Origin of the sequence: Caballeronia sp. LjRoot29, assembly GCF_964252755.1 — a bacterium.
GTDB lineage: Bacteria > Pseudomonadota > Gammaproteobacteria > Burkholderiales > Burkholderiaceae > Caballeronia.
The window spans coordinates 1-57,671 of the sequence record NZ_CAXUPU020000010.1 but is presented as its reverse complement, the minus strand read 5'-3'; the positions used below and the strand labels follow the sequence as shown (position 1 = coordinate 57,671).

The 57,671-nt window shown below is 60.7% G+C and carries 51 protein-coding genes, 1 other RNA gene and 4 pseudogenes; 21 read left to right on the top strand and 35 right to left on the bottom strand.

Annotation, left to right across the window (positions count from 1 at the left end):
* Positions 1-114: 114 nt before the first annotated feature.
* Together ACSQ83_RS13865 and gyrA are read right to left on the bottom strand one after the other, a co-directional pair.
* Positions 115-717 (bottom strand): DUF2059 domain-containing protein, encoded by a 603-nt coding sequence (locus ACSQ83_RS13865; protein WP_414949067.1) that lies wholly within the window; start codon positions 715-717, stop codon positions 115-117.
* 119 nt (positions 718-836) lie between these two features.
* The gene (gene gyrA / locus ACSQ83_RS13860; RefSeq protein WP_436228535.1) at positions 837-3,578 is read right to left on the bottom strand and encodes a DNA gyrase subunit A; all 2,742 of its coding nucleotides are present in this window, start codon (positions 3,576-3,578) and stop codon (positions 837-839) included.
* Positions 3,579-4,326: 748 nt separating this feature from the next.
* Here gyrA and ompA point away from each other — a divergent pair.
* The 6 genes from ompA to ACSQ83_RS13830 all read left to right on the top strand — a co-directional run bounded on the left by ompA (position 4,327) and on the right by ACSQ83_RS13830 (position 8,381).
* A complete protein-coding gene (ompA, locus tag ACSQ83_RS13855) occupies positions 4,327-4,980 on the top strand; it encodes an outer membrane protein OmpA (RefSeq protein ID WP_414948888.1) in 654 nt (217 codons plus the stop codon).
* 229 nt (positions 4,981-5,209) lie between these two features.
* Positions 5,210-5,908, top strand: a complete 699-nt coding sequence (ubiG, locus tag ACSQ83_RS13850; RefSeq protein ID WP_436228534.1) for a bifunctional 2-polyprenyl-6-hydroxyphenol methylase/3-demethylubiquinol 3-O-methyltransferase UbiG — start codon at positions 5,210-5,212, stop codon at positions 5,906-5,908.
* A gap of 77 nt (positions 5,909-5,985) precedes the next feature.
* A complete protein-coding gene (gph, locus tag ACSQ83_RS13845) occupies positions 5,986-6,702 on the top strand; it encodes a phosphoglycolate phosphatase (protein WP_436228612.1) in 717 nt (238 codons plus the stop codon).
* 100 nt (positions 6,703-6,802) lie between these two features.
* Positions 6,803-7,171, top strand: a transfer-messenger RNA (tmRNA) gene (ssrA, locus tag ACSQ83_RS13840).
* Positions 7,172-7,334: 163 nt separating this feature from the next.
* Entirely contained in the window at positions 7,335-7,925 is a 591-nt protein-coding gene (locus ACSQ83_RS13835; RefSeq protein ID WP_414948885.1) for a phosphatase PAP2 family protein, read from the top strand.
* Positions 7,926-8,009: 84 nt separating this feature from the next.
* Positions 8,010-8,381, top strand: coding sequence for a hypothetical protein (locus ACSQ83_RS13830; RefSeq protein WP_436228533.1), 372 nt, complete (start codon positions 8,010-8,012; stop codon positions 8,379-8,381).
* A 96-nt stretch (positions 8,382-8,477) separates the two neighbouring features.
* Here the strand turns inward: ACSQ83_RS13830 and ACSQ83_RS13825 are convergent, their stop codons facing one another.
* Positions 8,478-8,741, bottom strand: a complete 264-nt coding sequence (locus ACSQ83_RS13825; protein WP_436228532.1) for a hypothetical protein — start codon at positions 8,739-8,741, stop codon at positions 8,478-8,480.
* Between the two features lie 190 nt (positions 8,742-8,931).
* A complete protein-coding gene (locus ACSQ83_RS13820) occupies positions 8,932-10,020 on the bottom strand; it encodes a substrate-binding domain-containing protein (RefSeq protein ID WP_436228531.1) in 1,089 nt (362 codons plus the stop codon).
* A 139-nt stretch (positions 10,021-10,159) separates the two neighbouring features.
* Here ACSQ83_RS13820 and ACSQ83_RS13815 point away from each other — a divergent pair, with 139 nt between their 5' ends.
* The 5 genes from ACSQ83_RS13815 to ACSQ83_RS13795 all read left to right on the top strand — a co-directional run bounded on the left by ACSQ83_RS13815 (position 10,160) and on the right by ACSQ83_RS13795 (position 15,663).
* Positions 10,160-10,657: an NAD(P)H-dependent oxidoreductase subunit E gene (locus ACSQ83_RS13815; protein WP_436228611.1), complete on the top strand. Its 498-nt coding sequence runs from the start codon at positions 10,160-10,162 to the stop codon at positions 10,655-10,657.
* Positions 10,654-12,210, top strand: coding sequence for a formate dehydrogenase beta subunit (locus ACSQ83_RS13810; RefSeq protein ID WP_436228530.1), 1,557 nt, complete (start codon positions 10,654-10,656; stop codon positions 12,208-12,210). Before ACSQ83_RS13815 ends, ACSQ83_RS13810 begins: the two co-directional genes overlap by 4 nt.
* Before the next feature lie 15 nt (positions 12,211-12,225).
* The gene (fdhF, locus tag ACSQ83_RS13805; protein ID WP_436228529.1) at positions 12,226-15,156 is read left to right on the top strand and encodes a formate dehydrogenase subunit alpha; all 2,931 of its coding nucleotides are present in this window, start codon (positions 12,226-12,228) and stop codon (positions 15,154-15,156) included.
* Between the two features lie 19 nt (positions 15,157-15,175).
* The gene (locus tag ACSQ83_RS13800) at positions 15,176-15,421 is read left to right on the top strand and encodes a formate dehydrogenase subunit delta (protein WP_436228528.1); all 246 of its coding nucleotides are present in this window, start codon (positions 15,176-15,178) and stop codon (positions 15,419-15,421) included.
* A gap of 77 nt (positions 15,422-15,498) precedes the next feature.
* A complete protein-coding gene (locus tag ACSQ83_RS13795; RefSeq protein WP_436228527.1) occupies positions 15,499-15,663 on the top strand; it encodes a hypothetical protein in 165 nt (54 codons plus the stop codon).
* Here ACSQ83_RS13795 and ACSQ83_RS13790 read toward each other — a convergent pair.
* The 3 genes from ACSQ83_RS13790 to ACSQ83_RS13780 form a co-directional block, all read right to left on the bottom strand.
* Complete coding sequence (locus ACSQ83_RS13790) at positions 15,660-17,411, bottom strand: FAD-dependent monooxygenase (RefSeq protein ID WP_436228526.1); 1,752 nt, start codon at positions 17,409-17,411, stop codon at positions 15,660-15,662. The genes ACSQ83_RS13795 and ACSQ83_RS13790 overlap by 4 nt on opposite strands.
* A 66-nt stretch (positions 17,412-17,477) precedes the next feature.
* A complete protein-coding gene (locus tag ACSQ83_RS13785) occupies positions 17,478-18,464 on the bottom strand; it encodes a cation diffusion facilitator family transporter (protein WP_436228525.1) in 987 nt (328 codons plus the stop codon).
* A complete protein-coding gene (locus ACSQ83_RS13780) occupies positions 18,465-18,827 on the bottom strand; it encodes an ArsR/SmtB family transcription factor (protein WP_436228524.1) in 363 nt (120 codons plus the stop codon).
* A gap of 104 nt (positions 18,828-18,931) precedes the next feature.
* Here ACSQ83_RS13780 and ACSQ83_RS13775 point away from each other — a divergent pair, with 104 nt between their 5' ends.
* On the top strand, positions 18,932-20,815 hold the full coding sequence (locus tag ACSQ83_RS13775; protein WP_436228523.1) for a tetratricopeptide repeat protein: 1,884 nt from the start codon (positions 18,932-18,934) through the stop codon (positions 20,813-20,815).
* A 77-nt stretch (positions 20,816-20,892) separates the two neighbouring features.
* Here ACSQ83_RS13775 and ACSQ83_RS13770 read toward each other — a convergent pair whose 3' ends face one another.
* Complete coding sequence (locus ACSQ83_RS13770; protein WP_436228522.1) at positions 20,893-22,191, bottom strand: MFS transporter; 1,299 nt, start codon at positions 22,189-22,191, stop codon at positions 20,893-20,895.
* Positions 22,192-22,471: 280 nt separating this feature from the next.
* On the opposite strand from ACSQ83_RS13770, the gene ACSQ83_RS13765 reads away from it, so the two are divergent.
* From ACSQ83_RS13765 to ACSQ83_RS13750, 4 genes are all read left to right on the top strand, one after another.
* Entirely contained in the window at positions 22,472-22,972 is a 501-nt protein-coding gene (locus ACSQ83_RS13765) for an N-acetyltransferase family protein (RefSeq protein WP_436228521.1), read from the top strand.
* A gap of 393 nt (positions 22,973-23,365) precedes the next feature.
* Entirely contained in the window at positions 23,366-24,112 is a 747-nt protein-coding gene (locus ACSQ83_RS13760) for a hypothetical protein (RefSeq protein ID WP_436228520.1), read from the top strand.
* Between the two features lie 52 nt (positions 24,113-24,164).
* Positions 24,165-24,581 (top strand): hypothetical protein, encoded by a 417-nt coding sequence (locus tag ACSQ83_RS13755; protein WP_436228519.1) that lies wholly within the window; start codon positions 24,165-24,167, stop codon positions 24,579-24,581.
* A 259-nt stretch (positions 24,582-24,840) separates the two neighbouring features.
* On the top strand, positions 24,841-25,122 hold the full coding sequence (locus ACSQ83_RS13750) for a DUF2968 domain-containing protein (protein WP_436228518.1): 282 nt from the start codon (positions 24,841-24,843) through the stop codon (positions 25,120-25,122).
* A gap of 145 nt (positions 25,123-25,267) precedes the next feature.
* On the opposite strand, the gene ACSQ83_RS13745 is transcribed toward ACSQ83_RS13750, so the two are convergent.
* The 5 genes from ACSQ83_RS13745 to ACSQ83_RS13725 all read right to left on the bottom strand — a co-directional run bounded on the left by ACSQ83_RS13745 (position 25,268) and on the right by ACSQ83_RS13725 (position 32,818).
* Positions 25,268-26,782: a gamma-glutamyl-gamma-aminobutyrate hydrolase family protein gene (locus ACSQ83_RS13745; RefSeq protein WP_436228517.1), complete on the bottom strand. Its 1,515-nt coding sequence runs from the start codon at positions 26,780-26,782 to the stop codon at positions 25,268-25,270.
* A 120-nt stretch (positions 26,783-26,902) separates the two neighbouring features.
* The gene (locus tag ACSQ83_RS13740) at positions 26,903-28,663 is read right to left on the bottom strand and encodes a cation:proton antiporter (RefSeq protein WP_436228516.1); all 1,761 of its coding nucleotides are present in this window, start codon (positions 28,661-28,663) and stop codon (positions 26,903-26,905) included.
* Between the two features lie 214 nt (positions 28,664-28,877).
* Positions 28,878-29,216 (bottom strand): P-II family nitrogen regulator, encoded by a 339-nt coding sequence (locus ACSQ83_RS13735; RefSeq protein ID WP_436228515.1) that lies wholly within the window; start codon positions 29,214-29,216, stop codon positions 28,878-28,880.
* A 163-nt stretch (positions 29,217-29,379) separates the two neighbouring features.
* Positions 29,380-31,431, bottom strand: a complete 2,052-nt coding sequence (locus ACSQ83_RS13730; protein WP_436228514.1) for an NAD(+) synthase — start codon at positions 31,429-31,431, stop codon at positions 29,380-29,382.
* Between the two features lie 220 nt (positions 31,432-31,651).
* Positions 31,652-32,818, bottom strand: coding sequence for a GNAT family N-acetyltransferase (locus ACSQ83_RS13725; protein WP_414948858.1), 1,167 nt, complete (start codon positions 32,816-32,818; stop codon positions 31,652-31,654).
* 192 nt (positions 32,819-33,010) lie between these two features.
* Here ACSQ83_RS13725 and ACSQ83_RS13720 point away from each other — a divergent pair, with 192 nt between their 5' ends.
* The 3 genes and pseudogenes from ACSQ83_RS13720 (at position 33,011) to ACSQ83_RS13710 (ending at position 35,428) form a co-directional block, all read left to right on the top strand.
* Positions 33,011-33,331 carry a GIY-YIG nuclease family protein gene (locus ACSQ83_RS13720; RefSeq protein ID WP_436228513.1) on the top strand — a complete coding sequence of 107 codons (321 nt, stop codon included), beginning with the start codon at positions 33,011-33,013 and terminating at the stop codon, positions 33,329-33,331.
* A 527-nt stretch (positions 33,332-33,858) separates the two neighbouring features.
* Positions 33,859-34,175: pseudogene (locus ACSQ83_RS13715) on the top strand (transposase domain-containing protein); the annotation flags it as partial.
* A gap of 125 nt (positions 34,176-34,300) precedes the next feature.
* A complete protein-coding gene (locus ACSQ83_RS13710; RefSeq protein ID WP_436228512.1) occupies positions 34,301-35,428 on the top strand; it encodes a molecular chaperone DnaJ in 1,128 nt (375 codons plus the stop codon).
* A 145-nt stretch (positions 35,429-35,573) separates the two neighbouring features.
* Here ACSQ83_RS13710 and ACSQ83_RS13705 read toward each other — a convergent pair.
* The 22 genes and pseudogenes from ACSQ83_RS13705 to ACSQ83_RS13600 form a co-directional block, all read right to left on the bottom strand.
* A pseudogene (locus ACSQ83_RS13705) lies at positions 35,574-35,727 on the bottom strand (DNA adenine methylase); the annotation flags it as partial.
* A 17-nt stretch (positions 35,728-35,744) separates the two neighbouring features.
* On the bottom strand, positions 35,745-36,758 hold the full coding sequence (locus ACSQ83_RS13700) for a relaxase/mobilization nuclease domain-containing protein (RefSeq protein ID WP_436228610.1): 1,014 nt from the start codon (positions 36,756-36,758) through the stop codon (positions 35,745-35,747).
* Position 36,759: 1 nt separating this feature from the next.
* Positions 36,760-37,302, bottom strand: coding sequence for a plasmid stabilization protein (locus tag ACSQ83_RS13695; RefSeq protein ID WP_436228511.1), 543 nt, complete (start codon positions 37,300-37,302; stop codon positions 36,760-36,762).
* 8 nt (positions 37,303-37,310) lie between these two features.
* Entirely contained in the window at positions 37,311-37,865 is a 555-nt protein-coding gene (locus ACSQ83_RS13690; protein ID WP_436228510.1) for a hypothetical protein, read from the bottom strand.
* A gap of 61 nt (positions 37,866-37,926) precedes the next feature.
* A complete protein-coding gene (locus ACSQ83_RS13685; RefSeq protein WP_436228509.1) occupies positions 37,927-39,870 on the bottom strand; it encodes a PriCT-2 domain-containing protein in 1,944 nt (647 codons plus the stop codon).
* Entirely contained in the window at positions 39,870-41,675 is a 1,806-nt protein-coding gene (locus ACSQ83_RS13680; protein ID WP_436228508.1) for a type IV secretory system conjugative DNA transfer family protein, read from the bottom strand. Before ACSQ83_RS13680 ends, ACSQ83_RS13685 begins: the two co-directional genes overlap by 1 nt.
* On the bottom strand, positions 41,672-42,163 hold the full coding sequence (locus ACSQ83_RS13675; RefSeq protein ID WP_436228507.1) for a hypothetical protein: 492 nt from the start codon (positions 42,161-42,163) through the stop codon (positions 41,672-41,674). The genes ACSQ83_RS13680 and ACSQ83_RS13675 overlap by 4 nt, the downstream gene beginning before the upstream one ends.
* A 25-nt stretch (positions 42,164-42,188) precedes the next feature.
* Positions 42,189-43,310: a P-type DNA transfer ATPase VirB11 gene (gene virB11, locus ACSQ83_RS13670; RefSeq protein ID WP_414948849.1), complete on the bottom strand. Its 1,122-nt coding sequence runs from the start codon at positions 43,308-43,310 to the stop codon at positions 42,189-42,191.
* Positions 43,307-44,572: a type IV secretion system protein VirB10 gene (gene virB10 / locus ACSQ83_RS13665; protein WP_436228506.1), complete on the bottom strand. Its 1,266-nt coding sequence runs from the start codon at positions 44,570-44,572 to the stop codon at positions 43,307-43,309. Before virB10 ends, virB11 begins: the two co-directional genes overlap by 4 nt.
* On the bottom strand, positions 44,565-45,389 hold the full coding sequence (locus ACSQ83_RS13660; protein ID WP_436228505.1) for a TrbG/VirB9 family P-type conjugative transfer protein: 825 nt from the start codon (positions 45,387-45,389) through the stop codon (positions 44,565-44,567). Before ACSQ83_RS13660 ends, virB10 begins: the two co-directional genes overlap by 8 nt.
* A complete protein-coding gene (locus ACSQ83_RS13655) occupies positions 45,386-46,099 on the bottom strand; it encodes a virB8 family protein (protein WP_414967404.1) in 714 nt (237 codons plus the stop codon). The genes ACSQ83_RS13660 and ACSQ83_RS13655 overlap by 4 nt, the downstream gene beginning before the upstream one ends.
* Positions 46,096-46,272 carry a hypothetical protein gene (locus ACSQ83_RS13650; protein WP_436228504.1) on the bottom strand — a complete coding sequence of 59 codons (177 nt, stop codon included), beginning with the start codon at positions 46,270-46,272 and terminating at the stop codon, positions 46,096-46,098. Before ACSQ83_RS13650 ends, ACSQ83_RS13655 begins: the two co-directional genes overlap by 4 nt.
* Positions 46,273-46,283: 11 nt before the next feature.
* A complete protein-coding gene (gene virB5 / locus ACSQ83_RS13645; RefSeq protein WP_436228503.1) occupies positions 46,284-46,988 on the bottom strand; it encodes a P-type DNA transfer protein VirB5 in 705 nt (234 codons plus the stop codon).
* 16 nt (positions 46,989-47,004) lie between these two features.
* Positions 47,005-48,210 carry a type IV secretion system protein gene (locus ACSQ83_RS13640; protein WP_436228502.1) on the bottom strand — a complete coding sequence of 402 codons (1,206 nt, stop codon included), beginning with the start codon at positions 48,208-48,210 and terminating at the stop codon, positions 47,005-47,007.
* Positions 48,207-50,675 carry a VirB4 family type IV secretion/conjugal transfer ATPase gene (locus ACSQ83_RS13635; RefSeq protein ID WP_436228501.1) on the bottom strand — a complete coding sequence of 823 codons (2,469 nt, stop codon included), beginning with the start codon at positions 50,673-50,675 and terminating at the stop codon, positions 48,207-48,209. Before ACSQ83_RS13635 ends, ACSQ83_RS13640 begins: the two co-directional genes overlap by 4 nt.
* A 1-nt stretch (position 50,676) precedes the next feature.
* The gene (locus ACSQ83_RS13630) at positions 50,677-50,997 is read right to left on the bottom strand and encodes a type IV secretion system protein VirB3 (protein WP_414948840.1); all 321 of its coding nucleotides are present in this window, start codon (positions 50,995-50,997) and stop codon (positions 50,677-50,679) included.
* Between the two features lie 23 nt (positions 50,998-51,020).
* Complete coding sequence (locus ACSQ83_RS13625; RefSeq protein ID WP_436228500.1) at positions 51,021-51,362, bottom strand: TrbC/VirB2 family protein; 342 nt, start codon at positions 51,360-51,362, stop codon at positions 51,021-51,023.
* 49 nt (positions 51,363-51,411) lie between these two features.
* Positions 51,412-52,107, bottom strand: coding sequence for a lytic transglycosylase domain-containing protein (locus ACSQ83_RS13620; protein ID WP_436228499.1), 696 nt, complete (start codon positions 52,105-52,107; stop codon positions 51,412-51,414).
* The gene (locus ACSQ83_RS13615) at positions 52,107-52,673 is read right to left on the bottom strand and encodes a hypothetical protein (protein WP_436228498.1); all 567 of its coding nucleotides are present in this window, start codon (positions 52,671-52,673) and stop codon (positions 52,107-52,109) included. Before ACSQ83_RS13615 ends, ACSQ83_RS13620 begins: the two co-directional genes overlap by 1 nt.
* Positions 52,666-53,544 carry a ParA family protein gene (locus ACSQ83_RS13610; protein WP_436228497.1) on the bottom strand — a complete coding sequence of 293 codons (879 nt, stop codon included), beginning with the start codon at positions 53,542-53,544 and terminating at the stop codon, positions 52,666-52,668. The genes ACSQ83_RS13615 and ACSQ83_RS13610 overlap by 8 nt, the downstream gene beginning before the upstream one ends.
* A 796-nt stretch (positions 53,545-54,340) precedes the next feature.
* Entirely contained in the window at positions 54,341-54,583 is a 243-nt protein-coding gene (locus tag ACSQ83_RS13605) for a helix-turn-helix transcriptional regulator (protein WP_436228496.1), read from the bottom strand.
* 1,006 nt (positions 54,584-55,589) lie between these two features.
* Positions 55,590-56,018 carry a CBS domain-containing protein gene (locus ACSQ83_RS13600; RefSeq protein ID WP_436228495.1) on the bottom strand — a complete coding sequence of 143 codons (429 nt, stop codon included), beginning with the start codon at positions 56,016-56,018 and terminating at the stop codon, positions 55,590-55,592.
* A 143-nt stretch (positions 56,019-56,161) separates the two neighbouring features.
* On the opposite strand from ACSQ83_RS13600, the pseudogene ACSQ83_RS13595 reads away from it, so the two are divergent.
* Together ACSQ83_RS13595 and ACSQ83_RS13590 are read left to right on the top strand one after the other, a co-directional pair.
* Positions 56,162-56,453: pseudogene (locus ACSQ83_RS13595) on the top strand (helix-turn-helix domain-containing protein); the annotation flags it as partial.
* A gap of 344 nt (positions 56,454-56,797) precedes the next feature.
* Positions 56,798-57,671 (top strand): annotated as a pseudogene (locus ACSQ83_RS13590) (PAS domain-containing protein); the annotation flags it as partial.

Here is a 57,671-nt window from a genome sequence, read left to right as displayed (position 1 = left end):
GCCACGAAAAAGAAATGGCTGTTTGCGTCTGAACGCAAACAGCCATTATCGCACCGTCCCGAAAACCCGCCAAACTACAGCCGCGCGAGCGGCAGCGGGCTTTGGCAGCCTTACTTACTTCGGCTTGACAGCAGCCACTTCCTTGTCCGCCTGCGCGCGGGTGGCCTTGATCGATTGCGGCATGTACTTCTGCATCAGACCGTTCACCACGTCACGACCAACCTGGTCCTGAACCTGGATGAACTTGCGACCCGTCGGGCTCTTATAGAACGACGTCAGGTCTTTGATTTCAGCTGTGGTGTAGTACTTCGCGTACGCGTCGTACTGAGCCTGCATGGCGTCCTGACGGAACGAGTCGGTCGCGAAAACCTGACCTGCCGAATCAACCAGCTTCGGTACCGTGTCCTTCTGCAGTTGAGGAACGGCAGCTTGCTTCTGCTTGTCGTTCATCGTCTTGTTTTCGCTCAAAGCGTCAGACAAGATGGCCGGAACCAGTTGCTTCGACTGCATTTGTGCGCTGTTACCAATGGCGCCGACGAGCTTTTGCGCGTCGATTGCGTCCAGCAGGTCCTTGATCGCAGCTTGCTTCGCCGGATCCGGTGCCGCTGTGGCTGCATCCGGCGCCGGCGACGTTGCTTGGCTCTGGAGCGATTGAGCCGATGCGAAAGCCGGTACCAAAGCAGCCAGCAACATCCATTGTTTAAACTGTTTTTGCATCATTACTCCCTTAAAAAATTTTTACTTTCAGCGCGACGCGACTTGGCATGTGCTCAAGTCGCGCAGCTTATCCATTCAAGCTTTCAGAAACAGAACAGGCGCTCGGTGCGAACACTCGGTCAGGACGTGCCGTCCTCATCACCTTCCGACGTGTCGCCCGGCGTGTCACCCGAGGCGTCGTTCGAGGCGTCGTTCGATGAGTCGCCAGCATCAGCCGAATCATCAGCAGCCGCGCTGGCCGGAGTTTCGCCAGCACTGCCAGCATCCCCCGCTTCACCTTCCAGATCGGCGTCGAGTTCGACTGCGACTTCCGCCTCGGCAATATGCTGCAAACCGGACAGCTTGGTGCCGTCGTCAAGACTGATGAGTGTAACACCTTGGGTTGCGCGGCCCATTTCACGGATCTCCGACACCCGCGTGCGGATCAGCACGCCGGTATTGGTGATCAGCATGATCTCGCTTTCCGGTTCGACGAGCGTTGCGGCGACTACCTTGCCGTTGCGTTCCGATGTCTGGATAGCGATCATTCCCTTCGTGCCACGGCCGTGTCGGGTGTATTCGTCGATAGGCGTACGCTTGCCGAAACCGTTCTCGGTCGCCGTCAGCACCGACTGGTTTTCACCGCCGGCCACGAGCAACGCAATGACCTGCTGGCCTTCTTCCAGTTGCATGCCGCGCACGCCCCGGGCTTCGCGGCCCATTGCACGCACGTCGTTCTCGTCGAAACGCACCGCCTTGCCCGAATCCGAGAACAGCATTACGTCATGCTGGCCGTCGGTAATCGCCGCCCCGATCAGGAAATCGCCGTCGTCCAGGCCAACGGCAATGATGCCCTTGCGCAGCGGCCGGCTGAAGGCTTCCAGCGGCGTCTTCTTGACGGTACCCAGCGAGGTCGCCATGAAGACGTATTTGTCCGCGGAGAATTCCTTGATCGGCAGCACGACGTTGATCTTCTCGCCGTCTTGCAGCGGGAACATGTTCACAATCGGCCGGCCGCGCGAATTCCGCGAACCCTGCGGCACTTCGTAGACCTTGATCCAGTAAACACGGCCACGGTTCGAGAAACACAACATGTGGTCGTGCGTATTAGCGATGAAGAGCGTGTCGATCCAGTCGTCTTCCTTCATCTGCGTAGCCTGCTTGCCGCGGCCGCCACGCTTTTGCGCGCGATACTCGGACAGCGGCTGCGACTTCACATAGCCGGTGTGCGACATGGTCACGACCATTTCCTGCGGCGTGATCAGGTCTTCGGTATTCAGTTCGGTTGCATTCAGCTCGATGCGCGAACGGCGGTCGTCGCCGAATTCAGCACGAATAGACGCCAGTTCTTCCACGATGATCGCGCGAATCCGCTCCGGCCGAGCCAGGATGTCGAGCAAGTCAGCGATCTGCGCCATCACTTCCTTGTACTCGCCAACAATCTTGTCCTGCTCGAGCCCGGTCAGGCGTTGCAGGCGCATTTGCAGAATTTCCTGCGCCTGAACGTCGGACAGCTTGTACAAGCCATCGGCCTGCATGCCGTACGCCGGGTTCAGTCCTTCCGGCCGGTACGCCTGACGCCCGCCCGATTCTTCGGTTTCGGCGCGCGACAGCATTTCGCGCACGATTTCCGAGTCCCAGGCGTTGTTCATCAAGTCCTGCTTCGCGATTGGCGGAGTCGGCGCGGCCTTGATGATGCGGATGAATTCATCGATATTCGCCAGCGCCACCGCCAGGCCTTCCAGCACGTGGCCGCGATCCCGCGCCTTGCGCAGCTCGTATACGGTGCGCCGCGTCAGCACTTCCCGCCGATGCGACAGGAAGCACTCCAGCATTTGCTTCAGGTTCAGCAAGCGCGGCTGGCCGTCGACCAGCGCAACCATGTTGATGCCGAACGTGTCCTGAAGCTGCGTCATCTTGTACAGATTGTTCAGCACCACTTCCGGTACTTCGCCGCGCTTCAGTTCGACCACGACGCGCATGCCGCTCTTGTCGGATTCGTCGCGGATGTCCGAGATGCCTTCAATCTTCTTCTCGTTCACCAGCTCGGCAATACGCTCAAGCAGCGTGCGCTTGTTCACCTGATACGGGATTTCATCGACGATGATCGCCATCCGCTGGCCGCGGTCGATCTCTTCGAAATGCGTGGTCGCGCGCATCACGACGCGTCCGCGACCCGTTCGATAACCGTCTTTTACGCCCGAGACGCCGTAAATCACGCCGTAGGTCGGAAAGTCCGGCCCCGGCACGATTTCCATCAGTTCGTCGATTGTGCTGTCGGGATTGTTCAGCAGATGCATGCAGGCGTCGACGATTTCGCGCAGGTTGTGCGGCGGAATGTTCGTCGCCATACCCACGGCAATACCGGCCGAGCCATTGATCAGCAGATTGGGGATACGCGCCGGCAGAACCAGCGGCTCGCTTTCGCTGCCGTCATAGTTCGGGCCGAAGTCGACCGTTTCCTTGTCGATATCCGCAAGCAGCTCGTGGCCGATCTTGGCCATGCGGATTTCGGTGTATCGCATGGCGGCGGCGTTGTCGCCATCGACCGAACCGAAATTGCCCTGGCCGTCGACCAGCATGTAGCGCAGCGAGAACGGTTGCGCCATCCGCACGATGGTGTCGTAGACCGACTGGTCACCGTGAGGATGATATTTACCGATGACGTCGCCCACAATACGCGCGGACTTCTTATAGGCGCGATTCCAGTCGTTGTTCAGTTCGTGCATGGAATACAGTGCGCGACGGTGGACTGGCTTGAGGCCGTCGCGGACATCGGGGAGCGCTCGCCCCACGATCACGCTCATCGCGTAATCGAGATATGAGCGGCGCATTTCCTCCTCGAGGGAGATTGGCAGGGTCTCTTTGGCGAATTGATCCATTTATCCGTGTCTTGAACTGTGCGGCGCCGGCGCGGAATAAAAGCCTCTTTTGCGGCGTTTTACCCGGATTCACCGTCGTTTAGCATCGGCATTGCGAACGCAACGCATCACGCGATTCTAACATGCGCGACATCCGCTTCCGGAGCACCTGCGTATACACATACAGTCGGCACAGACAGTTTGGACATTGTTCACATGAAACAGATCGAGGAATTCAGGGGCAAATCAGTGAGGTCGGGGACGAGATCAGAAAAGTGCCGAATGGCGCTAGCCGATGACCAGCATGACGGGAGGCCGTGGAGCAAACGGTTGCGAAAGCTTACAAATTGCTGCACACAACAAAGTGAAAACGTCAGACTAACCCGCTATCATTCGCCCTCACTGGTTTTGACGCAGCCGTTTAACGCGCGAAAAACCAGTCGAAAAAAATGTATTGATGTTTTTGGAAAAAGTTCCGGGGTGGCACGCATTGTGCGCATGTTCCGCACGTATCAAACCCTGCAATTCCTTGCCCCGTCTTGTTGCGCATGCACCACATAAGGTTGCGGGCGTTGGGGCCCCAGGGATATTTTTATCGATGCAAGGGAACGATATGGCAAAATGCGAACGCACAAAGTTAGACACTGCTCGAAGTCTACACACAGCGTTTTGTTCCGCGGTAATGTTATACTTCGAGCAATGTATGACTTGTCTTCGTCAACAAGGCTCGCAGTAAACCTGCGGTAATCTCAATTTCGAGAGGAGAAATATGAATAAACTTTCAAAGCTCGCGTTCATTGCAGCTACCGCAGTTATGGCTGCATCGGCGATGGCGCAATCGGTCCCGGCTTCACGCCAGGCGGTGAACGACAACTGGGTGAACGGCACGGGCGAATGGGTGTGGATGAACGGCACGAACGAGCTTTGCTGGCGTGACGCGTTCTGGACCCCGGCAACGGCTAACGCGAAGTGCGATGGCGCGCTGGTAGCCCAGGCACCGCAGCCGCCGGTCGCTCCTCCTGTTGCTCCGGTCATCCAGAGCCAGAAGATTACGTACCAAGCTGACGCTCTGTTCGACTTCGACAAGGCAATCCTGAAGCCGGCTGGCAAGGAAAAGCTTGACGATCTCGCATCGAAGATTGGCGACCTGAACCTGGAAGTCGTGGTCGCAACGGGTTACACGGACCGTATCGGTTCGGACAAGTACAACGATCGCCTGTCGCTGCGTCGTGCACAAGCTGTCAAGGCATACTTGGTCAGCAAGGGCATCGAAGCCAACCGTATCTATACGGAAGGCAAGGGCAAGCGTAACCCGGTTACCACGGGTTGCAACCAGAAGAACCGCAAGCAACTTATCGCCTGCCTCGCACCGGATCGTCGCGTGGAAGTCGAAGTTGTTGGAACCTCGCGTCAGCCGCAGTAATTCGCGACAGATTGGCGCAGGATCAAAGCCCCGCTTCGGCGGGGCTTTTTTTATGGACAACTTTTATGTGGAACCTGCGGGCGCAACCCCTCCAGCGGCATGCCGGGAGCGCTCCCCTGCCCGGCCGGCCTCGATGAGCGCCTCGATTCACCGGCTCTCGCCGCCGCCTATATACTTGGAACTTGACCGTTCCTGACCTTACGACCTTCCGTTTCAAGGCTATCCGCACATGATCAATGCCGATCCCCACGAGCTTCAAAAATTCAGCGAGCTGGCTCATCGCTGGTGGGACCCGAATGCGGAGTTCAAGCCACTGCATGAGCTCAACCCCGTGCGGCTCGACTGGATTGACCGGCTTGCGCATCTGTCGGGCAAACGCGCGCTGGATATCGGTTGCGGCGGCGGCATCCTGTCTGAGTCGATGGCCGTGCGTGGCGCGAAGGTGAAAGGCGTGGATTTGTCGTCGAGCGCGCTGGGCGTGGCTGACTTGCATAGCCTGGAGAGCGGCGTCGAAGTCGAATACGAAGAGATTGCGGCCGAAGCATTGGCGGCGCGAGAGCCCGGCAGCTATGACGTGGTGACCTGTATGGAGATGCTCGAGCACGTGCCGGATCCGGCGGGCATTGTTCAGGCGTGCGCCACGCTCGTCAAACCCGGCGGCTGGGTGTTTTTCTCCACGCTCAATCGCAATGCCAAGGCCTATTTGTTCGCGGTGATCGGCGCAGAATACATTGCCCGGATGTTGCCGCGCGGCACGCACGATTACGCCCGCTTCATCAAGCCGTCGGAACTTGCGCAATTCGTGCGTTCTGCGCAACTTGATATCGCCGAGATCAAGGGGATCACGTACCGGCCGCTGAGCAAGCGCTTCGGTCTCTCCGACGACTCAAGCATCAACTATCTGATGGCTTGCCGCCGCGTGGCCTGACGGGAAATGACATGAGCGATCGACCCAGTGATGCCGACCCCACGCCTCCGAGCGTCATCGAACCTGTACGGACTTTCATGAGCGACGATCCGACGCCCTTGCCCAAGCAGCAAATCGACAAGACCCGGCTCAAGCTCTGCCACGCGGTGTTGTTCGACCTCGACGGCACCATCGCGGACACGGCGCCCGATCTGGTTGCCGCGGTCAACAAGATGCGACATGACCGTGGGCTGGAAATGCGGCCGCTCGAGACGTTGAGGCCATTGGCTTCCGCGGGTGCGCGCGGTTTGCTGGCCGGCGCGTTCGAGATCGAGCCGGAGCATCCTGATTACGCGTCCATGCGCGAGGAGTTTCTCGCCAACTACGAAGCGGATTTGTGCATCGAGACGACGCTGTTTCCAGGTATCGACAAATTGCTCGATCAACTCGATGCACGCGGCGTGCGCTGGGGCATTGTGACCAACAAGGCAACGCGGCTGGCCGAACCGCTCGTGGCGCTGCTTGGACTGGCCGAGCGCGCGGCGTGCCTTGTTTGCGGCGATACCACCTCGCATTCGAAGCCGCATCCGGCGCCGCTGCTGCATGCTGCGGAATTGATGGAAGAAGCGCCCGAGCGGGTGGTGTACGTGGGCGACGACCTGCGTGATGTCCAGGCCGGTTTTGCCGCCGGCATGGTCACCGTGGCGGCCGCCTACGGGTACTGCGGGACGGACCTGCCGCCCACGCGGTGGCACGCGGATCATGTCGTGGAAACAACCATCGAATTGCAACATCTGCTACGCGACGTGCAATAACACATCAATTCATCAATGGCCGGTGAGGGCTGCGGCTCCCGGAGGGGGCGGGCTCGCCGGCCAAAACGCGGATGAACTGTGAGATAATGATTAATGCTTCGGGGGCGACCTGGTTTCGACAGGGGTTGCGAAGCGGCTAGGGCATACCGAGGACCCGTCACCTCGTAAATCAATGGGAAAAACGTAACTGCAAACGACGAAACGTTCGCACTGGCAGCCTAAGGGCCGCCTGCCTCTCCCTAGTTTACTGACGGACTAGAGTCGCAAGACCGGTAGCAATACCGCGAGAGGTCATATACGTCAGATAAGCCTTGTCGGCGTCGCGACGCCAAGGTCGAAAATTTAGTGAATCGCCGAAGCGAAGCGTGTTCGTCCGCGTCGCCAGGTTAAATTAAATGATAGAACTAAGTATGTAGAACTGGTCGTAGAGCGCTACTGGACGCGGGTTCGATTCCCGCCGCCTCCACCAATATCGCATCCGGACGTGTGCCGGATTATTTGAAACCCCGTAGGCCGAAAGGCTCGCGGGGTTTTTTATTGTTTTTTATTGACCGGCCTGGGTGTCGGCGCACACGAATGCTTCCTGCGCCATGCGCTAAACTGCCCTGCTCTCTTTTGATCTGACAGAATTCATGTGGACTGCAATCAGCAATGTCGGCGATGCCGCGTTGACTCTACCCATCGCCCTGACCTGCGCGATCTGGCTCAGGCTGTCGGATAAGACACTGGCCGTGCGCTGGGTGACGCTTCTGGCCGCCGGGATGGCGCTGGTCGGCATCACCAAGATCCTGTATGCCGGGTGCGGAGTCGAGATCTCCTCCATAGGGTTTCGCGTGATCAGCGGCCATACGACCTTGTCTACGGCTGTCTGGACGGTTGCCATCGCCCTCCTCTGGCGAAGTGCGGGCGGCAGCGCATGGGTGGGCGCCATGGCGGGACTGCTGGTCGGGTTGCTGACGGCATGTGCCCGCGTCTTCGACTATGCCCACACCGTTCCGGAAGTCATTGCCGGCTGGCTGCTCGGAGCCTTGGTCGCGGCGCTTTTCGTGCACCCATTGGCACGCTCCAAAGTTAAGCTGTTTCGTCCCATTGCCGCCGCTACCGGGCTCCTGCTCGTGACCACGGTGGCGTATGGGCGTCACGCTCCGATCCAGGCAATGATCGACACCTACTCTCATGGCGTCTGTTCCCGCCTGTGGGCTGGCATTTCTGCCCTTCTCTAACGCGCAGCTTGGGCTTCGATAGCCAGCGTTGCACGATGGCCGGCTTGCTTCAGCATTTGGTCATCTGATACGAGGATCGATCGCATGCAGTTGGAACCGCTTCACGTCACGAACCGGGTAGTCGCCGTCGTGGCGCCCACGGCACCATTTGTTGAATGGATCAACGCCGTAGATCCCTCCCCGCCCGATGTGAAAATCGCGCTGGGCGTCGCACGTGACGACCCGACGGCATTTCTGATCCCCACCGACAATACCGACGACCCGATTAATACGGGCAATCGGTGGATTCAGCGCAACTGGAAGGTGATCTTCGAGCACATGCTCGAGGAGTGGTATGTCGATGCTGATTTATGGCCACGCAACCGGACTATCAAGATGTTCCGGGAACGCTGCGAGGTGTCCATTCACTCGACTGTTCTGGATTGCGCTAATAAACCGATCGAGTACGAGGACTGATCCAGATTCAGCGTACGCGGTTTTAAACCGGTCGCACACAGCAAACCGCCGACTCCCATGGGAGCCGCCGTTTGCACACTCCAAAGTCGTGCCGGGTTATTGATCATGCGGGCACTGCAAGTTACAGCCGTTCGGATCACCCAAGTCGCCGCGCCTACGCTTCGCGGTCACGCCGTTCTGGTACTTATCCGACGGCGCCGATGCAGCAAACTGCAGCTGCGGGTGTTCTTTCAGGCGAAACTGGTCCTGCAAGATGCCACCCGGAACACCTGGCGAATTCTGGGCAAAAGCGACGGGCACAAAGGCAACGGCGCTAACAACGAACGCGATCAACGCGGCAACGCTCAAAAGCAATTTCATGGCAGCAGTAACGGTGAGTAAAACGGTCGTCGATTAAACATTTGGCCAAGAGCATTTCCGGCTTGGTGAGCCGCGACATAATGTTGCATATAACGGCACCGGACTGCCTTGCCAACCCTAGCCAGCCATAAGGTTAACGTAATTCTAGACAGAAGGCTTCGGATCGGCGGTACACACCGGGTCTAAATGGTTACCGCGCGTTTCCAGTTTCCCCGCCAAGCGCTTCATCGAGTTCAAGCAGTTGGCCGCAAAAGGCCGGATCGTAGCCCTCCAGGTGCGCCACGCTGTCGCGGTATGTATCGCTGCGCAATACCTCCAGCAGGCCGCTGAGTCCGGCGCCGTTGAGCTTGTCGCGGTTGCAGGCGAACAGGTAGTCCTCATCGATGATCGGAATGAAGTCCAGCGCGAACTGCTGCGCGGCCGGCTGCACACCAAAACCAAGATCGGCCATGCCGCTCGCGACAAATGCAGCAATGGCCGAATGGGTCAGTTCAGCCGTGGCGTAACCGTTGATACTCGCCGGGTCGACGCCAATCTGGCGCAGCGCCAGATCCAGCAACATGCGCGTGCCCGATCCCGGTTGACGGTTGACGAAGCGGATATCGTCGCGGGCGAGATCGCGCAAGCCGCGTATGCCTTTCGGGTTCCCCTTGGGCAGAAACAGGCCTTGCGTGCGCCGCGTCAAATGAATCAGCCGATGCCGCCCCGCATCCAGCCACGGCCGATAGATCTCGGCGCAACTCGCGCGGAATTCGCCGATCGGCAAGTGAAACCCCGCCAGTTCGCACTCGCCGCGCGCGAGGGCGGTAACGGCTTCAGCGCTCTCACGGTACTTGATGTCGGCGGGGATCTGCTTGGCGGCAAGCGCGCCCACCAGCGCAGCGACGGCGTATCCGTGCGAGGCGTGAATCCGTATCTCGCCAACGGCGCGCGACAGCCGACGGTTCAGTTCACCGGCCACTTCGCTGGCCAGCGCCTGAAGCGGCCCGTCGAGCCGCTCGTTCGACAAACGTTGCGCCCGCAGCACAGCTTCGCCCAGTTCCGACAGCACCGACCCGCGCCCACGCGACTTCGTGATCAGTGCGCCGCCCAACCGCGTCTCTATATCGCGCAAAAGACCCCATGCGTGCCGATAGGACAAACCCTTAGCCGAGGCGGCCTGCGCGATGCTGCCAGTCTGTGAAACCAGCAGCAAAAGCGGCACGGCCGCGCTGAGACTGGCTTCGCGGCCTGCGGCGTCGCGCAGGACGAGCTCGGTACGGCATTCAACATCGATCATATGTAATCCCAGTTCCTATTGCCATCGACCCGCTAGCCTCGTATCTTGCATATCACGGGCTCGGTATAGCAAATTATAGGTCCGATATATGCTCTTAAAAAACATATGCCGAGCAATGGAGACTCCCCACATGGTCCAAATGCCTCATAACCACCAAAATCAGCCGGCCGGCACGCCCGATGAGCGCGTTGCGCGCCATCTGAAAAAGGGCGCGTCGCTGCTCGCCGTGCTGCACGCTATTCAAGACGAAGCCGGCTACATTCCCGCCGATGTCATCGCCCCGCTCGCTCAGGCCATGTCGCTGTCGCGCGCGGAAGTGCACGGCGTGATCACCTATTACCACCATTTCCGCTCCGAGCCGCCGGCGCGCGTGACCGTGCAGTTGTGCCGCGCCGAGGCTTGCAGGAGTATGGGAACGGAAGCGCTGGCGGCGCATATCGAAGGGCATACGGGGTGCAAGTTCGATTCCGGCCATCAAGTCGATACCGAGCTGGAAACCGTGTATTGCCTCGGGCAATGCGCGCTGTCGCCGGCCATGACCATCAACGGTGAGTTGCATGCCCGCGTCACGCCGCAGAAATTCGAGCGGCTGTACGAAGCGGCGCGCGTTCATTCGAGCGCGGAGGACCTGGTATGACGCGCATCTACGTCCCTTGTGATTCGTCGGCATTGGCGCTCGGCGCTGATCGCGTCGCGCTGGCGGTTGCGGCTGAAGCTCAGAAACGCGGCATCGAAGTTGAAATCGTGCGCAACGGTTCGCGCGGCATGCTCTGGCTGGAACCGCTGGTCGAAGTGGAAACGGCGGAAGGCCGTATCGGTTATTCGAATGTCGATGAAGACGATGTCCCCGCCCTCTTCGATGCCGATCTGGCAACCGGCGGCGCGCATGAAAAGCGCGTCGGCGTGGTTGATACGTTGCCGTGGCTCGCGAAACAGCAACGCCTGACGTTTGCGCGCATCGGTATCACGGACCCGCTTTCCACCGATGACTACGTCAAGCACGGCGGCCTGGACGGATTGCGCAAAGCGCTTGAAACCGATGGCGATGCCGCCTGCGAAGCGCTGCTTGAATCGGGCCTGCGCGGACGCGGCGGTGCAGCGTTCCCGGCCGGCATCAAATGGCGCACGGTGCGCGCCGCTTTGGCGCCGCAAAAGTACGTCGTCTGCAACGCTGACGAAGGCGATTCCGGCACGTTCTCGGACCGGCTCGTCATGGAAAGCGACCCGTACATGTTGATCGAAGGAATGATCATCGCGGGGATCGTGACCAAGGCGACGAAGGGATATATCTATGTGCGCAGCGAATATCCGCACGCTATTGCGACGCTGAACTGCGCGATAGAAAAAGCGCGCGACGCCGGCTGGCTTGGCGCAAGCGTACTCGGCAGCGACAAAGCGTTCGAACTGGAAGTGGCCAAAGGCGCCGGTTCGTATGTTTGCGGCGAAGAAACGGCGTTGCTGGAATCGCTCGAAGGCAAACGCGGCGTGGTCCGTGCGAAGCCGCCGGTGCCTGCTTTAGTCGGCTTGTTCGGCCAGCCGACGGTGATCAATAACGTCATTACCCTGGCGACCGTGCCAATCATCTTCGCCAAGGGCGCGGCGTTTTATCGAGACTTCGGCATGGGCCGCTCGCGCGGCACGCTGCCGTTCCAGATCGCAGGCAACGTAAAGCAAGGCGGCCTCGTGGAGTTGGCGTTCGGCGTGACCCTGCGCGAACTGATCTATGAATATGGCGGCGGCACGGCAAGCGGCCGGCCGGCGCGCGCCGCGCAAGTCGGCGGCCCGCTTGGAACGTATCTTCCGGAAAGCCAGTGGGATATTCCCATGGACTACGAAGCTTATGCAGCGGTTGGCGCTGTGGTCGGACACGGCGGTATCGTGATCCATGACGACACGTCGAATCTCGCCGATCTGGCGCAATATGCGATGCACTTCTGCGCCGTCGAATCATGCGGAAAATGCACGCCTTGCCGGATCGGATCGACGCGCGGTGTTGAAGTCATCGCGAAGATCCGTGCCGGAGACGTCTCGCCGAAACAAGTAACGCTGCTGCGCGATCTCTGCGACACCATGGTTTCTGGCTCGCTCTGCGCGATGGGTGGCATGACGCCGTATCCGGTGCTGTCGGCCCTCGACCATTTCCCTGAAGACTTCGGTCTGTCCAAAAAGCCGTCGCAGAAAGCGGCTTAAAGAAGGAACACAATCATGTCCAACTCTTCCTGCGGTTCCGGCAATTGCGCGTGCAAGACAAAGCCGCGCGATCCCTTCGACGATACCGACTACGGCACGCCGCTGCGGCATGCGGATATCGACGTGACGTTAGATATTGACGGCACGTCGGTGACCGTGCCGGCGGGCACGTCGGTGATGCGCGCGGCGATCGAAGCCGGCGTCAACGTTCCTAAACTTTGCGCGACGGATTCACTTGAACCGTTCGGTTCGTGCCGTCTGTGCCTGGTTGAAATTGAGGGCAAGCGTGGGTATCCGGCGTCGTGCACCACGCCGGTTGAAGCTGGCATGAAAGTGCGCACGCAGACGAACAAGCTGCAGTCGCTGCGCAAGAACGTGATGGAGTTGTATATCTCCGATCACCCGCTCGATTGCCTCACTTGCCCCGCCAACGGCGACTGCGAGTTGCAGGACATGGCAGGCGTGGTTGGCTTGCGCGAGGTTCGCTACGGCTACGAAGGCGCGAATCACCTGAAGGACAAGAAGGACGAATCGAATCCGTATTTCACGTACGACGCGTCGAAGTGCATTGTCTGTAATCGATGCGTGCGCGCGTGCGAGGAAACGCAAGGCACGTTCGCGCTGACGATCGCGGGACGGGGTTTCGAATCGCGCGTGGCCGCGAGCGAAAACCAGCCGTTCATGGAATCCGAATGCGTATCGTGCGGCGCGTGCGTGGCGGCCTGCCCGACCGCGACGTTGCAGGAAAAAACGGTCATCATGCTCGGCCAGCCCGAGCATTCGGTTGTGACGACGTGCGCGTATTGCGGTGTCGGCTGTTCGCTCAAGGCCGAGATGAAAGGCAGCGAAGTCGTGCGCATGGTGCCGAACAAGAACGGCGATGCAAACGATGGTCACGCGTGCGTCAAAGGCCGCTTTGCGTGGGGTTACGCCACGCACAAGGACCGCATCACCAAGCCGATGATCCGCGCAAAGATCACTGATCCGTGGCGCGAAGTGAGCTGGGAAGAAGCGCTCTCGTACGCAGCCAGCGAATTCCGTCGCATCCAGGACAAGCACGGCGTGGATTCGATTGGCGGGATTACTTCGTCGAGATGTACGAACGAGGAAACCTACCTCGTGCAGAAACTCGTGCGCGCGGCGTTCGGCAACAACAATGTCGACACCTGTGCCCGTGTTTGTCACTCGCCAACCGGTTATGGCCTGAAGACAACGCTCGGTGAATCGGCCGGAACGCAGACGTTCGCGTCCGTCGAGAAAGCCGATGTGATCGTGGTGATCGGCGCGAATCCGACCGATGGTCACCCGGTGTTTGCATCGCGTCTGAAGCGGCGTGTGCGTGAAGGCGCGCAACTGATCGTGGTCGATCCGCGCCGGATCGACATCGTCGATACACCGCACGTGAAGGCCTCGCATCACCTGGCATTGCGGCCTGGTACTAACGTCGCCATGGTCAACTCGCTTGCGCACGTGATCGTGACTGAAGGGTTGGTCAAGGAAGATTTCGTGGCCGAGCGCTGCGAACCGCGTGCGTTCCAGCAATGGCGCGACTTCGTGACGCTCGAAGAGAACTCGCCCGAATCCATGGAAGCCATCACCGGCGTGCCGGCGCAATCGGTACGCGAAGCCGCGCGCATTTATGCGAATGCCGGCAACGGTGCGATCTACTACGGCCTGGGCGTGACGGAACATGCGCAAGGATCGACGACGGTCATGGGCATCGCGAACCTTGCGATGGCTACTGGCAACGTCGGCCGTGAAGGCGTGGGTGTGAATCCGCTGCGTGGTCAGAACAATGTGCAGGGTTCGTGCGACATGGGTTCGTTCCCGCATGAGTTGCCGGGTTATCGCCATATCAGCGACGCGGCTGTGCGCGCGTTGTTCGAAGAAGCGTGGAGCGTGAAGCTGCAATCGGAACCGGGCTTGCGCATCCCGAACATGTTCGATGCCGCCGTTCATGGCAGCTTCCTTGGCCTTTACTGCCAAGGTGAAGACATCGTTCAATCCGATCCGAATACGCAGCACGTAGCGAAGGCTTTGTCGTCGATGGAATGCATCGTCGTGCAGGACATCTTCCTGAACGAGACGGCCAAGTATGCGCACGTGTTCTTGCCGGGTTCATCGTTCCTGGAAAAGGACGGCACGTTCACCAACGCCGAACGGCGCATCTCGCGTGTGCGCAAGGTCATGCCGCCGCTGCCGGGTCTGGCTGACTGGGAAGTCACGATCAAGCTCGCCCGCGCGCTTGGTTATGAAATGAACTACACGCATCCGTCGCAGATCATGGACGAAATCGCGCGCCTCACGCCCACATTCACCGGCGTGTCGTACAAGCGTCTTGATGACCTTGGCAGCATTCAATGGCCGTGTAACGCGCAGGCGCCTGATGGCACGCCGACGATGCACATCGACGAGTTCGTGCGCGGCAAGGGGCGCTTCGTCATCACGAAGTTCATCGCGACGCCGGAGAAGGTCACGCGCAAGTTCCCGCTGCTGCTCACCACGGGCCGTATCCTGTCGCAGTACAACGTGGGCGCGCAGACGCGGCGCACCGAGAACTCGCGCTGGCATGACGAGGATCGGCTGGAGATTCATCCGGTTGATGCCGAGGATCGTGGCATCAAGGCGGACGATTGGGTCGGCATCGAGTCGCGTGCCGGGCAGACCGTGCTGCGCGCGAAGATCACTGAGCGCATGCAGCCGGGCGTGGTGTACACGACGTTCCACTTTCCTGAGTCGGGCGCAAATGTGATCACGACCGACTCCTCCGATTGGGCGACGAATTGTCCCGAGTACAAAGTGACGGCGGTGCAAGTCATGCCGGTGGAGCAGCCATCGCAATGGCAGAAGGATTATTCGCGCTTCAATACGCAGCAGCTGGAGTTTCTCGAGTTGCGTGATTCGACCGTGGCTACAGACGCGACCGTGACGTCGTCGGGGAAATGATCATGGACGGGAACAAATCATGGATGTGAACAGCCTGGTCGAAATGGCAAACCAGATCGGTCAATTCTTCGATTCGATGCCCGATCGTGCGGAAGCGGTCGATGGCGTGGCCGATCACATTCACCGGTTCTGGGCGCCAAGGATGCGGATTGCGTTGCTTAACGGCCTGGACGATCCGGGCATTGTTTCCCAGCTGGAGCCCATTGTGCGGGAGGCGCTGACGAAACATCGGGTGGCGCTGACGCCGGCGGGGGCGGTGGTTTAGCTGGCGTTTGGCCGCGGTAGAATCAGACGATTTGCGGGCTCCTATGACTCGGAAGATGCCCGCCGAGGTCGTTCTGCATGAAGAAGCATTTGCAACAATCCCCAGAAGATGTGCGTGATCGGTTGACACGCGAAGCATTGGCGAGCTTACGCGCCGGGCTTCGCGTTTCGCACGCCGAGCTGCGCAAGTGGGCCGAACGCTTGAACACGGCCAACCCTCTGCCGCTGCCGAAAACAAGCTAACCCTCCCCTCGCGGCTGCGTCGAACCGAACCACGTTTCGCAATGACGCAGCAACGCCTGCGTATCCGACGGCGCCCGCCCCCTCGCGGCAATATACCCATCCGGGCGCACAAGATAAAAGCAAGGCCGCGTGCGCCCGTACGCATCGGTCAGCGAATTCGCGTTGTCGCTGTCGTTATCGGTGATACGCCACACACGCACCGTATTCGGCAACACTTCCTCCACTAATACCGCCAGCTCATCCAGGTCCTTATCGCGGATAGCGTGCGCGACGGTGAGCGTCGCGGGCGCCAGCGCAATGTCCTTGTCCGGCGATGGGCTCACCAGCAAGAACAACGAGAAACATGCGGGATCGTGGAGATCGAAGAGACAGCCCACGCCGGGCGCCCGTCCAAGCGGGCCGTCGATGACATGCACCCATGCGTCCGGCGCGCGCTCACCGGCTCGCGGACCGCCATCGAGCAAGCGATCCAGCGTGAGCGGACTACGCCGATATTGAATCGACAACTCGCTGACCGTGCGCCGGGCGGCATCGCGCAACGGGCCGATTGCCGACAAAGCCGGCATCACGTGATCGCGAATCAGCTTCATCGGCCCATGCTCGGCAGCGGCCATTTGCGTCATGAAACTGGATTGCCGCAGCACTTCGCGCTCGATCGGGTGACGCTCGTCGTGGTACGTATCGAGCAAACGATCCGGCGCGATGCCCGCCAGCATCCACGCGATCTTCCAGCCAAGGTTAAATGCCTCCTGAATGCCCGTGTTCATGCCCTGAGCGCCGGCTGGACTATGAACATGCGCGGCATCGCCGGCGAGAAAAATGCGGCCCGAACGCAGTCGGTCGGCCATGCGGCTATTCAGATGAAAATACGACGACCATTGAAGGTTCGTCACGGTCACACGATGATGAATACGCCGTTCGATAATCGCGCGGCATTCATCGAGCGTCGGCGCCGCGGTTTTATCGGGACTATCCGTCGCGTTGTCGGACGCCAAGCCATGTTCCACGCCCGGCACCGCACCAGACGCCGACGTCATACGTTTGTCCGCGATCAGGCGCGTGCAGCCGCCGCCCATCGGAAACAGGGTTGCAATGCCCTGGCCGGACGCGAAGATATGGAATTCGTCGTCGGGCCATTCTGTATCGGCTTGCAGGTCGGCGAGCAGGAACGTCTGCTCGAAAGTCTTGCCCGTGAACTCGATATCCAAGCCGTGACGCACGGTGCTATGGGCGCCGTCGGCTCCAATCAGGTAGGACGGACGAATCGATTCTTCAGCGCCATTCGCATGCCGCACGGCGGCCTCCAGCCCCGCCGATCCTTGCCGGAAACGCATCAATTCCACGCCACGTTCAATCCGCACGCCGGACGACGCAAGGTGCTCCGTCATCAGGCGTTCGGTGACGGATTGATCGAGGAATAACAGGTACGGATACCGCGTTTGCAAGGGATCGAAGTCGAGCCGCGCGAGGCGCTGCCCATTCGAATAGAGATTCGCGACGCGCGCCCGATGACCGAGTTCGAGAAACGGCTCAACCAGCCGATGCTGCTCGAAGAGTTCGAGCGTGCGTGCCTGGATGCCGATGGCGCGTGACCACGGCGAGGGTTGAGGCGCTTTATCGATGAGACGCACGGGAATCCCGGCGCGGGACAAACTCATCGCGGCGGCGAGGCCCGTTGGACCGGCGCCGGCGATCAGAACCGGCGGGACGTCGAGGATTTTGTGTCGATTCGGCGTCTGCGCAAGCATGCGCGTCTCCCTCAAACTTCACAGCACCTAGTGTACGCTGGTCACCTCGGACGAACGACTGCTCGCTCAATGCGAGTGATGGGCGTGCGGCTCTGCCGGCGATCGTTCATGCAGCGAGCAGTGATGCTCGGTCGTGCCTCTTTCCACCTGCAGCGTGGCATGGTTCATCGCGTGATCGCGGCGCAAGGTCGCCACGATGCCGTCCACGAAACTATCGCCGGGATGGCCTTCCGGCATCACCAGGTGCGCGGTCATGGCGCTCTCCGTGGTGGACAGCGCCCAGACATGGAGATCGTGGACGTCGGTGACACCCGGTACGCCCGCCAGATACCGTTCGATACCCGTCTTGTCCACGCCCGGCGGCACTGCGCCCATGGCGAGACACATGGCGTCGCGGCCGAGGCTCCACGTGCCCACCACGATCACGCCGACCACGATGATGCTCATCACCGGATCGACCCAGCTTGCGCCGGTGAACAGGATCACGAGGCCACTGATGGCAACCGCCGCGGAAACGCCGGCGTCGGCGGCCATGTGCAGGAACGCGCCGCGCACGTTCAGGTCCTCCTTGCTGCCGCGCATGAAAAGCCACGCCGAGAAACCGTTCACGACCATACCAATCATTGCAACGATAAACACATCGAGGCCCGCGACCGGCGCCGGATTGAGCAGGCGCTGCACGGCTTCGAGCACGATCGCACCGCACGCAAAGAGCAGCAGCGCGGCGTTGGCGAGCGAGGCAAGTATCGACGAACTGCCCAGCCCGAACGTGTAGCGTTCTGACGGTTTGCGCGTGCCGAGCCAAACGGCGCCCCAGGCGAGCAGGAGGCCGAGGACATCGGAGAGATTGTGGCCGGCGTCGGCAAGCAGCGCGGTGGAATGGGCGATAAAACCGTACACGGCCTGCACCACCACGATCAGCATATTCAGCCCAACGGCGATCGCAAACGTGCGGCCCTGCCCGGCTTGCGGCGCGTGATGGTGATGATGGCCGCCCGCGCCGTGGTCGTGCGCGTGACCTTCCTCGTGCTGATGTTTCTCTTGAGGTGCCATTTATTCGTTATCCGGTCGAAAGTCTGCCTGCGGCTCGGCAACGTGCTCGAGCAATTCGGCCAACATGCCGCTGATGTGCTTATCGGCGGCGAGATAGAAAACCTGCTTGCCTTCACGCTCGGCACGTACGATCCGCGCCGCGCGCAGCAAACGCAGGTGATGACTGACCAGCGACGCCGACAACCCCAGCGATTCCGCAATCGCCCCCACCGCGCAGCGCCGGTCAACGCACGTCAGCACAATGCGCAGCCGCGTGGGATCGCCCAGGAGGCGGAACAAGTCGGCAAGCGGAACAACGCGCTCATCGGTTGCTACAAAGGGAGAAGACAAAATAGCTCGGCCAACAGTTGAACAAGTGTTCATATGTTACAGAAGCGAAGCGGGAAGCGTCAACGCAAAATTCCGCAGAATTCGGGATCGGTGTCGAACGTGTGTGAAAATGAGGCGTTTGCATTCGATTTTCCTCAATGGATACAGTTTTTGCGCGTGGCTTCGCGGCGCATCGCGATGGCCGCCTCACCGAAGCGGAACGCGACTATCAAGCCGCGCTTGCCGCAGAGCCCTCCCACGTCGACGCACTTCATCTGCTCGGCGTGCTGCGCCATCAACAAGGCCAGCACGCGGAAGCAGCCGAACTGGTGCGTCGCGCGGTGGACTTGCGTCCCGCCGATGCCGGCCTGCAACTCAATCTTGGCAACGCGCTGAAGGCGCTGGGCCGGATTGACGACGCCATCGAGCGATTCCGAAACGCGCTGCATCTGGAGCCCGGCTTTTCGCTCGCGCAGTACAACCTCGGCAATGCGTACGCGGCGGCGGGCCGTCACGAAGACGCCGCCGATGCCTTCGAAAAAGCGCTGCGCCTGCAACCGCTGGATGCCGCGACCTGGAACAACTTCGGTAATGCGCTGCTCGGCATGCGTCGTTTCGAAGAAGGCGCGAAGGCATTTCGCCGCGCGCTGCAGATCCGTCCCGGCCACGCGGGCGCGCACAACAATCTCGGCATGGCGCTCAATTCGCTCGGCGATACCCACGGCGCGATCGAGCAATTCCGCGCCGCCATTGCGGCCGAGCCGAACTATGTCGCGGCGCACTTCAACCTGGGCAATCTTCTCGATGCCTCCGGCCATCCGCAAGACGCCGTGCCGGTGCTGCAGAACGTACTGCGCATGCAGCCGCAATTCGCGCCGGCGCACTTCGGATTGGGTCACGCGCTTGCGGCTATCGGTTCGCACGAGGCGGCGTTGCCGCAATTTGAACGCGCGGTCGGGCTCGATCCGAAGTACGGCGTGGCGTGGCTTGGCTTGGGCAACGCGCATCTGGCGCTAGGCGCGCATAAACCCGCGTTGCGCGCGTTCGATCAGGCTTTGCGGCTCGATCCCGGCCTGGTCGCGGCGAATCTGAACCGGGCGCTGACGCTGCTTGCACTCGGCGATTACACGCGCGGCCTGCTCGCCTACGAATGGCGTCTGCGCACGCCGGGCAGCATTACACTGCCGTCGCTGCCGAAGTGGAACGGTGAGCCGCTGCCGCGCCAGACGTTGCAGATTCGCGCGGAACAAGGTTTCGGCGATACCCTGCAGTTCGTCCGTTTCGTCCCCTTCGCGGCGAAGCTCGCCGGACAGGTCGTGCTTGAAGTTCAGCCGGAACTCGTCGCACTGCTGGAGCCGGCGGCGCATGCCGCGGGCGTTTTGTTGAAGAGCACCGCCAATGCTGCTACGCCCACTACGCCCACTACGCCCACTACGCCCACCAATGCCGATGCTTTCTCGCCGTTGCTGAGTTTGCCATTGGCGCTGGGGTTATCGAGTGTCGACAAGGTGCCGGCGCGCACGCCGTATCTCGTGGTGCCGGCGGCTTATCGGAAGAAGTGGCGCGGCTCGCTCGGGGGGCAATCGAAACGCAAGCTGGGCATCGCGTGGTCCGGGCGCATTCAGCCGGGCGAAACCCGCTCGGCGTCGCTTGGCATGCTTGAACCGCTGCTCAGCTTGGAAGGCATCGACTGGATCGTCTTGCAGCCTGCGTTGACCGAGGGGGAGCGTGCCTTGCTGGACGCTCATCCGCGCGCCCGCTTTATCCAGCGGCTGGAAGGCAAGCTCGAAGATTTCGCCGATACCGCGGCGATCGTGGATCGTCTGGACGGCGTGGTATCCGTCGATACCGCCGTCGCTCACCTGAGCGGCGCGTTAGGAAAACCGTTATGGCTGATGCTGCCGTTCGCGGCTGATTGGCGCTGGGGTATCGATACCGCGTCGACCCCGTGGTACCCGAAAGCACGCTTGTTCCGGCAGCCCAAACCCGGCGCATGGGACGATGTGATCGCACGGGTGGCGAGCGAGATCAGCGCTTCGTAGAACGGGTTCAAAGTTGAACGCATAAACAAAAATCCCTCGTCATTCGCGAGGGATTTTTTGCTTCCAAAGCCGCCCTGTCACGCCGTCTTGTATTGACTGCGCGCTTCCGTCGATCGATACAAAACCAGCGTCGCGATCAGCCCGCATACCGCGGCGACAGCCATCCATGCACCCGGCGCGGCCTTGTTGCCGGTCACGTGAATCAAGTACGTGGAGATGGCCGGCGTGAACCCGCCGATAGTCGTCGCCAGGCTATACGCGAGCGAAAAACCTGTCGTGCGAACTTCCACGGGCATGACTTCGGTGAGCGCCACGACCATCGCGCCGTTATAGCTGCCGTAGAGGAACGAGAGCCACATCTCCACACCGAGCAGGCGCAGGAACGATGGATCGGCAACCAGCCATTGCACGGCCGGATACGACGTGAGGATGGTGAGGATCGTGAAGAACAGCAGCACCGGGCGGCGGCCGACGCGATCGGAAACCGCCCCGGAAAGTGGCAACCAAACAAGATTCGACAAGCCGATAAACACCGTCACCACGAGCGCATCGATGGAAGAAAGCTTGAGCACCTCCTTGCCGAAGGTCGGCGTGTAGGCCGTGATCATGTAGAACGACACGGTGGTCATGATAACCATGCCCATGCCTGCAAGCACGACGCCCCAGTTGGAGATCATCGACTTCATGATCTCGCCCATTTCCGGACGATGCTTGCGCGCGAGGAACTCTTCAGTTTCCCGCAGCGAACGGCGAATGATGAACAGGAACGGCACGATCAGGCAGCCGATGATGAACGGCACGCGCCATCCCCACGACGTCATCTGCTCAGGCGGCAAAATCTTGCTCATGCCTACGCCGATCAACGCAGCGAACACCACGGCCACTTGCTGGCTACCCGACTGCCATGAGCAATAAAAGCCCTTGTTGCCCTTGGTCGCGATCTCGGAGAGATACACCGACACGCCACCGAGTTCCACGCCGGCCGAGAAGCCTTGCAGCAGACGACCGAGCAGCACGATGATCGGCGCTAGCACGCCGATGGTTGCATACCCCGGAATCACCGCAACGAGCAAGGTACCGATCGCCATCATGGTCAAGGTGAGTATCAGGCCCTTGCGTCGTCCGTGATGATCGATATAAGCGCCGAGCACGATGGCGCCGATCGGACGCATCAGAAATCCGGCGCCAAACACGGATAACGCAAGCATCAGCGACGCGAATTCGTTACCGCTCGGGAAGTACGTCTTGGCGATGGCCGAAGCGTAATAGCCGTAGACCATGAAGTCGTACATTTCGAGGAAATTGCCGCTGACAACGCGGAACACCGACTTCGCCTTCGACTCGTTCGCGGGCGTTGCATGTGACGGGCTGGACATGACGATCTCTAAAAACGGTGGCCAGCTTCCGGCGGCTGATGCGCCGCGGATCGACCGGATGTTGACGACGATCCGATAGCACTGCATCGGATGCCTGTGTAAGCTTCGCCGTGCTCAGGCCGGCGAAAAATGCTCAAAACCATGCACGTCGCCAATGTTACAGCGGGAAAGTGAAATTCGCCTACCCGGAACATCGCGTATATGGGCATAAAAACACCTTAAACTTACTTTACATATGTCTATCGATAAGCCTACATTTTCCGATCCATCATGGCCGTTTGTGCTGCGCACAGCCACGTCTGGCGACGCGCAGCTCATCGCGGGCATCCATGCGCAAAGCTGGGCGTCGGCGTATCGAGGAATCCTGCCGGACGATTTTCTCGATCGCGAGATGACGGCAGAACGAGCAACGCACTGGAACACACGATTCGATGAACTGGCCGGCGGCGCGGGCGAGGTATTGATCGCGATGCAAGATGACCGGGCGATCGGATTCGTTTGCCTGGTCGCACCCGATGAAAACGGCAGCATGCTCGTGGACAATCTGCACGCGCTGCCGGAAGCCAAGGGCAGCGGGTTGGGCACCGCCATGCTGAGCATCGCCGCGCAATGGGCGCACAATCGCGGCGCGGCCGGCATGCATCTATATGTACTCGAACCGAACGTTGCGGCAATCGGTTTTTATGAGTCTCGCGGCTGGAAGCTGGCCGGTCGAGAAGACGACACGATGGGCGGCATTCATATCATCGCGCTGCGTTATGTCCTCCCTATTGGCCGATGACGTGGCGTTTCTTTTGCCTTTGCAAATGGGGCGCTGTAATCTCGTTCAACGCCTGTGCACTGACTAAAAGGCCCGTGTCTCCAGAGCTGTGTGTCGTCCGCTGAAAAACGTCCGTTGCGTCCGTGCCGAATTAGCGAATTTTTTTCATTTCGAACGCCTCTTATTCAAGGAACTAAGAAGGTTCTGGGCGACGCCCCAAGCGGGCGCTGGGTATCATCGAGGGCTGTTCTGTAGCGGGTCCGGCGAAGGCGAAGTATTTAATACCTTTGCGGCAACAACCGGGCGACCTCCACACGGCTGCCCCGCTTGTTCGTTCGTTGAGCAGTCCTGACGACCGCTTTCGGGAATGAGAAAAGATGAATGCTCCTATGGTCGTGGTACAAAGCGATCTGCTTGCCGACGCTGTTCCCGCTTGCCGGTATGCCCAACGCCATTTATGGCGAAGAGTGGACGTTAACCGGCACGCGTCCGTATTTGACCGAATATGAAATACCGTTTTACGCGGCGCGTTTCCTCACCGCATATGTCAGTGTGCTATCTCTTCGCAACGATCGGTTCCCCTATACACCGGCCAGTCTATGGGGCAAGTTCAAACGCAATGATGAAGTTGATCACGTAGCGCAAGGCGTTGACGCTCCTCCTATTGTGATTGGCGAAGCACCGCAAGCCGTGGAGCCCGCGCCCTTCGCGTTCGAGCCGTTCACCGCGCCCGATGACCGGCATGGGAAAGCGCCAGCAGCGAATAACGATCATCACAAACAACTTGCCGGTGGCGCGATTGCCCTGGCATGTGCTGGATTTATTGCGTGGGCATTGTTCGGTACGAAGATCGGCCATCAGGATACCGAAATGCATCAACCCACGGTTGTGCTGAGTGCAACCCCGGTAGTCACGCCGGCGTCTGATTCTGAAATGACTCATAGAGCCGGTGCGCCTAGCGCAACCGTGGTGGTTGCTGCGACTTCAGCAGCTGCCAAGACTTCGACTACTACTGCGGCACCGGTAGAGGCTTCTGCCTCCCGTACCAGCTGCGATTGCCGCGTTGCCATCTGTGCAAAAACCGGTGGTTATCAGCGGCGTTGGCCAGTCGCCAGTGAAGACGGACTCGGCGACAAGCACAAACGCTATTGCCAGTCATGACCGGCCTGCTGCACCTCGCACCGTGTCAGAGCGCGCAGCCAAATTACAGCCAGTGGCACAAAAACATGAACGCCATGGCGCGAAAGCCAAGGCGAAACGCAAGCGCGATGCGCGTCGGTACGAGTTGATTCATCGGCTCAAAGGCCATGAGTACCTCGGCGCACCGGTTTATCGCATCACCGGGCGCGAAGCTGCCCTTGCATCGCCAGGCCGCCGTACGCTCGCGCGTGATGACACGCGTCCCAACACGGCGAGCGCATCGCTTAGCGCCACGGACATGTACAACATGCTCGCGCACTCGGCCGTGCTTGATGACAACAGCGGCGCTTCGCGTCAGTCAGTTCGCGCGGCGCCCGGAGAAACGGCCGCTTTGCCGCCAAGGCGCGCAAGCGCCGGCGAAACACCCAGTTGGAATTCCGACTTGAACCAACGCCGCGTCACTGACACGCCCTCACAATTTTGCAAGTGATCGGCAGCCCTCATGGCCGCATCGTGCGACGCACAACGCCTTTCCTACGCGCGCAGCACGATGCGTCGTGAATCGGTAGCCGACACTAACTTAATCTTGAAGCCTCGCTCCATGAAGTCCCGCACCCTCTCCATCCTTCTGAACGCGTTGTTCGTTACTGTGATCGCGTGTGGCTCATCCGTCGCGTCGGCTTATCAGCCAGTGGGGATGCTGCTCTCGGCGACTGGTCTCGCCGACCCCATCCGGCAACCGACCGTAAATGGTTCCATCGACGATTTTCAGATTAGTACCGACGCAGCAGGCGCAAAAGTCCTTGCTCGAGCGTGTCATTGCAGTGTCGAATGATCGGGCGCCGCGCCTGACTGCTGACTTGTCCGTTGTTCGGGTGCAGGAAAATGAAGTGTCGCAATGTCGGCAACAGATGCAGGTAGAATCGGCGGCATTATTGAACGAGAAATCCGTTGCATCGTGCAAGCTGTTCATGTTGCAGTGGCGGGTTCAGCAGCTTGAGGATCAGAACGAAACGGGACTTGTTCAGTAACGCGCAAGCTTGATCCAACGTTTGATCCGAGCAAACCATGTAGCAACAAAAAAGCCCGTTCCAACTTTCAAGTTGAAACGGGCTTTGTCATTGATCTTCAAAAAAGCAGTTACGGACCGATTATGCGCTGTTCGACAACGATCGCCTAGAAACGAGTTTCGCGTGCCACGCGAAGGAACGTATCGAGTAACGGCGTGCAATCGAGCAATTCATCTCCACCCGCGCGATGGAACTCCGGGTGCCATTGCACGCCCATCACAAACGGCGCGCGGCGATAACGCACCGCTTCAATAATGCCGTCGTGTGCCGATACCGCTTCGATGTTTAAGTCACGGCCAACCGTCTTGACCGCCTGATGGTGGATCGAGTTGACGAGCGCCTCACGATGCCCCGGAAACATGTTGACGAGTGTTGATCCATCGGGAAAACGAATCGGGTGTCGATGCTGATCGTATTGCTCGTTCACATGCACACCGGCCGTGGGGACATCGGTCGCAATATCTTGATAAAGCGTTCCGCCAAACGCGACGTTGATCAGTTGGCAACCGCGGCACACACCCAGCACCGGCTTGCCCGCCTCGACGAATTCATGCAACAGCTCAAGCTCGTACATGTCCCGCACGCGGTCGCCAGGCCATTCGTGGCGCGTGGCGGCTTCCGCATACGATTGCGGCGACACGTCAGCGCCGCCTTGGAGCAGCAAGCCATCTAGCTGTTTCGCGTAGTCGCGCAGCCGGATGTTGCTCGGGTGCAGCATGCCCTGATGGCCAACCGTCGGAATCATGAAGACCAGCACGTCGCGCGACATCACCCAATGCGCAATCGATTCCTCCAGATACTGCAGCGTCTTGCCGCGCAGCCCTTTGGCGCCCGGTTCAGGATGAAAAATCCGCGCCGACACACCGATTCGTAACGTCCGCTGCGTGATCCGCTGACCTGCGCGGTCGAAGATTTGACGCGCGCGCGCCTTGATCACCCGGCCAAATACCGACCAAGCGGAATCACTTTGGTGCAGGTACGCAGGCGGCGCCTTCATGTCAGGCGCATCGGGTGAAATGGGTGGCGGACGGAATGTGCCAAAGTCCGGTGCAACGGTGAATTCCGGCGGCAAGCTGGAAGCGGGTTTCGATGTGACGCTTTCCGTCACGCTCGCGCTTTCTTTCACGCTCGCGGCTTCAGCCTCAGCGGATTGCGCCTCTGTCGCGTTCTCAACCTCTGTCGCGAGACTGGCTTGCGCTTCCGTCGCCGTCTCAACTTGCGCGGCGAGATTCGCCTTGGCATCGATCGTTTTATTCGCGGAAGATGCGGACCGCGCGGTTTCACGCGCGACCGTTTCCTGCTGCGCCGTCGCCTTCGCAGCCGATGCACGTGCAGCGGCGGCATCGTCGCGTTGGGCTTTGGCTGTATCGACAGGTTCTACTGTCGACGCGCTGCCAGGCGCATCCGTCGATGCCCGTTCGGCTGCAGTGGCCTTCGGCTCCGTTTGTGTAGCTGGCGCGGGAATATCAGGACTCTTTGTGGAAGATACGGGCGGGACGGCCGGCGTATGGCCGCTCTGGACTGAGCCTGAAACGTCGGCTGCGGGAGCACCGGTAAGGGGCGTGCCCGGTGTTATCGACCCACTTGATTCATTTGACTCGTTTGACTTGTTTTCGCTCATTCCGTTTTTAGGCGCGAGGCGCTGTGAGAATGGTCAGAGTTTAATTATCCGCCTCTGGTCCGGGGGCGGCAAACCATCAAACAATTGCTCACATTATCGGGGAAAACAAAGCTTTCATGCTCAAGGATGATCTCTCGGCTCCTCGAATGTTTCTCGCAGCGCGATCTGCATGGTTGCGTGAATTTTGACGCACCAGCGCCACAGTACCGTGAGCAACAACGCCGCGCAGACAAGCACCGCGATCATCAAGCCGAATGGCGGCAAGATGCCGCCCGAGAGCACGGTCACCAGCAGGAAAACACCGAACATCGCGAGAATCGGAATCAGGCCGGAAATGGCCGACCGCAACGCGCGCGTGAAACGTCCGGCCTTCGCGGGCTGCACGCTCACTTCGGCGAGCATGAGTGCGAGCGACCCCAGTTTGCGATACACCGCCACCAGGAACGGCATGGACACCAGCAACGCCAAGCTCCAGAGCGCGACACGCTGGGCGTTATTGGTGGGCAGCCAGCGTGACAAATATTCGGTAGCAAACGGCGCCGAGTAGGACGCCGACAGGAAGATCGCGGCCACCAGGGCGAGATTTACGGCAATCTGCACCACGATCCGCCGCGTCATGCTGAATAGCGTGGGCCCGCCTGTGTCAGGCGAAAGGCTCGCGAGCCACTGCGAATAGAGGCCAAAAGTGTTCGCGACAGGAACGGGCATGGAGCGGGCGATGCGGCGCGTGATCGGATCGGCGGCCTTGATCAGATAGGGCGTGAACAACGTAGTCAACGCGGAAACCGTGACGGCGATCGGGTACAGGAAACTGCTAGTCACTTTCAGCGACAACCCCAGCGACGCGATGATGAACGAGAACTCGCCGATCTGCGCCACGCTCATCCCCACCCGCATTGACGTGCGCCCATCCCTGCCCGCGAGGAAAGTGCCAAGCCCGCAGGACACGATCTTGCCGAACACGACCGCACCCGTAATCACCGCGATCGGCCACCAATAATCCACGAGCACCGCCGGGTTCAGCATCAGGCCGATGGTCACGAAGAAGATGGCGGAGAACATGTCGCGAACCGGCGCGATCAGGTGCTCGATGCGCTGCAGGTTGCGCGATTCAGCCATGATCGCGCCGATCAGGAAAGCGCCAAGCGCAATGCTGTAATCGAATTTCACGACCAGCAAGCAGAAACCAAAACAAAAGCCGAGCACGGTAACAAGCAGCATCTCGTCGCTCTTGGCTTTCGCGACATAGTCGAGTGCACGCGGCACGATCAGGATGCCGACCACCATCGATACGGTCATGAACAGCAGCAACTTGCCCAGCGTGACAAACGCGATGCCCGCCGAGACGGAACCCGTCTGCGCGATGCCCGAGAGCAGCACGAGCATGGCGATGGCGAGAATGTCCTCGACGATCAAAATGCCGAAGATCAGTTGCGCGAACGGCTCGCCCTTCATGCCGAGTTCGGAGAGCGCCTTGACGATGATCGTTGTCGACGAGATGGCGAGCATAGCGCCGAGGAACAGCGAATCCATTGCGTTCCAGCCGAACCACTGCCCGATCTCATAGCCAATCCAGATCATTAGCACGATCTCGGACGCCGCTGCCACAAACGCCGTCGCGCCGACCTTGAACAGCTTTTTCAGGCTGAATTCGAGGCCAAGCGAAAACATCAGAAAAACCACGCCGAGTTCGCCGAGCGTCTGGATGGTAGCTTCGTCGTGGATAAGCTGGAACGGCGGCGTGTACGGCCCGATAATCACGCCCGCCACGATGTATCCCAACACGACCGGCTGCTTCAAACGGTGAAACAACACTGTGACGACACCCGCAATCGCCATGATTACCGCTAGATCCTGAATGAAGCCGATCGCGTGATGCATCCACAAATCCTTACAAAAAGCACACAAGGATGCAGATAGTACCGCAACGATTTTTTACGTTGGTGACGGAAATGTTCAGACGATGGGCAGAGCAACAAACGCCATCGGACATTGCCGATGGCGGTATGGCGCGCGATCTTAGTCTCAAAGGCAAGCACGCCTTAAGAGGCGTGCCGGCCTGAACCGATATCAGGCCCGCTTCAGACGAACAGGCTTAGACCGCCGCTTCGTCTTCTTCGCCCGTGCGAATGCGGATGACGCGTTCGACGTCGCTCACAAAGATCTTGCCGTCGCCAATCTTGCCGGTCCGGGCCGCGCCGATGATTGCGTCAATCACCTGATCCGTCTGTGAGTCGGCCACGACCACTTCGATCTTCACCTTCGGCAGGAAGTCGACCACGTATTCCGCGCCGCGATACAGTTCCGTGTGGCCCTTCTGCCGCCCGAAGCCCTTGACCTCGGTGACCGTCAGACCAGTGAGCCCGGCGCCGGCGAGCGCTTCACGGACTTCGTCGAGCTTGAACGGTTTGATGACTGCGGTGATGCGTTTCATGGCGCGCCTCTTGAGAAATTGTACGAATAAGCGAGAAAACGGATTTAAGAATCGATAGTTTGATTCTAGCCGCGTTTTCTCAGTTAACTGTAGAGATCTCGCGCCATAACACCGGGATCACGCCGTTATCGACGCATTTACGCGCAGATATGGTGCAAACGGCTCAATCCACCGGGATATTCTTCAAATCATTCATCCAGACGACCGACTCCGAATCACTCGGCGCGCGCCAATCGCCGCGTGGCGATAACGAACCGCCCGTTCCGACCTTTGGTGCGTTCGGCACGCAAGACCGCTTGAACTGGCTCGTCCGGAAGAACCGGTCGAGGAAAATACCCAGGTTGTGCTTGATGGCCGGCAACGCATATTCGTTTCGGGCGACATGCGCGCCTTCGGGCCAGTCGCCCGCATCGCGATCCTTCCAGGCGGTGTAGGCAAGGAACGCCACTTTCGTTGGCGCGAAACCAAAACGCAACGTGTAGTACAGGTTGAAATCCTGCAACTCGTACGGCCCGATGACGCTCTCGGTTTTTTGCTCCGGATTGCCGTTCGATTTACCGGGAACGAGTTCCGGGCTGATGTCGGTATTCAGGATGTTGATCAGGACGTCCGATCCCGAGTTGCCGATTTGCCCGGTCTCCGCGACCCAGCGGACCAGATGCGTGATCAGCGTTTTCGGAACGCTGGCGTTGACGTTGTAGTGCGACATGTGATCGCCCACGCCGTACGTGCACCAGCCAAGCGCGAGTTCGCTCAGGTCGCCCGTACCAACCACGATTCCGCCCTTGAAGTTCGCAAGCCGGAACAGATGATTCGTGCGCTCGCCTGCCTGCACGTTCTCGAACGTGATGTCGTATTCCTCCTTGCCCGACGCATACGGGTGGCCGAGGTCTTTCAGCATCTGCTCGCAACTTGGCCGGATGTCGATCTCGCTCGCCGTACAACCAACGATCTCCATCAGTTGACGCGCCTGCAGGAGCGTCCGGTCGCTTGTGGCGAATCCGGGCATGGTCACGCCGAGAATATTCGTGCGCGGCAGCTTGAGCCGGTCCATGGCCTTCGCGCAGACAAGCAATGCATGGGTTGAATCCAGGCCGCCTGAAATGCCGATCACGACCTTCGATATGCCGCTAGCCGAGAGCCGTTGCACGAGTGCCTGCACCTGGATGTTGTAGACCTCGTTGCAGCGTTCGTCGCGGCGCTTCGGGTCGGACGGAACGTAGGGGAAACGCTCCACGACGCGGTCCAACGGCAATGCACGATTGATCGGCAGATCAAGATTGAAGCGCACCGTTTCGAATTTCGATACCTCGTCGGCATGCCGGCGCACCGACTGGCCAAACGTGGTCTGGCGCATGCGCTCACGCGAGAGCCGCTCCAGGTCGACATCGGCGAAAACGAGATGCGAGGTGTCCAGAAAACGCTCTGACTCGGCGAGCAGTTCGCCGTTTTCGTAGATCACCGCCTGACCGTCCCACGCCAGGTCGGTCGTCGACTCGCCCCTACCCGCCGATGTGTACAAATACGCCGAAAGGCACCGCGCGGACTGCTGCCCAACCAGTTGATGCCGGTAACTCGACTTGCCGACCACCACGTTCGATGCCGACAAATTCACCAGCACCGTTGCCCCCGCGAGCGCGGCGAACGACGAAGGCGGCACCGGCACCCAGACGTCTTCGCAAATTTCCACGTGGAAACGGAACAGCGGCATGTTGGCGATTTCAAACAGCAGCGCCGCTCCGAATGGCACTTCGGCACCGAGCAACGTGACGCGATCCGTCGATGCGTTCTCAGCTGCACTGAACTGGCGCGCTTCGTAGAACTCGCCGTAGTTCGGCAGATAACTCTTGGGCACGACGCCCTGGACCTGACCGCCCGCAACCACCACGGCGCAATTGAAAAGCGTATGGTCAACGCGCAGCGGCATGCCCACGATCATTGCAATGGAGAGCGTCTTCGATGCCGCCACAACCGACCCGAGCGCCTCTTCGCAGGCATCGAGCAAGGCCCGCTGGTGGAACAGGTCGTCGCACGTGTAGGCCGGAAGCCCAAGCTCCGGGAACGCGACCAGCACCGCACCGTTTGCCGCAGCCTGCTTAGCCAGGTCGATGGTTTCGGCGGCATTGAACGCCGGATCGGCAACACGGCAACGGGGCACACCTACCGCCACGCGAGCGAAATCGTGGCTGTAGAGATTGAAGAATCGGTTTTTCATCTTGAGCTTGTCCATACGATGCCCCGCATTCGGGGATCCTGTTCCGGCGCATAACGGGTTAAGGGCGGATTTAGAGTGACCCCTGAGAGTGACCCCTGAGCGACCGCTGTAAAAGCGAAAGCATTTCGACATGATGATAAGTCGAGTTGCCGTTTCCGGGCGTCTATTGGATCAAGGGTTAGCCATCCGGTCAGGATTCGAGAGTATCAAACGCCCGGCGCTATGCCTTTTTTCTGAAGGGCGTATGCGCTTCCAACTCCTGGATATGCTGGTCCATCGCCGCCGTCTCTTCATCGAGGAATTCACTGATCGCGTGGGCAAACCGCGGGTCCGCGACCCAATGCGCGGACCAGGTGGGCGTAGGCAGCATGCCGCGCGACATCTTGTGCACGCCCTGCGCGCCGCCTTCGAAACGAGCCAGCCGGTTCTCGATGCAATACTGGATTCCCTGCATGTAGCAGGTTTCAAAATGCAGGCCCGAAATGAATTCCTTTGTGCCCCAGTAGCGGCCGAACATCACGTCGCCGCCGATCATGTTCAACGCGCACGCGAGCCGCTGGCCGTCCACTTCGGCGATCACGAGCAAAATGCTGTCGGGCGCCCCCGCGTGGATCTGGCCAAAGAATTCGCGCGATAAATACGGCGGATTCCAGTGCTCGCGGTAGGTATTTTCATAACACGCGTAGAAGAAATCGAGCGCTTGCTCATCTATTTCCGCCCCGCGCAGCCACGTGTAGGTGACGCCGGCATCGACAACGCGCCGACGATCCTGCTTCACCTTCTTGCGCTTGTCGTGGCTCATGGTCGCGAGAAAGGCGTCGAAGCTGTCATAACCACCGGACTCGCCGGACTCACCGGATGCGCCGCGTGCATTTTCCCAGTGAAACTGCACGCCTTCGCGCAGCATGTAGCCGGCTTCGGTGAGCGCTTCGAGATCCTGTTCTTGCGGGAAAAGCACGTGCAGGGAAGACAGTTCCAACTGCTTGGTCAACTCGATCGCGCCGCGCGCGAGCATCACGCGCTCTTCGTGCGTGGCGGCGATCAGGCGCGGCCCGGTCACGGGAGAAAACGGCACCGCCGATAGACCCTTCGGATAGTACTTAAGGCCGTTTCGCTCGAAGGCGTCGGCCCAGGCGTGATCGAACACGTATTCGCCGCGGGAGTGCTTCTTGAGATAGAGCGGCATGGCGCCGCTCAGCTTGCCGTCGCGTCTGAGGAGCAGGAAATGTGGCCGCCAGCCGGTTCGGGCGACCGCGCAGCCCGTGTCCTGCAGCGCCGACAGAAATTCGTGCCGGACGAACGGGTTATCGCCAGCGAGACGGTTCCATTCCTCCGGGGTCACGGAATCGAGCGAATCGACCACATGTATTTCGACCTTGCGGTTCAACAGGCTTACCTCGCTTCGGGCTTGTTTGGGGCTTGTCTGGAGCTTGCTCCGGCTGCGTGCCGGGCGCTTGGTGCGCCGCGGAACAGTTATTCTCGCCGAAGTCACGAGATTTTGTTCGGAAGGGGTTTAACGCAGAAGCTTGAGGGATAATGCGCGGCATTGCGGCTTTCGCCTTTTCGCCAAGCTTCTCCCATGCCCTGGTTCCTGTATCTCATCGAATGCGCCGACGGAAGTCTCTATACAGGGATTGCGACCGATGTCGAGGCGCGGTTCGCGAAACACGTCAGCGGCGAAGGCGCGAAATATACGCGATCACGCAAGCCCGTGGCCGTACGGGCTTCGTTTGAGCTGAGTGGTCGGGCAGAAGCCTCGCGCGCCGAGTATTGGGTGAAGCGATTACCAGCGGCGCGGAAATGGAAGTTGGTATCGGGGGATCTGGAATTGGCAGCAGTCATGCCGGCCGTGAAAGTGGAGCTGGAAGCCGAATCCAGCACTCATGCCGAGGCGCGATAAGCGATGCACCCCGGGCGCTCAGCACGCTGCGAGTAACAAACGGGTGGATTCAGACCGCTGACTCACGATCACATCAGCTGCTGCGCCAACGATCGGAACCCGTTGGCGCAGAACCGTCCTACTGATTTTCAAGTGCGGTCATCTTTCAAAATGCCCCCCGGCTGCCAAAGCAGAACGTTCCAGCATTTCCCGCTGTCGCCGCGTGCAAATGAATGCGTCCTAACTCTGAACTGGCCACGCAATTTTTGCCCAGTTCAAACCGCCGTCCTTTACGTCCTAGACATGACCGAACATCTCGAGTGCGAATCCGTACGCTGGGGTGAGGAAACGAAGATCCGCGTTACGCGTGGCATCCGCAATCGTCAATGCACTCCATGTCACAGCGCCGTCGATGCTTGTCTCCAGATCCGTTGCTCGCCTTCTTGGAGGCTCTCTAATAATGCCGACAATCCGAGCGAGCGGGAACAGAAATCCTCCCACCGGTGTGTGCGGAGAACCATGACGCGGCATAATTGCGGCGTCGGCAAAACATTCTGCAAAGAGATATCAGGCCATTTGCAACATCGAGAAATTCATGACTCTTCGCTGACACAGTGGCGGGCGCGAAGGCGAGTGCTATGGTCTATAGCCTCGTGCGGACTTGCCGGGCCTGCAATGTCGAGCCCTATGCGTATCTGTATTATGTGCTCACCGAGATGCCACAACGGGCATCGGATGCTGACATTAAATTAGCGACCTGCTGCCGTTTAACTTCGCCAAACGAGTGCAGTTGGCTAAAACACACCCGCCCGTGAAGCACCCCGATCTGGGGTCCAATCCGCGTTCTCCACGGGCTTGGGCATAAGTCGATCATCGATCGGCAACGTAGGCGTGCTCGCTATCGCAACGTGGGCGCCAGCGCGGTGCAACTGCGACCTCGGCTAAAATAGCGGAGTGCTCGCTCTCGCATCAACCATCGGAAATCATTCCATGACCAGGCCAAATCTCAGCTCCCTCAGCATTGCTTCGGACCGTAACCAGTCTAATCTGTCGAAAGGGCAAAAGGCGTTCAACACGCTTATTAAGCAGATTGAAAAGCGACGCGCCAGACTGAGTGCCTGGGAGGCTGCAATGCCCGCCTTCCATCGGAAATACGTAAGCGATTTCGCGCCCCTTGAGCAGACTTCCAACGACTTGCGGAAGAAGCTCGTGCATCGCCTGGACCAGGCGTACGCTCAGAAGGGGCTGACCAAATCCGAGCGACGCACGATTGCAGACCTGATCAGCGACCTGGCAGGTGAGCTGGTCGCGCAAAGCGACGATCCGGAGCTTAAAACGATTTACAACCGGTATAGCGAATCTGACTTTGACAGTGAAGCTGCCGCCGAGCTGGACGACATGAAATCGGTGCTTGAGGCCATGCTCGGGGTCGAGTTGGGCGACGACGTTGATATGAGTTCTCCCGAGGATGTGCTGCAGCGTGCCCATGCGCAAATGGAACGGATGCAGGCACAAGATGCACTCGAAAATCAGGCTCGGGAAGCGCGCCGCGCCAAACGAAAAAAGACACCTAGACAACTCGCAGCAGAGGCGCGAGAACAAGTTGAGCAGGCCGAGCTTAGCTTATCTATCCGCGAGGTCTATCGCAAACTGGCCAGCGCCTTGCATCCGGACCGCGAAACCGATCCGCAGGAACGTGAGCGCAAGACCACTTTGATGCAGAGGGTCAATCAAGCGTATAGCAAAAATAGCCTGTTGCAATTGCTTGAGTTGCAGTTGGAGTTAGAACACATCGACCAGAGCGCCATCAACAACATCGGCGAAGACCGGTTGAAACACTACAACAAGATTCTGAAGGAACAGGTCGGTGAACTCGACCACGAAATCCTGCACGTCGAGAACGGATTCAAGCACAGCTATGGAATTCCGCCCTTCATCGACGTGTCTCCCAGCACCATCATGCGCAATCTTGGCGCCGATATCTTCTCGCTGCAAGAGAGCCTTCAGGCCCTTGAACATGACCTGCTCGTATTCGACGACGTCAAGCAACTGAAGGGCTGGCTAAAGGCCGTGAAACGGTCATTAGCCACGCCGCGCTTCGACGATATGCCGTTCTAGGGGAGCGCCGTCTTTCGTGCTTCATCCGTGGTGTGGAGAAACCACCGCTTACTGACAATCCATCCGTTTTGAGCAACAAATTGAACTGCTCGGATGTATCGCCCTATGAGACCGTATGAGGGGTGCGCTCAGACGGATGTCTTCCCAAGACTTCGAGCTCCGCTAGTGGCCGCATAAAAAAGTGCACCGCAACATCCGCGAAGACCTCAACGTAGCAGCTATGCGCAGGAAAATCGCGGAATCAGGATATCGGTGAGACGTCGCTTGCCACCAACCCGTGGAACAACTGGTATCGCCACAGTCATCGCCTCGCGTATCAACGATCCACTTCCGGAGCGTCATGGTCTGGCTGACGGCCACGATCGGACAGCCGCGGATCTGACCGCTCGCCTCTAGCCGGCGCCATCGGCGCGATCACCGGCCCATCGCGCAGCACGGGCATATTCCTTACGAAGTCGACGATCTCCACGGCCAGACGCCGGTCATCGGTCTCCCGTGACGCGGCCATCGCCAGCGCCATCTCGCGCCACGCGGCGAACACGCCGAAATGTGCCTCCCAGCCCGCGCGCCGCTGCGTGTCCGTCGCCACCGCGCGCCAGTACCGCGGCGTTTCTCCGCGCTCCAGCATGTACACGACGGCTTGCTTTGGATAGCGGCGCGCCGCCCCGCGCGTGCGCCGTGACGTTGCATTCGCCTCCACACCATGCGCCTGGAGCTGCTGCGCAAACCGCTCCCGCCAGCGCTGCAGGTCACGCTTTGCCGGATTGAGCCGTCGCCCGTCCGGGCCCCTCACCTGCACGCACAGATGCACATGCGGATGCGCCTGGTCGTCATGCGCGGCGAAGACGTAGTCGCGACCATCGCCGAATTCGAGCGCCGCAAAATCGCGCGCCGCATCATGTACCGCACGACGCTCCGTACCCGGGGGCATCGACAGCAGGATGTTGAACACCTCGCGATACGTGCTGGTCTCCGGTAGTCCCCAGCCGCCGAACTGCCACGCATCGGCCAGATCGTGCAGAGCGGCTGCGCCCACAATGGTCTGCCCGTCCTGGTCCTCGAGTTGGACCTCGCCGTTGCGGGAGATGTAGCGCAGATGCCGACGCACGGCACCCATGCCCTGCCCACCGGATGCCCTGTTGGTGATTTTCACCATCACCTCGGGCGTATGTTTCAGCGTGCGCGCCAGTTGCTCGCGCACACGTGCCGCCTGACTCCCGATCTGGACGTGCGAGAGCTGCGGCGCCCCGACGTGCCGCAACGGATCGTGGAACAACCGGTCGCCCCAGTTCAGGAGCATCGTGTCGATGTAGATCTTCGGAAAAGGCATGCTAGCGACTCCAGCGATCAATGTTCGCGCGAAGCAGACCCGACACCGCGCGCAGATGGGCATCGATCTGCGTCTTCAGCTCCACAAGCAGGCGAGCGTTACCTGCATCGGCAGCCGTCCCATCCCGGTCGATTTCACGAATCACCGGTCCCAGTGAGCGGCTGATCCTCGCGAGCGCGTGGTTCGAGGCGGCAAGCAGCACCATCTCCTGCTCGCCGAACTGGGGGACATGCGTCAACTGCGCGCGGATCATCGCAACGACCCAGCGATTCGCGGTGAACCCGCATGTCGTTGCCTGCCGCTCGACCGCGTGCAATTCGGGTCGGGTCAGGCGGATCTCGAGGCGTTCGCGATGCTCGCCAACGGGGGGCGAGCGCATGAAGTCGGCGCAGCCGGCCCGACAGTTCGGCTCATCTGCGGCAACTGCATCGAGGATCAGTTGCCGCACACCTTGGGCTGGTGTGACATCATGCAGGGCGCACCAGTCATCCCAGCGCGGCTTTATCTCGCCGAGGTCAATGGACAGACGTGCACGGGTGTTCACGGATGCTCCTACAGCGACGGCTGCTCAGGCCCGGACAGCGTACGCTCGACCTCACGCTCGGCCGACCGCCCAGGCGCCGGGCGCAGTGCGCGCAAGCGCGTGGACGGTGCCTTCGGGTCAAACACCCTCGGTGTGGGTACACGTACGCCCTCGGCGCGAAACGTGTCATAGAGCTTGCCGGCGTGCGGTTCCACCCGCCTAATCGCCCCGTCACTGAAGCCCCGTGCACGCATGACCGCAACGATGACCGCCATCTGCAGTGCCCGCTGACCATCGACAGCAGAGCGTGCCTCTCCAAGCGGTGCCGAGGCCCGGTCTGTGGCTTGGTTGCGGGAATCCGCGGATTGCGCCTGCCCAAGATCGTTGGGCATCGCCTGCTCACCCAGACGCGTCCGCACCGCATCGAATTCGCGGCGCCGGCGCGCATCGATTGCCTCTGCCACCGCTCGGTCCAAGCTTTCACCACCTCCACCCGCACCGCCCTCTTTCGGCAACGGTGCCCGCTCGATCATGTTGATCATCGGGTCCGCTGCGGCGCGCTCAGCCAAAGTCGTTTTGCTCATGATCTACCCCTCGTATGGTCCATTCACGCTCGCGCGCGCCCTCCCCGATTGAAGACACGCCCTACCGGTCAGGACTTCCACCAGTCTCGCGTTCCGCGCGTTCACGGACTTGCGCGAGCGCTACGGCACGCGCCTCACGAATCCGTGTCCACGACACCGACTGCAACTGCTCGAGCGTCGGGTCGAGGTCCGTGCCAAAACCTGCCTCGCGCGCCGATTTCTTCAGCGACGCCACCACACGTTCAAGCTGGTCACGCGCACGGTCCCACGGATAGACCTTCGGCCGCTCACCGTCGTAGCCAATCTGCACCTCGGCGCCATTCATCCGCTGGTTCTGGTCCATCCACTTCAGCCGATCCGAGACGAATTCCATGTGATCCTTGCGGTGGAACACCACGCTTCGCGACGCCACCTCCTGGATCACGTAGTGTTCGGTGTTCAACACCTCGCCGCGATAGGGGCCACCGTTCTCGCGCGGCGTCGCCATCCGGATCTGCGCGCCGAACCGGTGCTGCGCCAGCGCTCGGATTTCGCCAGGCACATCATCCAGGCCGTACAACGCCTGCCCAATCTCGCGGCGCGGTGCCGCGCGGGATTGGGCCTGACCCCGAGACCCCGCGTCCTGTGCGTCCTGTACGAACGCAAGCGCGCTGTCCGTGTCCGCGCCTGCGCGACCGGCATCCGGCTGCGGCGTACCGGACGATCCCGCTTCCAGCGGCGCGTCCTGCACTGGCACATCGCGTGTCTGCTGCCTACGGCCCGTCCTGCGCCGCTTCGCGCCTGCGGCTTCATCCGTCGTTGCGTCAGTCAGTTCCTCTTTCACGCGTCCCATGTCTGCGTCCTCCATCCATTCAAAGTTTGTCGCGCGAGCCGCCCTCCCTGCATCGGCACCGGGTGGTGCACCGGTCAACGCGGGGAGGTTCGTCGTGGTCCTGCTTGCGACATCACGTAAAAGCCCACCGACGGCATCCAGACCGCATAACACTGCCATGTCGTTGAAATCGGTCGGCTCCGTGCCATGGATGCGGGCATCCGGGACGAAGGATGGTAGTGCGAGAGCCGCATGTGCTGCCTGCGCGGCTTGGCGCGCAAAGCGCTCGCCCTTGCCAGGTTCTCCAAGGACGATGAGCGGAGCACTTGGGTATCGCTCACGCAGGCCTGAAGCAACCCGGGGCAGGTTGCCAGCGGACAGCGCCGCCACCGCAACCCAGTCGGTCGCCCGATGTGCTGACAGCGCCGTCGCCATGCCCTCCGCGATCAGGATCGGCGTGTTGCCCGCCTGCCCCGTCAAAGATCCGCTCACCCCACTCACCCAATAACCGCCCTTTTTTGCACCACCGGCCAGCGACGATTTACGTCCCATACCATCGATCAACTCGAGCGTCGTCATCGCATCGTCAACCCGCGCGGGCACGATCAGCACGCGGCCCTCAAGCGGCTCTTCGGCACTCAGCGGCATGTAGCCAAGCAGCGCCTTCAGCTCGAGTGCCTCGAGTTCGCGCAACGTTGCAACCGGCTCGAGCTGCTTGCGCACGAGGTACGGATGCTCGGGCGCAACAGGCCGCGCCCATTCCCAGATCGACACGCTCGTGTGCGCCACAGCTGCGTGGCGCGCACGTATACGGGCCTGCTCATGTGCCAACTGCCGTGCCGCCTCCCGGGCTCGACGCGCGAAGCTCTCGCGTTCCGGACCCGGTGAAGCCGCGGGGACAGTGACCGGCACTCGCGAGGCCTTGACATCGAAGCCTTGCTGCTGAGCGAGCCAGAAGAGGGAAGCCAACGTCTTGCCACCCGACGCGCGTGCGGAGCGCCATGTCGTGCGCGCCGCACGCTCGTTGTAGTTTTGCGCGCTGCGACTCCATTCATCCCAGATTTCAAAGCCCGCGTCACCCAACCCCTGCCTCACGGCGAACGCCATGTCCACCCAGGTGGCGTAGTCGTCGGCCGGGATCACCGCGAGCGCGGCACGAACACGGTTCGGCTCATCGACATAGGGTGCGTTCATCAACGGCCTCCCGTGATCGGCCCAACGTTCGACTCACACTGTGACTCACGCCTGCGCTTCGCTTTGAGATCGGCTCGTGAAGCCGGGCCGGCCTCTTCCTTTGCCCCACTCGCGTTGCCGCCCGCGCGCCGTTTCCGCGTAGCCGCAGCCGCACGCAATTCCGCCACGTCCAATTCGGACAGCGAAAGCGTACGTCTTGCCGCCACAATACGATCGCGTGGCACGCCCAGCAGCATGAAATGCCGCTCGACATAGGCACTCACGTCGTCCTCGCTGAGCTCGGCCAGTTTCGCTGGCAGCTCGCGCGGATCCCAGGCCCGCCACACCTCCAGCTGTTCGACGGGCACATCGATGAGTCCGGTTCCGGCAGCATCGACCTCTGACGGATCGAGATCGCGCAGGCGCCGTTCGGTCTGCGCGGCAAAGCAGGCGAGATCCATCGCCGCGACCTTCGGTGGCGCCGCCAGGCGTGCGGTAAAGGCAGGATCACGCCAGTAGCAGATCTTGTCGGCGAGGATGGGCTTGGTGTTCTCGAGCAGGATAATTTGCTTGCCGCGCCCGAGTTCCTTCAGCTCCTGCGGCAGAAGCAGCGGCCGGCGTTGCAAAGAGATGCTCTCGCTCGAGCCGCCCCGGGCACCGAAGATCGCATTCGAGCGGCTCACGCTGCGCGACTGTTCGGTGAAGGTGCCGAGCATTTCCGAATATTCGTTTGCATCCTTCTGCTCGCGCGGCGCGTAGAGGATCTGCATCGCGTGGTTGGTCACGAACGTGCGCGCATCGGCCCGGCCGTACACCGACTCAAGCTGCGAGACCGACTGCACGATCGACAGCATGCGCAGGTTGAACCCCGCCATGTAAGGGACGGCCCGCGCGATGATCTGGATCTTCCCGATTGAAGTGAATTCGTCCATCAGCAGCAGGCACTGGAATTTCAGCGCGGGATTTCCTTCGGGCAACTCCTTCGTATTAAGGTTTACCAGCTGCGAGAACACGAGGTTGACCAGCAGCGCCGCCTCGGCCAGGTGATCCGGCGTGATGCCGATATAGATAGTCATGCGGCGCTTTCTCACGTCGCGCAGATCGAAGTCGTTACCACTCGTCGCCGCATCGACAATGGGGTTGGCCCAGATCGTGAGCGGCGCGTTGAAGGTTGCGAGGACGCTCGCGAGCACCTTGTCGTCGTTCGCAAGGAAGCGGTTCAGCGCGTCAACACAGGGGCCGCTCAGGAGGCTGCGGTGCTGCAGCAGCGCCTCCTGCAAGTACGCCTTCACCGGCATGCCGTTGCCCGAGGACTGCCGCAGAACCTCACCCATCGTGACCGGATGGACCGGCACAGCCATGTTGCCTGTGCGGCGCGCGTCTCGCCACTCGCACAGGAGCAGCACAATACCGAGAAGGAGATTGCGCGCCTGGTCCTTCCAAAAGTCGTCGTGACCGCCCACTGGATACAGTGCGTAGCCGATCGCGAGGATGTCTCCCACGCGAAATACACCGCCCGAGATCGCTGACAGCGGGTTGTACCGGTGCGTGCGGCCATCCTCGGCAAACGGATTGAACAGGTAGACCGCCTGACCGTGTGCACGCCTGAACCCGGCGGTGACGTTATAGTTCTCCTGCTTGATATCGAGCACGACTACCGAGTCAGGGTAGCTGAGCAGGTTCGGGATCACGATGCCCACGCCCTTGCCCGAGCGCGCTGGTGCCGCAAGCAGCACGAACTGCTGTCCGGCAAAGCGCAGATAACGTCCTCGCCACACGCCGACAACGAGCGCGGGACCGGCGTTGCGAATCGTGGGCGTGTTCACAGCAGCCCCGCCGCGCGGATTTCCGCTTCGCTCGCAAAGCGCGCACTGCCATACAGTTGCCGTCGGCCGGAGGCACCCCACAACAGGGCATACGCAGCGGCACCCGGCGCACCATAGGCCAGCAGCAGCCCGAACAGGGCCGAACCGGCGATCCGGCGGCCTTCCTTCGGCAGGCCACCCGCGTACCAAGCCCGCGCTGCGTCGAACCAACCCCACGTCCCCGCATGGAACGGATTGATTCGCAGGCTCGCGTACAGGAAAAACGAGGCAAACCACATGGCCGCCACGAGACCGGCGACGAAAGCGGCCACGACCATCAGCGTGATCGCGCCGCCTCGGACGTGATGCCAGAGTTCATGCCGATCTGGTGACTGACTGTCAGACTGATCGGCCGGCATCATCATCGCTGTAGTAGCAGACGTGGTCCGGCCCTGTGCGCTAGGCTGCACGACGCACTGTCCTGCGGGATTCGGAATTGGTGCTTTCATCGGAATTTCTCCTTCCAATTTCCAGTTACCCGAGCGCGGCCCGGTATCGGCGCAGCGGATCAAACCAGATTTCGGTCATCTCCCAGCGTTTGGCGGCCTGCGTGCCGGTATCGTCGAATACTGGTTGCGCCTGCATGTGCGCCACCACATCGATCGTGAGAAACAGCAGACGCTTGAGCGCAGCATCGTCATAGGCGCGCGCTTCGGGATGTTCCTTCGCCATCAGCGCAAACCGCTCGATGGCAACCGCTGCGCTGGAGGCGTGGTAGCTCGTAATCGAGCCGGAATGCCCGGTCGTCAGCAGCTTGAGGAAGTCGTACGCTTCAGCCCCGCGCAATTCGGCCAGCAGCACGCGGTCAGGGCGCATGCGCATCGCGCTGGCGATCAGGTCCGCGGGCGTCACCTGGGCCTGGCCGTGGCCACCCTTGCTGTAGACAAGATGCACGCAGTTCTCGATATGTCGGAGGAACAGCTCCCGGACATCCTCGATGGTCACGATGCGTTCGCCCACGGGGATGTGCTGGCACAGTGTCTTCATGAAGCTGGTCTTGCCCGATCCGGTACTGCCGACGATCACGATGTTCAGACGTTCTGTGACCGCCCGTGCGAAGAAGGCCGCAAAGTCACGCTCGTCGAGGCGGCTTACAAGTTGCCGGTCCGCTAGGCACAGCAATCCGAGCGCGTCGTCATCGAGCCCTACCGGACGAAGCCACGACGTGTCGTCAAACAGGCCCTCTGCCCGATAGCGGCCGAGCGTCTTCTCTTTGGACGAGGGCCGGCGGATCGTGAGTGACACCGTGCGCGACGGCACCACTGGGGGCACCACGACCTGGATGCGCGCACCGCCCGGCAGGAGCGCTGAAAGCACCGGGTGCTCGGCCGACACTGCCTGGCTGGTAAGCGTCGCAATGGCCACCGCAAACGACATCAGCCGTTCGAAGTCGAGATCGGGGCAGTCGTGCGCCCGCCAACCGAGGTGTGTTTCGGTCAACACGCGCTCAGGCCGGTTGACCACCAGCTCGGTCACATCCGTGTCATCGAGCAGCGGCGCAAACGGGCGCATCAGCTCACGCACCGACGCATCGTCCGGCAGGCGCGCGAGAAGCCCTTCGTCAAGCCGCTCTGGTGTGGATGCGCCTGTGTTCATCGAAGCGCCTCCGGCTGCAATGCATAGACCGTGCTGAAATCCAGATCCCGTGCGACGATGATCGTGAATTCCGCGCCCTGGTCCTGCGTGAGTGTCGGCGGAATGTTGATCGTGCTGTCGAGTACGCGTGTGGCCATGTCGTTGCCCTGCTGCTGCGTGTTCTCGAAGACGACGGATCCATTGCCGTTCCCGCCACGCGTCGCGAGGTAACCGATTGCATCCTGGGTCATGCCGAGCAGCATCGCCGCGCCAATGCGCTCGCCCCAATGGTTGTTCACGTAACCACCAACACCCATGCGCCCCAGCGCGTCAGCAGCTGGTGAGTCAATCTCGATCGTCACGCCATGGGGCGTCCTGATTCTGGCTGAGAGCACGAATACGCGTGTCTGCCCCGGTGCCAAATTGGAGCGGTATTCGCTGTTGATCTGCGAGCCACGCTCGACGAGCACCACGCGCCCGTTATCCGAATACACGTTGCGGGTGACCGTGCAAGTGGAGATGCCGGCTTGCGTCGAATCGAAGGCGGTGTCCCCCACACAGTCGATCTTCGCGCCCTGGGCCAGAATTAGGCTGCGATCGCCGAGAAGTCCCGCTGTGACCCGGGGTGTCAAAGTGGGCGTCAGCGCCTGGCCAAGCGGACTGCCGGCCTGCCCACGCTCAGCAGTGGGTGTACTCACCATGCCCGACAAGGACGCGGGCGCAGGCGTACCGGCACCGCTCTGCGGTGCGGCGGTCGGTGCGCTCTCCAGTGTCCCCGCACTGCTGGAGCCACCGGTCGTCATTAACGGCGCGTCGTAGTAGCTGCGCACAGTCGGCACGCGCGCTGAATTCGCCGGCGAACGCGTGAGCGCCGCGGACGCGGGCACGCCCTTGGCCTCAGGCGCGCTTGCAGGGTGCGCAGCCGATGCCGGCATGCCAGCAGCCGATGCCTGCGGGTCGCCGAAGATCCTCCCCTGCACCGGCTGGTCAAGCGCGGCATCGCGTCGGGCTTGGGCCGCCGCGTCGTGCCGTGCCAGAAAGCCGTGCACAGTCCAGACCGCACCGGCGAGCACCACCGCTACGATAGCGAGTGGCGTCAGCCACCACGCGCGTGGACGACCGCTACCGTATTGCCCCAGCTCCGGCATGTCGCGCTCGGGCGATGCCCCGTCTGGACCTTCGGCAATAGCCGCATTCTCCAGGTTGCCCGCATTATCGGGATTGCGGCTGCGCTCAGCGGGACCGTCCGGCTCCATCGGGTTGTGCGGGGTATGGTCACTCATGGCCGTCACTTCGCAGAACACGCTTCACGCCAGTCACCGTCGTGCCATCTTTCGGTGGCACACCGTCCATGTCGTACGCGTCGTTCCAGATACCCACCGCTTCATCGGCGAGCCGCAGCACGAAGCGCCGTGCAACTTCGTGGATGACGACAACGTCACTCTCCATGTGCCGATCCACCACGCTCTCGCTACCGTCCTGCGCGATCCGGAAGATCGCAGGAACGCGGCGGTTGTTGGGGATGCGCAGGTACGTGAATCGACCGTCGTCCCATGCGGCAACCGGCGCAATGTCGTCCGAGTGCGGCATGACCTGCATCGAGTAGCGGGCATTGCGCGCAATCGGCGGCTGTGCAAGGCGCTGCTGCACGAGTGCCCGATCCGCATCGGCGCGAGCTTTTTCCTGTCCCTCATCCGGATAGCTGAACGTGACGCGATACACCTCCTCGTGATTAGCGAACTTCGCCTTCAGGGGCAGCACCACGAGATCGAAGCTGTAGCTGCGCAGGTCGGTACGGATTTCCAGGTTCGTGTCGTGCGCGGCAAGCTGGGGCTTGAGCCACACGTCGTGCTCGCCCCGGTTCGCCACGACCTGCCAGCCGTCGCGGTCTCCTGGGGCGACAACCAGAAGACGTTCATGCGCATCGAGCGCAATATGGGTGGCAAAGCCGCGCTGTGCGTCGATGCGCACCACCTCATCCGCGCGGTACAGCACCTGGCGCACACGCGAATCGCGTGACCAGCCGGGCACGTCGTAGGCGTGTGCGACCTGGGTCGCCAGCGAGGCGAACAGCGCCATAATCAGAAAGCGCGGATTCATCGGGCACCTCCCGCTGCAGATAACGAGGCCGGTGGTGTGGGTGGTGTGTATTCGGGATCGCGGCTGTAGGCCGTCACCGTGAAGCCAAACGGGTTTTCGAGCGCCGTGCTCTCCCGCTTGAACACCGGCGGCCGGTACGTGTAGGCGAGCGTCACCACGAACCGCTGGGGCGGTTCGGCGTTGTCCTCGCCATGTTTGCGAGTGGTGCGCTCGATATGCACCACCGCGCGACCCGGCTCATCGGGTGGCAGTGTGGTCGACAGGATCCGGACGCGGCGCTCGGTGCCGGCGCCAAGTTGCCGGTCAAGTGCATCCGGACCGCTGTAGAACTGGCGGTAATCCCGTGCGATCGTATCCGCGCTCATGTCGAGCACCCGGTCGTAGTCCATCTGCAGCAGGCCCCAGTCATAGCGCTCGCGCGAGCGCACATAGACGTCAACCCAGTGCTTGTCCTGGATCTCGCTTGTATGCACGTGCTTCGCATCGAGCACATCGATCACCTGTGACTCGCCTGTCAGACGATCAACCTCGATGGGTAGCGGCACCACCCGGTAGAACGGGACCATCACCGCGAGTGCCACTGCGCTGAGTGCAGCCACGCCCGCTGCCGCGTAGGCCACGTGCCATGCCCGCCGCTCGGAGCGTACCTGCATATCCGTGAGCGAAGCCTCGATGTCCAGCACGCGCCGGTAGTCATGGCTGGCTTTCATGAGCTGGCCCCGTCCGTCGATGTCACGGGTGGCGCGGGTGGCACCGGTGGTACACGATTCACCGGCACGCGATGCGAGCCATCGGGCAACACTGGTTTCGGTGGATTTGCGCTGCACGATTCGATAAGGATGACTAAAAAGACACCCGGTATGGTCATCATCAGGTTCTTCATGCTGCGCTCCTTCAGTTGCCGAACGTGGCCGGTACCATCTGGTCCTGCAACCGTGCCGTATTGCCAGCCCGGCTCATCACAAGCTCACCCTGCTGCTCGGCGATGAGCCGATCCTCGGTATCCGAGAGCATCCTGAAGAGCTGCAGCTTCGTCATCTCGTTACCCACCGCGGTACTCTCTGACTGGATGCGGGCCTGCAGCTCGGCGACGCCTTTCGGATCCTGCGTGACATCAATCTGCTGCATCAGACTCTGGATCTGACTCAACTCCTGAAGCTCGGTCTGATACGCCTGCATGCCGAACGCCTTGTCCTGGAAGGGCTTGTTTAGTGCCCGCTGACAGACCTGCTGGTCAATCCCGCTCCGGTCCTCGCAGTTGTAAATCTCGCCTGCCGAGCGCAGCGCCTGCGCGTTGCCCGTGAGTCCCGCGTAGCCGCCCTTCTGGATCGACGTATAGACGCCCGTCCAGTTCGATGGCAGGGAATTCGCCAGCACCGGATCGCTGAGCAATGCGCCGAATCCGCGGGACCCGTTCATCGACTGGTAGAGCTGGATTTCCTGCTGGACTTGCTGTTCGAGTTGCGCGACCGTCGAGATGGCCTGCGCGACGTTCTGCGCATCGAAAACCGGAATCCCCTGCGCATGAACCGGCCCCGCGAAGTCAGCAGCCAAGACCGCCGCTGCGGCAACGCGCACCAGTGCGTATGGTTTGCTCATGATGTTTGCCCTCGCTTCAGTCACCCTCGCCACCCAGATGTTCACGGGCCACACGTTGATACGCCGGCACTTCACCGCTGCCGCCCGGGGTACCATCTGTGCTTCCCCCGGGACCTCCACCGGGACCAACACCGGAACCAACATCGGAGCGGCCACGGTTGTCGATCGCACCGCCCGGGCGCCGCTCGACATGTCCCCAGCGCAGCGCAGACATGAAGCCACCGACCACCTGGCGCGAGGCAAGACCGGCGACGAATGCCCCGAAACCCGACAGCGTTGCGCCGCCAGCGAGGCCCGAGGCGACCGCAGGCAGTTGCCAGCCCACCATGGCGAGGAACGCGCCGGTCACGAAAAGTCCCAGTGCCGAGGCAAGCGTGGCCACACCGGTCAGGCGCTGCTGTGCGTTCGCAACCAGGCTGGCCGCGTTTGCGTCAGGTGCCGATGTGGTCACGTGAAATGTCGCGAGATCGCTCGAGAAGGCGGTTAGTGCCATGCCCAGAAAGGCGGCGATCAGTACCTGCAGCAAGGCATAGTTGGCGACTTTCGCCGTCCATGCCTCGAAAAAGCGTGCAGTCGGACCGAACGCGCCGCAGGCGATGAACGCCGGCCCGAGCCCCAGCACGAGAGCGAGCAGCATCCTCGCCATGACGACTTCGAATGCGAGCACCATCAGGAAGATGGAACCGCCGAGGGCCGCCACAAGCCCACACAGGAAGTCACCAACGCCCGCGACGATGCCACTTGCACTGAAGCCTTCGTGCATCGCCTGGTCGAAGTAGGCGTCCATCACAAGGTCGATCTGCTGGTCGTAGCAGTCGAGCGTCTGATAGATGGCCGCCGCACTCGAGCCCGTCACGCTGCTGCCGCTGACCGAGCCGCATCCGGGGTTGCCCGCTGCGGTGTTCGCGGCCGCGCTCTGGATCGTCTGTGCGAGCCCCGCGGTGACATCATTGACGGTGGTGACCACCTGCGCCTGGTAGATGCCCGAGCCGAGCGCGAAGGCGAGGATGGTTGCGAGTTTCAGGCCACGCCACGCAAACGCAGGCACCGACTCGTGCGCTTCACCCCGCACCACCGCAAGACCATATGCGAGAACCCAGATCGTGACTGCCGTGGTGACCACCGGCACGAGCGCACTGGAGAGCGCCGACGAAACATTGGTCACATACGTGCCCATGCCGTTCTCCAGCGTGCCGCCGACTGCGCTAAAGAGCCCGCTCATTTCAAGTCCCCTGTGCGCAAAGACAGCGCGTGGGACATCTGCGCGTCTGCGGCCCGACGCTTCGCAAGCTGCTCGTGAAAGAGCGGCAACCAGTCATCCGGGACGTCACCCACCCCGGCGCGGATGGTGTCGAGCAGCGCGACGTTATCGGTCGTGCCCGACAGCACATCGAGCACGTCTCCAAGACCAGCAAGATCTAAGCGGCCGATCGCCGAGCGGTGAGCCTGCTTGAAAAGAAAGAGCCGGCTGTTTTCGCCAAGGGTGCGTACGATGTTGAACTCGGCCTCGGTCAGCTTGAAGCCGCGCACATAATCGTCATAATCGGCGCGCGGGTTCGGCAGGAAGAAAAACGTCGCGGTCTGCTCGATGAGCGCGCGCGCAATGTCGCTGCGCAGCACATCTGCAGGTGACTGCGTATCAAAAATACCGAGTCCGTTTTGCTTGCGGATCGTCTTCTGTTTGTTGTTCGCGAAGTCCGTGAAAACCGGATCGCCGAGCCGCTTCCAGAATTCCGTCATTACATAGACGAAGCGCCGGCCGTCGATGAGGCTTTGCGTTAGATGCAGCAGATACATCGTGAGGGGCGTTGATACTTCGGGATCGTCGAGCAGCTCAGTGTCGTCAAAGCCGAAAAGACGCGCACGGGTAAAATCGAGTCGGTCCAAAGGGTTATCGAGCAGCCACCCCAGCCGCCCCCCCGCGCACCATTTCGCGAGCCGCGCATGCAGGCTGTTCTCCCCGACGTTGGGCAGCAGCTGGCGCACCACCGACAGGCGTCGCAGCCGCTTCTCCATGCGGGCCACCTCACGCACGGCCCGCGAAATATCCATCTCGTCCTTCGCCAGCAGCAGCACTCCGTGATCCACCAGCTTGCGAACAAGCCTCTCCCAGAAGTCGATCACGAATTCGTCCGGCTCAAGCTGGAAGGGATTGAGCCCTGTTGGCTCCCCCCGACGGAACACGGTATAGATGCCACCCATCGCGCGGATCGCGATCTCGGTACCCCGGTCCTTGTCGTAGAGCACCGCGGTAATGCCGAACTTCATCGCCATCGCGAGCAGCATCAGTTCCAGCACCGTCTTGCCTGAGCCCGCCTGCCCGATGATCTGGACATTGGCAAGTGCCTTCTCGTCGGTCGAGTCCTTCTTCTCGGGTGTCGCATGAAAATTGAGATAGAGCGGCTGGCCGCTTGGCGTCTTGACGATCGTGATCGCCTCGCCCCACGGATTGCCGTCGCGCTTGCCCGTTGCGAAGTTGTGCAGGCTCGCCAGCCCGCAGAAGTTGCGAGAGGTCAGCTTCGCCTCACGTGGGCGGTAGCGCCAGTTACCCGGCAGTTGCGCGAACCACGCGGCGTCCGCCACCAGGTCGACCAGCGCAGCCTGAAAGCCCGCGTCGGCCAGCTGCGTGCGTGCCTTCGCCACGTGCTTTGCAACGTCATGCGGCGTCTCGCCCAGCACCGCGAGCGAATAGTGATATTCGCCCAGCACGAACTCGCCATTGATCAGCTCGTCGAGCGCTCGGTCCATCGCAACAACCTGCGACACCGCCACATCCTCGGCCGCCATGAGCTGATTGCGCTGGCGCTGCAGCGCCTCCTTTGCGGCGGGCCGCTCGAGGATGGTGAAACTCTGCGTCTCGATATACTCGAAATCTCCATACAGCATCCCGTTGAGCATGCCAGGCTCGGTTTGCTGTGGATAATCCTTCAGGTCTAGCAATGCGGCGTAACGGGTCGCCGATGGCATGCGAATTTCGACTTTCTCGGTACGGAAGAAGAGCCTCGAAGTTGGCAACGCCTCGCGGATCATGCCGGAAGGCACGGGCACGGGCTCCCACACGGCATTGACCAGATAGCCGAGAAATTCCAGCGCCGCGGAAAAACGGCGGCCTCGCCCGGTGTACTGCATCTGCTTCGTATTGACCCCGAGCGCCACTGGGCCGTACGGTTTGAGGCCCGATTCAACCTGTGCGGCGATGTCCGCCATCACCTTGAGTGCCTCGTGCTGGTCACGCCGGATGTCGTCCAGCGTGCGCCGGTCGGCTTGACTGAACAGCCGTCCGAGTCGTGTCCGCTTCGGCCGGTAGACAACGCTCAGGTAAAGCTCGTTGGCCATCATCCGGTACCCGCTAAAGCTCTCGTAATAACGCGTTGCCAGTTCCTGGCAGAACCGGTTGGCATACGGTGTCGCGAAGCGATCCGTGACGCGCCGGCGCAGTCGGTGTGCCCAAAGGCCAACGTGGCCGCCCGCCAGCCCCCGCACCAACTGGTTGAATCCCTCATGGCGCGCGAGGATGTCGGCCGGATCAGCCGCCTCGAACGCGATGCCAGCGATCTTCCAGACACGCAGGTAGTCGCCCTCACGAGTGCGGATGACCTGATCGGTCACATGCGTCGAATACGGAATGAAGTTAGCGAGCACCACTTCCCGGTTCGCCACGGCCGAGAGCTTCGGATCGGCATTCATCTCATGCCCTCCTCTTCAGGCGCACCGGCATATAGGCATGCGCACCCCAGAACCGACGGTTGCGCTGCCGCAGGCCGATGCGCAGACGCAAGGCCAGTTGCGCGAGCCGCTGGTCGTCGTTGCGTGTGATCACGCGCATCGCGACGAATATCGGGATCATCAGCTGGAGAATGCCCACGCCGACCGGAGGACTTGCCAAGAGCGCCCAGATGGCCGGGATCAATATGCCGCCTCCGACCATCAGCGCGCACACGAGCGGCACGCCCCAGAGCATCGCGGGGCGTGTGCAGCCCTTGAATAAGGGATCCTTGAGCGCATTCATGGTTCTGCTCCGTTTCTCGGGGATCAAGAAGCCGGGATCAGCATCGCGGCGATCACCGTTGCACAGCCGACGAAGAGACCCCCGATGAAGACATTCGCGATGTCACCGAACCGGGCGTGCTGGAACATCATCTTGAAACCGGCCCAGATGATCGATATCGAGCACACCACGCCACCTACCCCGAGCAGCGTCGTCTGGATCGTCGTCAACAGCGTGTTGACCTGGGAGAGCTGTGCGTAGGCCGGTGAGGCCAGCGCCGCTGCCAGGACGGCGCTGGCGAGAAGCTTTCCCAACCAGCGGGCGAAATCCCGGATCCTGCAGATCCGTTTGCTGGACTTGTTCTCAATTAGGATAACTACATTCATGACAATCTCCTTGTACGCCGATAAGCAGGTCCTTGCCTTCACCTAGGCTTCAGAACACCACCGCGCTGATGTCCGAGGACTCGCCCAGCGGTTTCCCCGGTGAGTTGCCCTGGGGTAACTGTGGCCCCGGAGCATCAGCAGAAGCCGGTTGCGCCGGGAGCGGGCGCGGCACCCGCTGCGCAAAACCACCGCGACCCAGCGGCACGACGGGAATCGCCCGGGTCACCGGGATCGGGCTCACCGCCGGGTCGATCGCCGGTACGCTGGGGACCAGATGCGCGGACACGCTATCAGCCACGTTCTGGACCACGCGCTGCACATATCCTGTCCTGTATCCCGTCGTGAAATCGCCGCTCGCGTAACAGGACAGGCTTGCTCGCAGTGCGCCCTGGACGTCGGAGCGCGACTTGCGCGCCTGTGCGTAACAGTCATGCAGAATGGCGGCTCCAGCGGCCAGGTTGAGGCAAGGATCAAATGCGTTCTGCACGCTCATGCCATAGCGCGACCAGTTCGCCCGACTGACCTGTGCCAGGCCCACGCTGTAGTCCCACCCGCTCGCCTCGAGTGCCCGCACTGTAGCCGTGGCTTCCTCGAGGCTGGCTGGCTGGCGCAGCAGCAGGGCGTGCACAACGCCGATGGCGTAGGGGTTAAACGAGGACTCGGTGCGCACGATCGCCGCCATTGTTGCCGGCGAAACCTGAGGGGCACATTGCTGCGCGAGCGTCATGAAGTCGAACGCCATCATCAGCGGCCTCCTGCCTCATCGTGCTCACCACCCTCTTCGCGTTGCATGCGCTCCATCAACAGGCGGGCCGACTGCGTCGGGTCGTAGGGTGCCTCGGTACTTCCGCCACCGTAGAATTCCGTGATCGTCCGGTCCTCGCCAGCCGCGTCCCACCAGACCCGTGTGTAGAGCTCGCCGTCGATCTCGATGTTGATGGCGCCGCGCGCACCACAGAGCAGCTCGCTCTGCTCCGGCCCACCCCAGTAAAGAAGATCCCCACGGCAATACGAAGCACTGGCGAAGGTGTCCGACGCGGATGTCCTCCGCGAGCCACCTGCGCCGAAATCGCACGTCGGGAACGCATCGCCATGTCGCAACGCTCGCCAGAGTTTCTCGATCGGCGGCACGCATTCGGCGTACTGTTCCGGGCCACCCGGATTGGCGAGGCAGAGGATCACCTGGCAGCCCCAGTCGTCGGCATGGGCGAGCCTGGATGCGATCACCGAGGTGCCGATGAAGCAGGCAAGTCCCAGCGATAGGCAGCGCATGAGGCGTGACGCCCATGAACGGATCGACACGTTACACATGGGCCATCTCCGTTGGACCAGGCTTAGCAGCGGAGTCACCCTCCGTGCAGGTGCCCAGCCCGCACGCGGCGACGCTGTCCAGCCGAAGCGCAATCTCATCAAAGCAGTGGCGCACCGCGCGCCACGCGGGGCGTGCTGGCACGTCGCTCGAAGCGATATCGAATACCGACACCCCTGCGGCCTGTGCCTGTGCAATCGCATCCAGGCGCGGCATCCGAAGAAAACCGTTGGGATCGCGCGGATCTGGTATCAACCACTCACCCATTTGCGCCTGAAGCGCCCGCGCCTGTGCCCGCTGAAGCGGCGTATCTTCCACCATGTTGGGCAACAGTCCGAAGAAACGCAGCGCAGGGTTGAGCCTGGCTCGAACATTGCGCACGCCGTGCGGACCGTTGATCAGATCGTGTGTACTGTCAAATGCTTCCCTTGACAGCACGATCGGACTCAGCATCGCATCCGCGTTGGCCTCGGCACACACGGCGCGCGGGTCGGGCAGTGGCGGACAGTCGATTAGGCAGACGTCCACGAAAGGCGCCACCACGCGCAGCAGGTGTCGCATGTTCGCGTAGTAGCGTGCGCCGCTCTCGCCTGCCTCCGACGGGAGCCCGTGGACTGCGTGCGCCGGCAGTACCTGGATGCGAGGTGCGCGCGCTCTGCATGTCTGCGTGTGCGGCTTCACGGGCCCGCGCTCGCCGCAAGGTATCACCGCCTGGGCGGTGCGTGTGAGCGACGCCGTGCTGCAGGCGGGCTGCGCCAGATCGAGCACCAGTACCCTGGCTCCGCGCACCCGGCGCAGATAATGCGCGAACTGGCACAGCAGTGCGCTCCTGCCGGTGCCGCCCTTTTCCGCTGCAATCAGAAGTGTCTTCATGGTCCGTCATTCCCATCGTCAGGCCGACCGAAAACACCAGACAGTCACGGGCGATGAAAAAAGAACCCGCGGCGCCGAGGAGGCTGACCGCGGGCTCAACGCAGGAACGTTGCATCGGGCCAGAAAACAGAAAAGCCTGCGGATGCAGGCTTTGGGATGTCTTGCGGCGCATCACGTCGTCGCAGTGACGTCGGTACTTCGGGGCCGCTAACGCGTACTCGGTCGTGCTTCGCACGTTGACCGGATCAGATTGTTGGTTTCACTGTAGGCAAGCGCGCGGTGCAATGCAAGAGCCTTCAGACGCCTCGCGCTCTTTCCATTTACCCACGTGTTCCCAGGCATTCCTAGGCGTTCCCAAAATAATTTTCACGTACATGGGCGTTCACACGCACGTTGCCATAGGCCGACGACACCAACCAACGAAACGCCGGCTGGCGAACCGAGCCAGCTTCGTTCACAAGGAGAGCTCGCACGCCTCACCTTTCGCCGGCTGGAGGTAGACCAACGTTGCCGAGTCTCGGACTATTGGCAAGAGCCTGCGCCAATTCCAGGCGCGCTGCCACGAGTTCCAGTTCGAAGCGTTGCGCTGGTCGTCGGGGTATACGCAGTCGCCGGCAGACAACCTCGCGACGGGCATGCCAGAGATAGACCATTCTCAGCATCTCCCGATGCCTCGGATGCAACGTCTGCCAGGCTTTTGTCACCCGCGCCGCATCGACCGGATCATAGGCACCGCGCGACGTGTTTCCCCAGTTATCGAGGCGACGGGCAAGGGGCACAGCACCAGGGTCGCAACTCATAACGTCGGCTCCGCATGGTCCGGACATTGCGGCACCGAAGCCCGGTAGCGGGTGGGATTCGCGAGGAACCGCTCAATGTCGGCGGCACGCCATCCGACCATGCGGACACCCAATTGTACCGGCAGTGGAAACGTGCCGACGCGCATGCGCCGGTAGATGGTTGAGCGTGACAACCCCGTATTCGCCTCGACCTGCCACCGACGCAGGATGACGAGCGGTTCGTTTTGTTTGTTGGACATGGCTTGCCCCCAGAAGGCGCCGGCTCCAGACGGCCAGAACGCGAGGGTATTCAAGCAGCGAATTCGCCCGTCAGCCAAACCCGTCTTATCGACGGGATCTCCCGACAAGCCGGTGGGGCAGGCTCGTGCGAAAGGTAGTGCGCTGACCACGCAACTTGATATCTGTCATCGAAAAGTCCAGCATCGAGCCTGGTGAAGGGACAAATCGCGATGATCAGTGCCCGACCGGATATCGTCAACTGCAACATCCGATCTTGGGTATTTTGTTTTTGACGGCGATGCGACTTTAACCGTTTTGTCGCGTTGCCGAAAAGGCGGCCTTTGTGGTCCCGTCGATCCGAATCTACTTCAGCATCATGTTGGAGAACAGGTTGCTGTCGAGTTTTGTCGGCACACAGCTGCAAGCGTGACGATTTCTGGTATCAAAGTATTCCAGTTGCCCAAGAAGGCATCTCCCAGAACGCGATTGCGCTTCGACGACGCGCTACGCTGCTTAGGCAATTAGGCTTTAAGTGGATCTGATTTTGGCTTCTATTGCAGGTCGCAATCGAGTTTAAGAATAGCCGCGCGACCGTGCCGCTATCGTGAGCAGCTCGATCGGCTTCGCGTTTTCGCAACAGGCAAGGGGGGCGCTGTGGTCATATTGGGGCTGCAGACTTGCCTATTCGACGCCATGCAGTTCGCAATGCCGGTCGCCCGCGTTCGGCCACGTTCGGCCGCTCGACATTGGTGACTGATTCGTCGACGATCGATAGTGCAAAAAAGCCGTCCACACTGAAGTGCAACCGAACATCCAACCTGCTGACTTTCAAATACGGAAAACGTAAGCTTGGCTTATCAGAAAGGCGGACTTCTGACTCGGTTGTTGATGCCAAACTTTCACATTCAGATCAATTCTCGATCGACAGTAGCACTGCTTGCTGTTCTTACCGCGACGATATCTGCGCTCCATCTGATGACCACGACGGCGCTTGTCAAGGAGATCGTCAGACGGAAAGGCAGCCAATCAAACGGGCAACATTGCCGGCCGAATATTTTTTAGGATGTCTCTCCAAGAGATGATTCCAACGGGCCAATTTTGACTGTTCACAACAGGAATACAAGAAATATTGTGTGTATTGAATAAATCAATCGCGTCACCGATCGTGGCATTTTCGCCCAGTACAATAGGATGATGCTCCATGATTTGATGCACTCTTTTGTCTAGAGTCGCGGCATCCTTGTAGGTTTCCGTAAAAGTTCCAATGTTCGGACTCAGCGCCTTGAACAAATCCCCGTCCGACACGATGCCTAAAAGCTCACCGTCCTCGACTGCGAGTACGTGGTGGAATTTGCAATTCTCGAAAATTTCCTTAACCGCGGATAGCTTGTCACCCAGCTCAACAGTGACAACTCTGGTGCTCATGATTTTCTTCACGCTCATGGCATAGTCCATTTGTACTCCCTATTATCCGTTGGAGGGTTAGTTTAGTTACCCACGGAGTTATATACTTTGACGGATTTTTGTGCAAATAAGATAGCCATTCAAGGGCGTTATCAAATGTGAAGTGCGACACCTGTCTCGTATAAGGTGTCGCAATCTCCAAAAAAACTTCGTACCAGCAACTGCAACCTGAAGAACACCTGAGCATTGCAAGCTTGCATCTGCAGGGTTTGAGTATGCGGGCCATGGCCCGCATACTCGGGCGCCTCGCCGGCAGCTATCAGCCGTGAGCTAATCCGAAACAGTTCGCCTGTTGGCTACGCATCGGTGCCTGCTGCAGCGCTTGGCAGCGCACGTCGCAGCGCGGCTCGCCGTCCCGCCAAGGTTTGCCCGCAAAGCGTCTGCTGGCGCATCGTTCTCACCCTGCTCGAGTGGAAATGGTCGCCCTAACAGATATCGGGCACACTTTTGAACTAACCGATTTTGACGAGTGTGGGTTGATGGAAAAACTCAATTGATGCAGATAGGCTTTCGAGTGACGGCGGCCTGTAGATAAAACCTACCCTAGTCCTGCCCTATGCGGCAGCTTCAGAGAAACAGCACCTAGACGTTGATCTAAATCAAGGGATGACAGTATTTGAATAATAATACTGAAAAAAACCTCAGTCCCCTCCTGATTCGAGAAGCTTTGCCGTAAACAAAAGTATCGAGCCAAATCGCGACTCTGTTCCCTTAGCTCAGGCTTAGTGTCCCGTTTGCGGTTCCATATAAACGTTACGCAACTGATCTCCATGCGAAGCAATCTCCCAGTCACTCAGCGCGAGTTTAATTTTCCGGCCAACGCGACCCTGATGTCGACGACCGACACTCACGGCAACATTACCTACGCCAACGACGCGTTTATCGAGGTGAGCGGGTTTAGCCGCGATGAGATCGAAGGACAGCCTCATAATCTCGTTCGACATCCCGACATGCCCAAAGAGGCCTTTGCCGACATGTGGGCAACGCTTAAGGGTGGTGAGCCGTGGGCAGCATTGGTCAAGAACCGACGCAAGAATGGCGACCACTATTGGGTGCGTGCTAACGCCACTCCGCTCGTGCGTAACAGCCGAACAGTAGGCTATATGTCGGTTCGTACCAAACCGTCACGCGAAGAAATCAATGCTGCGGAAACGCTCTACCGCGCCTTCCGTGAGGGTAAAGGCGGCGGTCAACGCTTTCATAAAGGGTTGATTATTCGCACGGGCATTGGGAAGTGGACCAACACGTTAAAGTCCATGCCGATGCGCTGGCGCATCCGTTGGACGCTACTCACGCGTTGGTGCCTATCGTCCTCAGTCAATGGGCATTGGGCATGAGCGGTATCGCGCTCGGCAGTACCGCTGTAGTCACCACGATCGGCTTGCTTCTCGCGTCGTGGGCACTGGAAGCCCATATCGCCCGGCCGCTTGAGCAGGCGCTGAAGCAGGCGCTGCGCGTGGCCTCCGGGGACGCGCACAGTGCTCTTCACTTGGACCGTGTTGACGAGATTGGCATGACGGTACGCACGATTGGTCAGCTCGGTCTCATGTTCCGCTGGATCATTGATGACGTCAGCGCCCAGGTGCGTAATGTTCAAAATGCAATTAGCGAAATCGCACAGGGAAACAGCGATTCGAGCGCGCG

Coding starts and splice junctions, on each gene's coding strand:
- ACSQ83_RS13865 (WP_414949067.1), bottom strand. CDS start 717: ATGCAAAAACAGTTTAAACAATGGATGTTGCTGGCTGCTTTGGTACCG.
- gyrA (WP_436228535.1), bottom strand. CDS start 3,578: ATGGATCAATTCGCCAAAGAGACCCTGCCAATCTCCCTCGAGGAGGAA.
- ompA (WP_414948888.1), top strand. CDS start 4,327: ATGAATAAACTTTCAAAGCTCGCGTTCATTGCAGCTACCGCAGTTATG.
- ubiG (WP_436228534.1), top strand. CDS start 5,210: ATGATCAATGCCGATCCCCACGAGCTTCAAAAATTCAGCGAGCTGGCT.
- gph (WP_436228612.1), top strand. CDS start 5,986: ATGAGCGACGATCCGACGCCCTTGCCCAAGCAGCAAATCGACAAGACC.
- ACSQ83_RS13835 (WP_414948885.1), top strand. CDS start 7,335: ATGTGGACTGCAATCAGCAATGTCGGCGATGCCGCGTTGACTCTACCC.
- ACSQ83_RS13830 (WP_436228533.1), top strand. CDS start 8,010: ATGCAGTTGGAACCGCTTCACGTCACGAACCGGGTAGTCGCCGTCGTG.
- ACSQ83_RS13825 (WP_436228532.1), bottom strand. CDS start 8,741: ATGAAATTGCTTTTGAGCGTTGCCGCGTTGATCGCGTTCGTTGTTAGC.
- ACSQ83_RS13820 (WP_436228531.1), bottom strand. CDS start 10,020: ATGATCGATGTTGAATGCCGTACCGAGCTCGTCCTGCGCGACGCCGCA.
- ACSQ83_RS13815 (WP_436228611.1), top strand. CDS start 10,160: ATGCCTCATAACCACCAAAATCAGCCGGCCGGCACGCCCGATGAGCGC.
- ACSQ83_RS13810 (WP_436228530.1), top strand. CDS start 10,654: ATGACGCGCATCTACGTCCCTTGTGATTCGTCGGCATTGGCGCTCGGC.
- fdhF (WP_436228529.1), top strand. CDS start 12,226: ATGTCCAACTCTTCCTGCGGTTCCGGCAATTGCGCGTGCAAGACAAAG.
- ACSQ83_RS13800 (WP_436228528.1), top strand. CDS start 15,176: ATGGATGTGAACAGCCTGGTCGAAATGGCAAACCAGATCGGTCAATTC.
- ACSQ83_RS13795 (WP_436228527.1), top strand. CDS start 15,499: ATGAAGAAGCATTTGCAACAATCCCCAGAAGATGTGCGTGATCGGTTG.
- ACSQ83_RS13790 (WP_436228526.1), bottom strand. CDS start 17,411: ATGCTTGCGCAGACGCCGAATCGACACAAAATCCTCGACGTCCCGCCG.
- ACSQ83_RS13785 (WP_436228525.1), bottom strand. CDS start 18,464: ATGGCACCTCAAGAGAAACATCAGCACGAGGAAGGTCACGCGCACGAC.
- ACSQ83_RS13780 (WP_436228524.1), bottom strand. CDS start 18,827: ATGAACACTTGTTCAACTGTTGGCCGAGCTATTTTGTCTTCTCCCTTT.
- ACSQ83_RS13775 (WP_436228523.1), top strand. CDS start 18,932: ATGGATACAGTTTTTGCGCGTGGCTTCGCGGCGCATCGCGATGGCCGC.
- ACSQ83_RS13770 (WP_436228522.1), bottom strand. CDS start 22,191: ATGTCCAGCCCGTCACATGCAACGCCCGCGAACGAGTCGAAGGCGAAG.
- ACSQ83_RS13750 (WP_436228518.1), top strand. CDS start 24,841: ATGGTTCCATCGACGATTTTCAGATTAGTACCGACGCAGCAGGCGCAA.
- ACSQ83_RS13745 (WP_436228517.1), bottom strand. CDS start 26,782: ATGAGCGAAAACAAGTCAAACGAGTCAAATGAATCAAGTGGGTCGATA.
- ACSQ83_RS13740 (WP_436228516.1), bottom strand. CDS start 28,663: ATGCATCACGCGATCGGCTTCATTCAGGATCTAGCGGTAATCATGGCG.
- ACSQ83_RS13735 (WP_436228515.1), bottom strand. CDS start 29,216: ATGAAACGCATCACCGCAGTCATCAAACCGTTCAAGCTCGACGAAGTC.
- ACSQ83_RS13730 (WP_436228514.1), bottom strand. CDS start 31,431: ATGAAAAACCGATTCTTCAATCTCTACAGCCACGATTTCGCTCGCGTG.
- ACSQ83_RS13720 (WP_436228513.1), top strand. CDS start 33,011: ATGCCCTGGTTCCTGTATCTCATCGAATGCGCCGACGGAAGTCTCTAT.
- ACSQ83_RS13710 (WP_436228512.1), top strand. CDS start 34,301: ATGACCAGGCCAAATCTCAGCTCCCTCAGCATTGCTTCGGACCGTAAC.
- ACSQ83_RS13700 (WP_436228610.1), bottom strand. CDS start 36,758: ATGCCTTTTCCGAAGATCTACATCGACACGATGCTCCTGAACTGGGGC.
- ACSQ83_RS13690 (WP_436228510.1), bottom strand. CDS start 37,865: ATGAGCAAAACGACTTTGGCTGAGCGCGCCGCAGCGGACCCGATGATC.
- ACSQ83_RS13685 (WP_436228509.1), bottom strand. CDS start 39,870: ATGAACGCACCCTATGTCGATGAGCCGAACCGTGTTCGTGCCGCGCTC.
- ACSQ83_RS13675 (WP_436228507.1), bottom strand. CDS start 42,163: ATGAAAGCACCAATTCCGAATCCCGCAGGACAGTGCGTCGTGCAGCCT.
- virB11 (WP_414948849.1), bottom strand. CDS start 43,310: ATGAACACAGGCGCATCCACACCAGAGCGGCTTGACGAAGGGCTTCTC.
- virB10 (WP_436228506.1), bottom strand. CDS start 44,572: ATGAGTGACCATACCCCGCACAACCCGATGGAGCCGGACGGTCCCGCT.
- ACSQ83_RS13660 (WP_436228505.1), bottom strand. CDS start 45,389: ATGAATCCGCGCTTTCTGATTATGGCGCTGTTCGCCTCGCTGGCGACC.
- ACSQ83_RS13655 (WP_414967404.1), bottom strand. CDS start 46,099: ATGAAAGCCAGCCATGACTACCGGCGCGTGCTGGACATCGAGGCTTCG.
- ACSQ83_RS13650 (WP_436228504.1), bottom strand. CDS start 46,272: ATGAAGAACCTGATGATGACCATACCGGGTGTCTTTTTAGTCATCCTT.
- virB5 (WP_436228503.1), bottom strand. CDS start 46,988: ATGAGCAAACCATACGCACTGGTGCGCGTTGCCGCAGCGGCGGTCTTG.
- ACSQ83_RS13640 (WP_436228502.1), bottom strand. CDS start 48,210: ATGAGCGGGCTCTTTAGCGCAGTCGGCGGCACGCTGGAGAACGGCATG.
- ACSQ83_RS13635 (WP_436228501.1), bottom strand. CDS start 50,675: ATGAATGCCGATCCGAAGCTCTCGGCCGTGGCGAACCGGGAAGTGGTG.
- ACSQ83_RS13630 (WP_414948840.1), bottom strand. CDS start 50,997: ATGAATGCGCTCAAGGATCCCTTATTCAAGGGCTGCACACGCCCCGCG.
- ACSQ83_RS13625 (WP_436228500.1), bottom strand. CDS start 51,362: ATGAATGTAGTTATCCTAATTGAGAACAAGTCCAGCAAACGGATCTGC.
- ACSQ83_RS13620 (WP_436228499.1), bottom strand. CDS start 52,107: ATGATGGCGTTCGACTTCATGACGCTCGCGCAGCAATGTGCCCCTCAG.
- ACSQ83_RS13615 (WP_436228498.1), bottom strand. CDS start 52,673: ATGTGTAACGTGTCGATCCGTTCATGGGCGTCACGCCTCATGCGCTGC.
- ACSQ83_RS13610 (WP_436228497.1), bottom strand. CDS start 53,544: ATGAAGACACTTCTGATTGCAGCGGAAAAGGGCGGCACCGGCAGGAGC.
- ACSQ83_RS13605 (WP_436228496.1), bottom strand. CDS start 54,583: ATGTCCAACAAACAAAACGAACCGCTCGTCATCCTGCGTCGGTGGCAG.
- ACSQ83_RS13600 (WP_436228495.1), bottom strand. CDS start 56,018: ATGGACTATGCCATGAGCGTGAAGAAAATCATGAGCACCAGAGTTGTC.